50 protein-coding genes (1 of these 50 cut by a window edge) are annotated in these 57,160 nt (G+C 66.3%); 28 read left to right on the forward strand and 22 right to left on the reverse strand.

Annotated features, from left to right (window positions below; genetic code table 11):
• Positions 1 to 298: 298 nt before the first annotated feature.
• The 6 genes from NLR35_RS27835 to NLR35_RS27860 form a co-directional block, all read right to left on the reverse strand.
• On the reverse strand, positions 299 to 709 hold the full coding sequence (locus NLR35_RS27835; RefSeq protein ID WP_257169742.1) for a hypothetical protein: 411 nt from the start codon (positions 707 to 709) through the stop codon (positions 299 to 301).
• Positions 710 to 835: 126 nt separating this feature from the next.
• The gene (locus NLR35_RS27840) at positions 836 to 1,489 is read right to left on the reverse strand and encodes an Mpo1-like protein (protein WP_257169743.1); all 654 of its coding nucleotides are present in this window, start codon (positions 1,487 to 1,489) and stop codon (positions 836 to 838) included.
• A 46-nt stretch (positions 1,490 to 1,535) separates the two neighbouring features.
• The gene (locus NLR35_RS27845) at positions 1,536 to 1,742 is read right to left on the reverse strand and encodes a hypothetical protein (RefSeq protein WP_257169744.1); all 207 of its coding nucleotides are present in this window, start codon (positions 1,740 to 1,742) and stop codon (positions 1,536 to 1,538) included.
• 313 nt (positions 1,743 to 2,055) lie between these two features.
• Positions 2,056 to 2,250, reverse strand: a complete 195-nt coding sequence (locus tag NLR35_RS27850) for a DUF2783 domain-containing protein (RefSeq protein WP_257169745.1) — start codon at positions 2,248 to 2,250, stop codon at positions 2,056 to 2,058.
• Entirely contained in the window at positions 2,247 to 3,884 is a 1,638-nt protein-coding gene (locus NLR35_RS27855; RefSeq protein WP_257169746.1) for an FAD-dependent oxidoreductase, read from the reverse strand. Before NLR35_RS27855 ends, NLR35_RS27850 begins: the two co-directional genes overlap by 4 nt.
• A gap of 51 nt (positions 3,885 to 3,935) precedes the next feature.
• On the reverse strand, positions 3,936 to 4,478 hold the full coding sequence (locus tag NLR35_RS27860; protein ID WP_257169747.1) for a VOC family protein: 543 nt from the start codon (positions 4,476 to 4,478) through the stop codon (positions 3,936 to 3,938).
• A gap of 130 nt (positions 4,479 to 4,608) precedes the next feature.
• Between NLR35_RS27860 and NLR35_RS27865 the strand changes: the two genes are divergently transcribed.
• Entirely contained in the window at positions 4,609 to 5,103 is a 495-nt protein-coding gene (locus NLR35_RS27865) for a MarR family winged helix-turn-helix transcriptional regulator (RefSeq protein WP_257169748.1), read from the forward strand.
• A gap of 118 nt (positions 5,104 to 5,221) precedes the next feature.
• Positions 5,222 to 7,090: a molecular chaperone HtpG gene (htpG, locus tag NLR35_RS27870; RefSeq protein WP_257169857.1), complete on the forward strand. Its 1,869-nt coding sequence runs from the start codon at positions 5,222 to 5,224 to the stop codon at positions 7,088 to 7,090.
• A 25-nt stretch (positions 7,091 to 7,115) separates the two neighbouring features.
• Here the strand turns inward: htpG and NLR35_RS27875 are convergent, their stop codons facing one another.
• Positions 7,116 to 8,108, reverse strand: a complete 993-nt coding sequence (locus tag NLR35_RS27875) for a tripartite tricarboxylate transporter substrate binding protein (protein WP_257169749.1) — start codon at positions 8,106 to 8,108, stop codon at positions 7,116 to 7,118.
• Between the two features lie 177 nt (positions 8,109 to 8,285).
• Between NLR35_RS27875 and NLR35_RS27880 the strand changes: the two genes are divergently transcribed.
• From NLR35_RS27880 to NLR35_RS27900, 5 genes are all read left to right on the forward strand, one after another.
• Positions 8,286 to 10,088 (forward strand): long-chain-acyl-CoA synthetase, encoded by a 1,803-nt coding sequence (locus NLR35_RS27880; protein ID WP_257169750.1) that lies wholly within the window; start codon positions 8,286 to 8,288, stop codon positions 10,086 to 10,088.
• A 126-nt stretch (positions 10,089 to 10,214) separates the two neighbouring features.
• Complete coding sequence (locus NLR35_RS27885) at positions 10,215 to 10,460, forward strand: acyl carrier protein (protein ID WP_006611415.1); 246 nt, start codon at positions 10,215 to 10,217, stop codon at positions 10,458 to 10,460.
• A complete protein-coding gene (locus NLR35_RS27890) occupies positions 10,447 to 11,832 on the forward strand; it encodes a class I adenylate-forming enzyme family protein (RefSeq protein WP_257169751.1) in 1,386 nt (461 codons plus the stop codon). The genes NLR35_RS27885 and NLR35_RS27890 overlap by 14 nt, the downstream gene beginning before the upstream one ends.
• Complete coding sequence (locus NLR35_RS27895; RefSeq protein WP_257169752.1) at positions 11,825 to 12,556, forward strand: SDR family NAD(P)-dependent oxidoreductase; 732 nt, start codon at positions 11,825 to 11,827, stop codon at positions 12,554 to 12,556. The genes NLR35_RS27890 and NLR35_RS27895 overlap by 8 nt, the downstream gene beginning before the upstream one ends.
• A gap of 93 nt (positions 12,557 to 12,649) precedes the next feature.
• The gene (locus NLR35_RS27900; RefSeq protein WP_257169753.1) at positions 12,650 to 14,944 is read left to right on the forward strand and encodes a heavy metal translocating P-type ATPase; all 2,295 of its coding nucleotides are present in this window, start codon (positions 12,650 to 12,652) and stop codon (positions 14,942 to 14,944) included.
• Position 14,945: 1 nt separating this feature from the next.
• Here the strand turns inward: NLR35_RS27900 and NLR35_RS27905 are convergent, their stop codons facing one another.
• On the reverse strand, positions 14,946 to 15,332 hold the full coding sequence (locus NLR35_RS27905; protein WP_257169754.1) for a hypothetical protein: 387 nt from the start codon (positions 15,330 to 15,332) through the stop codon (positions 14,946 to 14,948).
• Positions 15,333 to 15,481: 149 nt separating this feature from the next.
• On the opposite strand from NLR35_RS27905, the gene NLR35_RS27910 reads away from it, so the two are divergent.
• On the forward strand, positions 15,482 to 16,198 hold the full coding sequence (locus NLR35_RS27910) for an MgtC/SapB family protein (protein ID WP_257169755.1): 717 nt from the start codon (positions 15,482 to 15,484) through the stop codon (positions 16,196 to 16,198).
• Positions 16,199 to 16,404: 206 nt separating this feature from the next.
• Here the strand turns inward: NLR35_RS27910 and NLR35_RS27915 are convergent, their stop codons facing one another.
• Positions 16,405 to 17,208, reverse strand: coding sequence for an RMD1 family protein (locus NLR35_RS27915; protein ID WP_257169756.1), 804 nt, complete (start codon positions 17,206 to 17,208; stop codon positions 16,405 to 16,407).
• Between the two features lie 130 nt (positions 17,209 to 17,338).
• On the opposite strand from NLR35_RS27915, the gene NLR35_RS27920 reads away from it, so the two are divergent.
• Complete coding sequence (locus NLR35_RS27920; RefSeq protein ID WP_257169757.1) at positions 17,339 to 18,487, forward strand: DUF3095 domain-containing protein; 1,149 nt, start codon at positions 17,339 to 17,341, stop codon at positions 18,485 to 18,487.
• A gap of 6 nt (positions 18,488 to 18,493) precedes the next feature.
• On the opposite strand, the gene NLR35_RS27925 is transcribed toward NLR35_RS27920, so the two are convergent.
• Positions 18,494 to 18,928 (reverse strand): DUF2147 domain-containing protein, encoded by a 435-nt coding sequence (locus tag NLR35_RS27925; RefSeq protein ID WP_257169758.1) that lies wholly within the window; start codon positions 18,926 to 18,928, stop codon positions 18,494 to 18,496.
• A gap of 1,503 nt (positions 18,929 to 20,431) precedes the next feature.
• Positions 20,432 to 20,965: a GNAT family N-acetyltransferase gene (locus NLR35_RS27930; RefSeq protein WP_257169759.1), complete on the reverse strand. Its 534-nt coding sequence runs from the start codon at positions 20,963 to 20,965 to the stop codon at positions 20,432 to 20,434.
• 105 nt (positions 20,966 to 21,070) lie between these two features.
• On the opposite strand from NLR35_RS27930, the gene NLR35_RS27935 reads away from it, so the two are divergent.
• The 9 genes from NLR35_RS27935 (at position 21,071) to NLR35_RS27975 (ending at position 27,814) form a co-directional block, all read left to right on the forward strand.
• The gene (locus tag NLR35_RS27935) at positions 21,071 to 21,670 is read left to right on the forward strand and encodes a superoxide dismutase (protein ID WP_257169760.1); all 600 of its coding nucleotides are present in this window, start codon (positions 21,071 to 21,073) and stop codon (positions 21,668 to 21,670) included.
• A gap of 177 nt (positions 21,671 to 21,847) precedes the next feature.
• Entirely contained in the window at positions 21,848 to 22,234 is a 387-nt protein-coding gene (crcB, locus tag NLR35_RS27940) for a fluoride efflux transporter CrcB (RefSeq protein WP_257169761.1), read from the forward strand.
• A gap of 289 nt (positions 22,235 to 22,523) precedes the next feature.
• Positions 22,524 to 22,745 carry a hypothetical protein gene (locus NLR35_RS27945; protein ID WP_257169762.1) on the forward strand — a complete coding sequence of 74 codons (222 nt, stop codon included), beginning with the start codon at positions 22,524 to 22,526 and terminating at the stop codon, positions 22,743 to 22,745.
• Between the two features lie 8 nt (positions 22,746 to 22,753).
• A complete protein-coding gene (locus NLR35_RS27950) occupies positions 22,754 to 23,506 on the forward strand; it encodes a metal ABC transporter ATP-binding protein (protein WP_257169763.1) in 753 nt (250 codons plus the stop codon).
• Complete coding sequence (locus NLR35_RS27955) at positions 23,506 to 24,375, forward strand: metal ABC transporter permease (RefSeq protein WP_257169764.1); 870 nt, start codon at positions 23,506 to 23,508, stop codon at positions 24,373 to 24,375. Before NLR35_RS27950 ends, NLR35_RS27955 begins: the two co-directional genes overlap by 1 nt.
• A gap of 10 nt (positions 24,376 to 24,385) precedes the next feature.
• Positions 24,386 to 25,261, forward strand: a complete 876-nt coding sequence (locus NLR35_RS27960) for a metal ABC transporter substrate-binding protein (RefSeq protein ID WP_257169765.1) — start codon at positions 24,386 to 24,388, stop codon at positions 25,259 to 25,261.
• Positions 25,262 to 25,322: 61 nt separating this feature from the next.
• Positions 25,323 to 26,369, forward strand: coding sequence for a GTP-binding protein (locus NLR35_RS27965; protein WP_257169766.1), 1,047 nt, complete (start codon positions 25,323 to 25,325; stop codon positions 26,367 to 26,369).
• A complete protein-coding gene (locus NLR35_RS27970) occupies positions 26,369 to 27,388 on the forward strand; it encodes a WD40 repeat domain-containing protein (protein ID WP_257169767.1) in 1,020 nt (339 codons plus the stop codon). The genes NLR35_RS27965 and NLR35_RS27970 overlap by 1 nt, the downstream gene beginning before the upstream one ends.
• Positions 27,389 to 27,493: 105 nt before the next feature.
• Positions 27,494 to 27,814 (forward strand): hypothetical protein, encoded by a 321-nt coding sequence (locus tag NLR35_RS27975; RefSeq protein WP_257169768.1) that lies wholly within the window; start codon positions 27,494 to 27,496, stop codon positions 27,812 to 27,814.
• A gap of 376 nt (positions 27,815 to 28,190) precedes the next feature.
• Here NLR35_RS27975 and NLR35_RS27980 read toward each other — a convergent pair whose 3' ends face one another.
• The 6 genes from NLR35_RS27980 to NLR35_RS28005 all read right to left on the reverse strand — a co-directional run bounded on the left by NLR35_RS27980 (position 28,191) and on the right by NLR35_RS28005 (position 33,156).
• Positions 28,191 to 29,615, reverse strand: coding sequence for a homospermidine synthase (locus tag NLR35_RS27980; RefSeq protein WP_257169769.1), 1,425 nt, complete (start codon positions 29,613 to 29,615; stop codon positions 28,191 to 28,193).
• 54 nt (positions 29,616 to 29,669) lie between these two features.
• Positions 29,670 to 30,059, reverse strand: coding sequence for a RidA family protein (locus NLR35_RS27985; protein WP_257169858.1), 390 nt, complete (start codon positions 30,057 to 30,059; stop codon positions 29,670 to 29,672).
• A gap of 98 nt (positions 30,060 to 30,157) precedes the next feature.
• Positions 30,158 to 30,319: a hypothetical protein gene (locus tag NLR35_RS27990; protein ID WP_257169770.1), complete on the reverse strand. Its 162-nt coding sequence runs from the start codon at positions 30,317 to 30,319 to the stop codon at positions 30,158 to 30,160.
• Positions 30,307 to 30,897 carry a GNAT family N-acetyltransferase gene (locus NLR35_RS27995; RefSeq protein WP_257169771.1) on the reverse strand — a complete coding sequence of 197 codons (591 nt, stop codon included), beginning with the start codon at positions 30,895 to 30,897 and terminating at the stop codon, positions 30,307 to 30,309. Before NLR35_RS27995 ends, NLR35_RS27990 begins: the two co-directional genes overlap by 13 nt.
• Positions 30,898 to 31,077: 180 nt before the next feature.
• Positions 31,078 to 32,220 carry a type III PLP-dependent enzyme gene (locus NLR35_RS28000; protein ID WP_006613076.1) on the reverse strand — a complete coding sequence of 381 codons (1,143 nt, stop codon included), beginning with the start codon at positions 32,218 to 32,220 and terminating at the stop codon, positions 31,078 to 31,080.
• Positions 32,221 to 32,895: 675 nt separating this feature from the next.
• Positions 32,896 to 33,156, reverse strand: a complete 261-nt coding sequence (locus tag NLR35_RS28005; RefSeq protein WP_257169772.1) for a hypothetical protein — start codon at positions 33,154 to 33,156, stop codon at positions 32,896 to 32,898.
• 125 nt (positions 33,157 to 33,281) lie between these two features.
• Here NLR35_RS28005 and NLR35_RS28010 point away from each other — a divergent pair, with 125 nt between their 5' ends.
• From NLR35_RS28010 to NLR35_RS28020, 3 genes are read left to right on the forward strand one after another with little or no spacing between them, the layout of a single operon-like run.
• A complete protein-coding gene (locus tag NLR35_RS28010; protein ID WP_257169773.1) occupies positions 33,282 to 35,363 on the forward strand; it encodes a M3 family metallopeptidase in 2,082 nt (693 codons plus the stop codon).
• Positions 35,364 to 35,373: 10 nt separating this feature from the next.
• Positions 35,374 to 36,009, forward strand: coding sequence for a DUF1007 family protein (locus tag NLR35_RS28015; RefSeq protein WP_257169774.1), 636 nt, complete (start codon positions 35,374 to 35,376; stop codon positions 36,007 to 36,009).
• Positions 36,006 to 37,205, forward strand: a complete 1,200-nt coding sequence (locus tag NLR35_RS28020) for a nickel/cobalt transporter (protein ID WP_257169775.1) — start codon at positions 36,006 to 36,008, stop codon at positions 37,203 to 37,205. The genes NLR35_RS28015 and NLR35_RS28020 overlap by 4 nt, the downstream gene beginning before the upstream one ends.
• Before the next feature lie 632 nt (positions 37,206 to 37,837).
• Here NLR35_RS28020 and shc read toward each other — a convergent pair.
• Positions 37,838 to 39,892, reverse strand: coding sequence for a squalene--hopene cyclase (gene shc / locus NLR35_RS28025; RefSeq protein WP_257169776.1), 2,055 nt, complete (start codon positions 39,890 to 39,892; stop codon positions 37,838 to 37,840).
• A 204-nt stretch (positions 39,893 to 40,096) separates the two neighbouring features.
• Complete coding sequence (locus NLR35_RS28030) at positions 40,097 to 40,504, reverse strand: MAPEG family protein (protein WP_257169777.1); 408 nt, start codon at positions 40,502 to 40,504, stop codon at positions 40,097 to 40,099.
• A gap of 108 nt (positions 40,505 to 40,612) precedes the next feature.
• On the opposite strand from NLR35_RS28030, the gene hemH reads away from it, so the two are divergent.
• From hemH to NLR35_RS28045, 3 genes are all read left to right on the forward strand, one after another.
• Complete coding sequence (hemH, locus tag NLR35_RS28035; protein ID WP_257169778.1) at positions 40,613 to 41,695, forward strand: ferrochelatase; 1,083 nt, start codon at positions 40,613 to 40,615, stop codon at positions 41,693 to 41,695.
• Between the two features lie 188 nt (positions 41,696 to 41,883).
• Positions 41,884 to 42,891, forward strand: coding sequence for an SPFH domain-containing protein (locus NLR35_RS28040; protein WP_257169779.1), 1,008 nt, complete (start codon positions 41,884 to 41,886; stop codon positions 42,889 to 42,891).
• 16 nt (positions 42,892 to 42,907) lie between these two features.
• Positions 42,908 to 43,354, forward strand: coding sequence for an NfeD family protein (locus tag NLR35_RS28045; protein WP_257169780.1), 447 nt, complete (start codon positions 42,908 to 42,910; stop codon positions 43,352 to 43,354).
• A gap of 236 nt (positions 43,355 to 43,590) precedes the next feature.
• Here NLR35_RS28045 and NLR35_RS28050 read toward each other — a convergent pair whose 3' ends face one another.
• A complete protein-coding gene (locus NLR35_RS28050; RefSeq protein ID WP_374940868.1) occupies positions 43,591 to 45,297 on the reverse strand; it encodes an outer membrane beta-barrel protein in 1,707 nt (568 codons plus the stop codon).
• 183 nt (positions 45,298 to 45,480) lie between these two features.
• Here NLR35_RS28050 and NLR35_RS28055 point away from each other — a divergent pair, with 183 nt between their 5' ends.
• The 3 genes from NLR35_RS28055 (at position 45,481) to NLR35_RS28065 (ending at position 48,263) form a co-directional block, all read left to right on the forward strand.
• Entirely contained in the window at positions 45,481 to 46,482 is a 1,002-nt protein-coding gene (locus tag NLR35_RS28055) for an SIS domain-containing protein (RefSeq protein WP_257169782.1), read from the forward strand.
• Between the two features lie 133 nt (positions 46,483 to 46,615).
• Entirely contained in the window at positions 46,616 to 47,431 is an 816-nt protein-coding gene (locus NLR35_RS28060) for an arylamine N-acetyltransferase (protein WP_257169783.1), read from the forward strand.
• 16 nt (positions 47,432 to 47,447) lie between these two features.
• Positions 47,448 to 48,263, forward strand: a complete 816-nt coding sequence (locus NLR35_RS28065; protein WP_257169784.1) for an arylamine N-acetyltransferase — start codon at positions 47,448 to 47,450, stop codon at positions 48,261 to 48,263.
• A gap of 1,175 nt (positions 48,264 to 49,438) precedes the next feature.
• On the opposite strand, the gene NLR35_RS28070 is transcribed toward NLR35_RS28065, so the two are convergent.
• A complete protein-coding gene (locus NLR35_RS28070; RefSeq protein WP_257169785.1) occupies positions 49,439 to 50,887 on the reverse strand; it encodes a glutamate synthase subunit beta in 1,449 nt (482 codons plus the stop codon).
• 317 nt (positions 50,888 to 51,204) lie between these two features.
• Entirely contained in the window at positions 51,205 to 55,941 is a 4,737-nt protein-coding gene (gene gltB / locus NLR35_RS28075) for a glutamate synthase large subunit (protein ID WP_257169786.1), read from the reverse strand.
• A 560-nt stretch (positions 55,942 to 56,501) separates the two neighbouring features.
• Here gltB and NLR35_RS28080 point away from each other — a divergent pair.
• Positions 56,502 to 57,160, forward strand: partial view of a hypothetical protein gene (locus tag NLR35_RS28080; RefSeq protein ID WP_257169787.1) — the 5' portion only. The gene runs 376 nt beyond the window's last position; the window shows 659 of its 1,035 coding nt (coding positions 1–659); it begins with the start codon at positions 56,502 to 56,504; its stop codon lies beyond the right edge, outside the window.

A 57,160-nucleotide genomic window follows, 5' to 3' on the forward strand; every position in this document is an offset into this window, starting at 1 on the left:
AAACCATTGCGCGGGGGAGGCCGCTTGGTGGCCCGACCTGTGGTGACTGCCGCCTGCTTTCCTTGTTGCAGGCGGGCCATGGGCCGTGGTCAGCACCCGGCCTTCCCCGCGCCCTCTTGCTTTTATGAGGGCTGACGGCCGTATCACCCGGGCACATCGTGTCGCGGGATCGCGAGCGCGCATGCCGATCACATCTTCATCCATTCCGTGCGGAGAGGTCGAGCAAGTGGACCATCATCACGCAATGACGAGCGACGGCAGCGCCGATGCGGCCCCGCCGTCATCCCGCCCAAAGGCCTTACAGTTGCGTCGCGCGCAGCTCGATCGTCATCGGGATGGCCGTGCGCCTGGTCGCCGGATCAGCCGGCATCTGCAGCACGCGGGCGCGCTGGCCGGTGGCGAGGTCGGTGACCTTGACGATGCGGCCATTGGAGAATTCGAGCGCGTCGTGGTGCTCGGTCGGCTTGTTGGTGTCGACCTGACGGAAGCGGGCGAGATGGGCGCCGACCTTGCGGCGGAAGAAGAAGCCCTTGATACGCACGTCGCCCTCGAAGGCAAGCTCGGTGCCCGGACGCAGGCACACCGCCGTCAAGGGATCGTCCTTGGTCGAGAAGCCGCGCGTCTCCGTGCCGGGGAAGCGACAGGAGACCAGCACGTCGTCGATCTTGGCATCACGGGAGGAGACAGTATGAAGGCTGTAGTCACACATGGAAAGCTCCTGAAGGCCACCAGCACTGAGGCCGCAACGGCGCAGCAGACAACTCGTTCCATGAAGTTGAAGGTCTCGCCTGGTTCCACCGCCCGCGCGGCGGGCGGTGGAGGAGCAGGCGCCGCATCAGGTGAGATGCGCGGCCTCCTCGGCGTCGTCATCCTCGGCCGCGCCCCAGTGCGAGGCGTCCTTGATGGTCGGGTCGATCAGCTCGCCGCGCAGCAGCGCCAGCGGCGACTTCCAGTACAGCGCGATGTTGTGGAAGGGGTCGGTGAGCACCTTGAACGCCCAGATCAGGCCGGTCGCGACATCCTGCGTTGCAAACAGCTGGATCACGCGGAAGAGGCCGCCGCCGATGCCGACCGCGAGCCAGAGCACGCCGACGTGGCGGATGAAATCCATCCGGGTCGCCGGCGCGTCGAACAGACCGAACAGGGTCGGGACGGCGAACAGCGCGACCGGCACCAGGCCCCATACCGTCAGCAGCACGATCTTGCGGCTCTGATTATAGCCGACCTTGACCGCTTCCTTGTAGTCGTTGGTCACGCCGTTGACGTGATCATAGCCGTTGGGCTCGAAGAAGAAGTGCCCGGTCTGCCGCGTCAGCATCGCGAGCCAGCCGACCAGGCCGGCCATCGCCGGATCCTTGAACAGCAGGGCGTAGCAGACGAGGAAGATCACGGCGCTGATCAGATGCAGCGTCTGATTGATCCGGCTCTGATGATAGTAGCGATAGTCGTCGAAGCGCTGCGTCTGCAGGATTTTGTAGGTGCGCGACATGCGAATCCCCGTTCGTGTGTGGAACGGGGCGGACACGTAGAGACGCTCAGTGAATGTGGCGTGACATGATGATGTTGTCACAATGAAACAGAGCAGCTTCAGACGTTATTTGTTGCAATTGCAACAACCTGGCAATGTGTCGCGTTGGACGCATCCCTTCAGCTTCCTCGGCGGCGGCGCCGTGGTCATTGATCCATGTCAAATGCGCGCTATTTCGCCGGATCATCGAACAGGCATCGCTCGCCTTGCCCACGACCGACGATTCAGGCTTGCGCCCCGAGCACACTGCACTCCCTCTCCCCGTTCTTCACGGAGAGAGGGTCGGGGTGAGGGGCAGCCGCACGGGAAGTATCAAACAAGAGACTCGTATCCTCTCACTCGGATTGCATCCGATGATCGGAGTTTTGCGCCGGCCTATCTCCACGTCGTCATGGCCGGGCTCGTCCCGGCCGTCCACGTCGTTCGGCGTCCTGGGAGCGACGTGGATGCCCGGGACGAGCCCGGCCATGATGGAGTAACTAACTAACTGGCAAGATTGTCAGCGCGACAGTGCTCATGTCGCAACGTCAGCCGCCCGGCGATCGCGCCAGCCGGATTGCCTCGCTCAGGATCGCGCGGTCGCCAATGTGGTTGGCGAGCAGCAGCACGAGCCTCGCATTCATGCGCAGCGCCTCGCCCTCGGCGAGCTCGCGCTGGCTGCCGATCAGCTCGGCATAGAAATCATCGGGATTGCTGATGTTCGGTGTGAGGGTCAGGCTCATGCAGCAAGCTCCTGCTGGACCGGCCCGGGTCTGCCGCAGGCGCGCCGGACGGCTGCGGCGATCGCGGCCTCGTCGAGTTGCGGGAAGCGGGCGGTGACGTATTGATCGGGACGGAACACATAGGTCGTGCCTTCAGCGGCGCCGTAGCGCTCTGCGAGCAGCCCCTTGGTGTCGGCGATGTCGCGGCCGACGGCGAGCACGCGCGCCGCGAGGCCGTCGATGCTGAGCTCCTTGGCCGTGACGGCGCGATCGAACGTCAGCACGGTGAAGCCGTCGCCGAGGTAGTTCAGCAACCAGCCGGGCTGCCCCGCAATGGTCACGGGCGCATCGGCGGCATTGGTGCCTGGCGTCATGGCGACGGAGTCCGGTACGCCATCGGGCGTGTTCAGCGACGAGGCGACATAGGGCGTCGGTGTCGACAGCCGGCCGCTATTGACCAGCGGCCGCGCGAAGGCGTGGTGCTGCGCGAGGTCGAGCGCGGCGTCACGGAAATGCCGGCTCACCTGCGTCTTCGGCGTAATGAAGTCGGTGGCGCGGGTCGAGTTCAGGATGTTGTCGTCGGCAGCAAACGCTCGCTCCTCGTGATAGCTGTCGATCAGGCTCTCGGGCGCCTCGCCGCACAGCACCAGCGAAAGCTTCCAGGCGAGATTGTCGATGTCCTGCACGCCGGTGTTGGCGCCGCGGGCGCCGAACGGCGACACCTGATGCGCCGCGTCGCCGGCGAACAGCACCCGTCCATGGCGGAAATTGTCGATCCGGCGGCAGGCGAACTGATAGATCGACACCCATTCGAGTTCGAACTCGGCGCTCTCGCCGAGCATCGCCCGGATGCGCGGGATGACGCGCTCGGGCTTTTTCTCCTCGTCGGGATTGGCGTCCCAGCCGAGCTGGAAATCGATGCGCCAGATGTTGTCGGACTGGCGATGCAACAGCACCGACTGGCCCGGGTGGAACGGCGGATCGAACCAGAACCAGCGCTCGGTCGGAAACTCCGCCTTCATCTTGACGTCGGCGATCAGGAAGCGGTCCTGGAAGAACTGGCCCTTGAATTCGGCGACCACCATCCGCCGCGTGTCGGAATTGGCGCCGTCGCAGGCGATCACCCATTGCGCCTCCATCGTGAAGATGCCGTCCGGCGTCTCCACGGCAAGCTGAGCATGGTCGTCGGTCTGCTTGAGGCTGACGAGCCGGTGCTTCCAGCGCAGCTCGATCAGCGGGCTCCTGCTGCAGGCCTCGACCAGCATTTTCTCGAGGTAGTATTGCTGCAGGTTGATCATTGCCGGCCAGCGATGGTCGGGCTCCGGCAGCAGGTCGAACTGATAGGACAGCTGGTCGCGGAAGAACACCTTGCCGATGTTCCAGCTCACGCCTTTCTCCACCATCGGCTCCGCGCAGCCGAGCCGGTCCCAGATCTCCAGCGGGCGCTTGGCGTAGCACACGGCGCGGGAGCCGATGCTGACGGTGTCGTTGTCGTCGAGCACGACCACCGGCTGGCCGCGGGCGGCGAGATCGAGCGCCGCGGTCAGGCCGATCGGCCCGGCGCCGATCACGACGACCGGATGGCGGCGAGTCTCGCCGCTCGTCTGCTCCGCCGAGCAGACATAGGGAAATCGCGGATAGACATAGTTGCTCATGGCTGCCTCGGCTGGCGCGTTACGGTCGGGATGTCGGAAACGAACGCTTGCTCAGTCGGCGCCGGCGAATTCCTTTTCGTGCATCCAGGCGGTGTGCCGCGGCGGCTTCTTGGTGGTGGCCCATTCGTCGACCATGGCATGGGCGACCGACTTCATCCGCGTGATCTGCTCGGGCGTGGCGGTCCAGGTCGCGATCTCCAGGCGGTGGCCGCTCGGATCATGGAAGTAGATCGACTTGAAGATGGTGTGGTCGGTGATCCCGACGACGTCGAGGCCGGCCGCCTCCGCGCGGGCCTTCGCTTCCTCCAACTCCTCCATGTCCTTGACCTGGAAGGCGATGTGCTGGGTCCATTCCGGGGTGTTCGGATCGCGGCCCATCGGCGGCGAGTTCGGCAGTTCGAAGAAGGCGAGGATGTTGCCGTTTCCGGCATCGAGGAAGATGTGCATGTAGGGATCGGGGGCCTTGGTCGAGGGCACGCGGTCCTCGGCGATGGCGCCGAGCAGGTCCATGTCGAGGACCTTCTTGTAGAAGTCGACGGTGGCCTTGGCGTCGACGCAGCGATAGGCGACGTGATGGATCTTCTCGATCTGCATGATGGTCCTCCCATGATCATTGTTGGCAAGATCGTAACGGATGATACGATCTGGCGGCTTTGATCCAGATCAACCCGAGCGGGATCGGATTGAGGTGGCGAGAGGCGAGCGGACGAGGGCAGGGGATGCAATGACGAAGGCGGCCGACCAGACCAGGGATCAGCGAGGAAGTGACGAAGCGCCTGGGCGCGAGCTCCGGCTGCAGCGCTATTTTCCCTATCGGCTGGCGCGGCTGGCCGAGCAGGTGTCGCTGGCGGTCGCCGAGGTCTATGCCGACCGCTTCGCGCTGTCGCGGCAGGAATGGCGGATCCTGGCGGCGCTCGGCGAGCAACCGCTTCTGCCGACCAAGGAGATCGGCCGGCTGACGACGCTCGACAAGATGAATGTCAGCCGCGCCATGCAGAGCCTGGAGACGCGCGGCATCGTCAGCCGCAGCCGCGACCCCGAGGATGGCCGCGAGCGGATCGTGACCCTGACCGCCGCCGGACGGGCGCTGTATCGCAAGATCGTGCCCCATGCGCTGGCGCGGGAGGCCGATCTGCTCGACGTGCTGACGCGGGACGAGGTCGCCACCCTCAACGCCGTCATCGACAAGTTGCTGGGCGCGACGGAGCGGCCGGAATGATGCTGCGCCGCAGCCCCGAAAGGCCGTTCGCAACCCGCGATCGAAGGCTTGATCGACGCTGTCGCCGCGCTATATCGACGGTCTCCCCTTCATTGCCAGCATGGGCCAACGCACGACGATGACCGACACCGCGACCGTTAGCCATTCCTTCCAGGCCGAAGTCTCCGAGCTGCTGCATCTGATGGTGCACTCGGTCTATTCCGAGACCGACATCTTCCTGCGCGAATTGGTTTCGAATGCCTCCGACGCCTGCGACAAGCTCCGCTACGAGGCCATCGCCAAGCCCGAGCTGATCGGCGACGGCGAGCCGCCGCAGATCCGCATCATCCCGGACAAGGCCGCAAGCACCCTGACCATCGCCGATAGCGGCATCGGCATGGACCGCCAGGAGCTGATCGACCATCTCGGCACCATCGCCCGCTCCGGCACCAAGGCCTTCGTGCAGAAGCTGTCCGAGGCCAAGGACGGCACCGGCCTGATCGGCCAGTTCGGCGTCGGCTTCTATTCGGCCTTCATGGTCGCCGACCGCATTAATGTGATCAGCCGCCGCGCCGGCGGCAGCGAGGTCTGGACCTGGACCTCCTCGGGCGGCGCCGGCTTCGAGGTCGCGCCGGCCTCGGAGGAGGACGCCCAGCGGGTGACGCGCGGCACCGAGATCGTGCTGCACCTCAAGGACGACGCCAAGAAATATCTCGAAACTTACGAGATCGAGCGCATCGTCACCGCCTATTCCGACAACATCCAGTTTCCGATCATGCTGGTCGCGGAAGAGGGCGAGCCGCGCCAGATCAACTCCGCCAGCGCGCTGTGGCAGCGCTCGAAGTCCGAGCTTTCGGCGGAGGACTACGCCAAGGCCTACAAATCGATTGCGCACGCCTTCGACGAGCCGGCGATGACGCTGCACTACCGCGCCGAGGGCCGCTATTCCTATGCGGTGCTGCTGTTCGCGCCCTCGACCAAGCCGTTCGACCTGTTCGAGCCGGCGCGCAAGGGCAAGGTCAAGCTCTATGTCCGCCGGGTCTTCATCACCGACGACGCCGATCTGATGCCGGCGTATTTGCGCTTCATCCGCGGCGTGATCGACAGCGAGGATCTGCCGCTCAATCTGTCGCGCGAGATGCTGCAGAACAATCCGCAGCTGGCGCAGATCCGCAAAGCCGTGACGACGCGCGTGATCAGCGAGCTGGAGCAGCTCGCCGAGAAGGACGCCGAGAACTTCGAGAAGATCTGGGATTCCTTCGGCGCCGTCATCAAGGAAGGCCTCTACGAGGATTTCGAGCGCCGCGACAAGCTGCTGGCGCTGGCGCGCTTCACGACGACCACAGGTGAGAAGCGCTCGCTGAAGCAGTATGTCGAGGGCCTCAAGGAGAACCAGACCGAGATCTACTTCCTGGTCGGCGACAGCCTGGAGCGGCTGAAGTCCAATCCGCGGCTCGAGGCCGCCAAGGCGCGCGGCGTCGAGGTGCTCTTGCTGACCGATCCGGTCGATGCGTTCTGGACTTCGGCGCAGCTTTCGTTCGACGGCAAGCCGCTGAAGTCGCTCAGCCAGGGCGACATCAATTTCGATCCGATCCCGGTGACCGAGAAAGAGGCCGAGGACGAGGCGAAGCCGGCGGCCGACGAGGCCAACACCATCGCGCTGATCAAGGCGAGCCTCGGCGATCACGTCACCGACGTGAAGGTCTCGACCCGGCTGACCACCAGCGCCTCGTGTCTGGTGGCGGGCAGCCATGGGCCGGATCGCGAGCTGGAGCGCATTCTCTCGCAGCAGGCGCGCGGCGCCCGCACCAAGCCGATCCTGGAGATCAACCTGCGCCATCCGCTGGTGGTCGCCGTCGCTAAGGCGGCCGCCGACAAGGCCAAGGTCGACGATCTCTCGTTCCTGCTGCTGGAGCAGGCGCAGATCCTCGACGGCGAATTGCCGGAGGATCCCGCGGCGTTCGCGGCGCGGCTCAACCGGCTGGTGCTGCAGGGCGTGGCGGCATGAGGTGACGTATGGCGGGCGCCACGGCCTATTTGGTGGGGCCTGCCTGCGCGGCCACGAGCTTGCGCCAGCGCATCACCTCGGCCCGGTAGGTCGAGGCATAGACGCCGCTGTCGCCGGTGATCGGCGTCGCTCCGATCTCGGCGAGGTGCTGCAGGATCTCGGGATCGGCCAGGGCCGCATTGATCTCGCGGTTGAGCAGGTCGACGATCGCCTGCGGTGTCCCGCGCGGCGCGGCGACGCCGTAGAAGCCGGAGGTCTCGAAGCTTGGCAGCACATCGGCGACCGGCGGCAGATCGGGGAAGGCTTGCGACCGCTCGCGGGTCGACACCGCCAGCGCCCGGATCTTGCCGCTGCGCAGCAGGTCGGTCGCGGAAGCGGTGTTGTCGAACATCGCATGGATATGCCCGGAGGCGAGGTCGGTCAGCGCCGGGCCCGAGCCGCGATACTGGACGACGGACCAGGTGATGCCGCTGAGTGTTCGGAACAGCTCGGCCGACAGGAGCTGAACCGTGGCGGGGCCGGCCGAGCCGACGCTGAGCTTGCCGGGGTTGGCTTTGGCAAAAGCCAGGAACTCGGGCAGCGTCTTGACCGGCAGCTGCTTGCTGACCAGCAGCAGCAGCGGCATCCGCGCCATGCCGGCGACCGGGATCAGATCGTCGTCGGCGCCGGCTGCCGGATCGTGGGAGGCATTGATGATGTTGGCGGTCGAGGTCGCCAGCATCGTGTAGCCGTCCGGCGCGGAGCTCGCGACGCTTCTGGTGGCGGTGACGCCGCCGGCGCCCGGCCGGTGGTCGAGCACAAAGGCCTGGCCGAGCCGTCGCGACAGCCGGTCGCAGATCAGCACCGACAGCCGGCCGGTGGCGCCGCCGGGCGCGAATGGAATGACCCACGTCACCGGTCGGGCCGGGTAGGGAGCCTCGCCACCGGCGGCTGCCGCAGCCGGATGCACCGCAGCAAGACCGCTCCAGGCCGCAGCTTGCAGCAGGGCACGTCGTGTAATCGTCAAATCCTTGGGCATGCCGGCCTTCGCTTTGGCATGTTCTGGGAAACACAACCTAACCGGCATTTCCGATTACTTCGTAAAGGTTCGCATCTACTTCGATCGCGACCCGCTTCACGCAGGTTAACCCTGCCGGTTAACGCCTGGTCAGTCCGCGCGACCTATAAGGACGCCGTACTGGAAGCGGTGGCAGGCATGACAACCGAGCGCGCGGACCGATCTGCGGACCCCATCACGCCCGCGCGGAGGCCGTCGACGGCCAAGATCTGGCTCAAGGCGATCGAGCTGACATCGCGCATCGAGGCCGAGCCGACGCGGCTGTTTGTGGATGTCATCGACGATTGGTCGGCCAGGCAGCCGGGTCGTCCGGCCCTGATCTCGAACAGCGAGACGCTCAGCTACGCCGCGCTGTCTGCGCGCATCAACCAATATGCCCGCTGGGCGCTGGCCCAGGGCATCGCGCCCGGCGACACCGTCGCGCTGATGATGCCGAGCCGGCCGGACTATCTGGCGGCCTGGCTCGGGATCAGTCGCGTCGGCGGCATCGTCGCGCTGATCAACACCAATCTGGTTGGTCCCTCGCTGGCGCACTGCCTCAACGTCGCGGCGCCAACCCACATCATCGTCGCCAGCGAGTTTCAAAGCTCCTATGCCGACGCCATGCCGCTGATCTCCGGCGCGCCGCGTGTCTGGAACGCCGGGGGCGATCTCGACGCGGCGCTCGCCGTGATCGACCCGCGCCCGCTGGAGGCCCACGAACGTCCCGCCGTCACGATCAACGACCGCGCGCTGCTGATCTACACGTCGGGAACGACAGGCCTGCCCAAAGCCGCCAGCATCAGCCACCGCCGCATCCTGAACTGGGGCGGCTGGTTCGCGGGCCTCACGGGTGCAGGGCCCGAAGATCGTCTCTACGATTGCCTGCCGGTGTATCATTCCGTTGGTGGCATCGTCGCGCCCTGCAGCATGCTGCGCGCCGGCGGCACGGCTGTTCTGGCCGAGAAGTTCTCGGCGCGTCAGTTCTGGCGCGATATTGTCCATCACGACTGCACGCTGGTGCAATATATCGGCGAGCTCTGCCGCTATCTGCTGACGGCGGCCCCATCAGATCTCGATCGCGCCCATCGGCTGCGGCTCGCCTGTGGCAATGGCTTGCGCGGCGACATCTGGGAGGCGTTCCAGGCGCGCTTCGCGATTCCGCAGGTGCTGGAGTTCTACGCGGCGACCGAAGGCAATTTCTCGCTCTACAATGTCGAGGGGAGAGTGGGCTCGATCGGCCGCGTGCCGTCGCTGCTCGCGCATCGCTTCCCGGCGGCGATCATCCAACTCGATGCGGATCAGCGCGCGCCGCTGCGCGGGCCCGACGGGCTCTGCCTGCCATGTGCGCGCGGTGAGATCGGCGAGGCCGTCGGCCGCATCGGCAAGGCCGACGAGGGTGGCGGCCGCTTCGAGGGCTATACTGATCGCGCGGAAACCGAGAAGAAGATCCTGCGCAATGTCTTTGCTGAGGGCGACGCCTGGTTCCGCACCGGCGATCTCATGCGCCAGGACGAGCAGGGCTTCTTCTATTTCGTCGACCGGGTCGGCGACACCTTCCGCTGGAAGGGCGAGAACGTCGCGACCAGCGAGGTGAACGACGCCATCCTGCAATGTCCGGGGGTCGTGGAGGCCTCGACCTATGGCGTCGCCGTGCCCGGCAGTGACGGACGGGCTGGCATGGCCGCGCTGGTCGTCGAGAAGGATTTCGATCTCGCGATGCTGTCATCAGAGCTTGCGCGCCGATTGCCGGCCTATGCGCAGCCAGTCGCGCTGCGCATCACGCCCTCGCTGCAGTCGACCGAGACGTTCAAGCAGAAGAAGCCGCAGCTGATGCGCGACGGCTTCGACCCCTCGATCGTTTCCGAGCCATTGTACATCCGCGAGGCTGCGACCGGAGCCTATCATCCGCTCGATGCTGATCTCCATGCGCTGATCGCGACGGGGAAGGTCCGTTTGTAGATGTTTTTAATCATAGGCCGCGAGGTGCATTTACCAACGGCGCCAAAACATGCCGCGAAGGTCCGGGTTCCTTCACCTTGTCCCTCTAGTGTCGCTCGCATCGTTTGAACAATGACGGATTTCGCCATGTCGGTACGGTTAAGAATCATTGCAGCGATCAAGCAGATTGCGGAGGAGCAGAAGGTGAAGCTGCCGCCGCTGACGGACGAGTTGACCCTGCACGAGACCGGCTTCGACTCGCTCGCCTTCGCGATCCTGGTCGCCCGCCTCGAGGACGATCTCGGCGTTGATCCGTTCACTCTGTCCGAGGAGGTCACGTTCCCGAACACGATCGGCGACTTCATCAGGGCCTATGAGAATGTCCCCGCGTGAAATCTTCGCGCTGCGCGACCATCTCGGAACGGCGCTGACAGAGCGGACGATCTCCGATCCACGTCACGTCGTCTCGCTGGCCGAGCTGCCGCGCGGAAGCTGTCTCGGCGGCCGCGGCGGCGAGCTCGACGGCCGCTCGGTCCTGCTCGCGACGTCCGGCCAGCTGTTGGCCGGCCTGGCACTGATCGAGATCGATGGCGTCGCCCGGCGCATGCTGCTGTGCCCGCCCGATCTGAAGGACGAGCATCTCGGCAGCATCATCGCTGAGGCCGGGATCGATGCTATCGTCACCGATGAGCCGCAGCGCTTCGCAGGCTTCGGCATTGATCTCGTCATCCCCGTCGGCCTGCCGCAGCCTGCGACCCAGGTCGCGCCGACGGTCCGTGCGACCGAATGGCTGATGCTGACGTCGGGCACCTCGGGTGTGCCGAAGATCGTCGGCCATACGCTGGAGGGCCTGTGCGGCGCCATCATCGGCGATCGGCCGGCGCCCGGCGATGCATTGCCGGTGTGGGCGACGTTCTACGACATCCGCCGCTATGGCGGGCTGCAGATCTTCCTCCGCGCCATCGTCGGCGGCTCCATGGTGCTGTCGGATCCCGGCGAGGCGCTGGCCGATCACGTCGCGCGCCTCAATGCGCGCGGTGTCACGCACATCTCGGGAACGCCGTCGCATTGGCGCAAGCTGCTGATGAGCGGATCGGCCGAGCAATTCGCCCCGCGTTACGTGCGGCTGTCGGGCGAGATCGCCGATCAGGCCGTGCTCGACGGTTTGAAGCAGGCGTTCCCGAACGCCTCGATCGGCCATGCTTACGCGTCGACCGAGGCAGGCGTCGGCTTTGCGGTCAATGACGGGCTGGAGGGATTCCCCGCGACGCTGCTCGGCGAAGGCCGCGGTGCCGTGGACATGAAGGTCGTCGACGGTTCGCTGCGCATCCGCTCCAAGCGCGCGGCGCATGCCTATGTCGGTCGAGCCGCGGCTGCGCTGACCGACGCCGACGGATATGTCGATACGGGCGACATGGTCGAGCTGCGCGGCGACCGATACTACTTTGTCGGCCGGCGCAACGGCATCATCAATGTCGGCGGCCTGAAGGTTCATCCCGAGGAGATCGAAGCCGTGATCAACGGTCATCCCGAGGTGCGGATGTCGCGCGCCAAGTCGCGGCGCAGCCCGATCACCGGCGGCATCGTCGTCGCTGAGGTCGTGCTGACTGCAGACAGCGATCCGGCGCGGGCCGATGCTGTGCGCAATGAGATCCTCGCAGAGTGTCGTGCGCGTCTGGCGGCCCACAAGGTGCCGGCGATGATCCGCTTCGTGCCGGCGCTCGACGTCACTCCGGCCGGCAAGCTGGCGCGCGCCGATGCATAACGTCCTCGTCACCGGCGGCAGCCGCGGCATCGGATTGTCCATCGCCCGCCGGCTTGCCGGCGCTGGCTATGACGTGATCGCGGTCGCCCGTCGCGAGAGCGACGAGCTGCGCGCGGCCATCGCCGAGTTCAGCGCCTCCAGCGCCGGCATCCATTTCCGCGCCTGCGATCTCAGCGCGGTGGACGCGATCCCCGCCTTCGTGAAGTCGGTGCGCGACGAGTTCGGTCCCCTCTACGGTCTCGTCAACAATGCCGGCATCGGCACCGAGGGACTGCTCGCGACCATGCACAATACGGAGATCGAGGGGCTGGTCCGGCTCAACGTGCTGGCGCCGATGATCCTCACCAAATATGTCGTGCGGCACATGATGGCCGCGGGCGAGGGGCGCATCGTCAACATCTCCTCGATCATCGCCAGCACCGGCTATAACGGCCTGTCGGTCTATGGCGCGACCAAGGCGGCGGCCAACGGCTTCACCCGCTCGCTGGCGCGCGAGGTCGGCAAGGTCGGCATCACCGTCAATGCGATCGCGCCCGGCTTCATCGCCACCGAGCTGACGCAGAGCATGGACGATGAGCAGCAGCGGCGCATCGCGGGCCGCAGCGCGCTGCGCCGGCTGCCGGAGACGGACGATGTCGCTGCGATGGTCGAGTACCTGCTCGGCGAGGGCGGGCGCAACGTCACCGGCACGGTGCTCACTGTCGACGCCGGCAATACCGCCTGAGGCGGTCATCTGCCGCATCAGCTGTTGATTTCGCTCAAGCGGCCGCGTGGCGGCCGCGGCGATAGTGCCGACGCAATTCCGGAACTGATCGCCATGTTCGAACGCATCCTGCGATGGACTCTCGTCGCAATCGCCGTCGCGGGCCTCGCCGCGGGCGGCCTCGCGCATGCGGTCGGCCGGCCCGAGTGGGCCGACATTGCCTTCACCGCCTCGACCGTTCCGGTCATCGCAGGCCTGATCGTCTCGATCATCCGCGACGTCCTCGCCGGCCGCATCGGCGTCGACGCGATCGCGCTGGTGTCGATGAGCGCGGCGATCGTGCTCGGCGAGCCGCTGGCGGGCGCCGTGGTGGCGTTGATGTATTCCGGCGGCAACGTGCTCGAGGACATCGCGGTCGCGCGTGCCGAGCATGATCTGCGCGCGCTGGTCGACCGGGCGCCGCGCATGGCCCATCGCTGGCGTGAGGATCGCATCGAGGATATTGCGGTGGCCGACGTGGCCGTCGGCGATCGCCTGATGGTGCGTGCCGGCGAGATCGTTCCGGTGGACGGTGTGGTGGAGACGGCGATCGCCCTGGTCGACGAATCCGCGCTGACGGGCGAGCCTATCCCGGTGTCCAAGACGCGCGGCATGGCGATCCTGTCGGGCTCGCTCAACGCCGGCGAGACGTTCGAGCTGTCGGTCACCGCGACTGCGGGCGAGAGCACCTATGCCGGCATCGTCAAGCTGGTGACGTCGGCACAGACCGCGAAGGCGCCGTTCGTGCGGCTCGCCGACCGCTACGCGCTGATCTTCCTGCCGGTGAGCCTGGCGATCGCAGCCGCGGCCTGGTTTGCCTCCGGCGATCTGATCCGGGCGCTCGCCGTGATGGTCGCCGCAACCCCTTGTCCGCTGATCCTCGCGGCGCCCGTCGCGTTCATCGCCGGCGTGGCGCAGGCGGCGCGCAGCGGCATCCTGGTCAAGGGCGGCGGCAAGCTGGAGGCACTGGCGCGGGCGCATACGGTGCTGTTCGACAAGACCGGTACGCTGACCGTTGGCGGCGCGCGGCTGCTCTCGGTCGAGGCCGCGCCGGGCGAAAATGCCGACAATGTGCTGCTGCTCGGCGCTTCGCTGGAGCAGGCCTCTCACCACGTCCTGGCCCATGCCATCGTCGAGGCCGGCCACGCCCGCGGGCTCAAGCTCAAGGTGCCGGAGCGCGTCAGGGAGACGATGGGCTCGGGCCTTGCCGGCCTGATCGACGGCCGCCGCGTCAGCGCCGGCTCGCCGGACCTGATCCTCGGCACCCACGCCCCGCCGCCCTGGGCCGCGCGCGCCATCCGCCGCGCGTCCTGGCGCTCGGCGCTGATCGTGCTCGTCGCTGTCGACGGCAAGCCGATCGGCGCGCTGCTGCTTGCCGACGAACTGCGCGCCGACACGCCGCGGGCGATCCGCTGGCTGCGTGAGGCCGGCATCGCGCGCATGGTGATGGTGACGGGCGACCGCGCCGCGGCGGCGCAGGCGATCGGCGCGGCGCTCGACCTCGATGCGGTGCTCGCCGATCGTGTCCCCTCGGACAAGGTCGATGCGGTCAGGAGCGAGCAGCGGCTGCATCCGACCATCATGGTCGGCGACGGCATCAACGACGCGCCGGCGCTGGCGTCGGCCGATGTCGGCATCGCGCTCGGCGCACGCGGGGCCAGCGCCTCATCGGAGGCGGCCGATGTCGTCATCCTTGCCGACCGGCTCGACCGCGTCGGCGAGGCCATCGTGATCGCGCAGCGTGCCCGGCGCATCGCGCTGGAGAGCATCATCGCCGGCATGGCGCTGTCCTTCATCGCGATGGGCGCGGCGGCGGTCGGTCTGCTGCAGCCGGTGCCGGCGGCGCTGGTGCAGGAGGCGATCGACGTCGCCGTCATTCTCAACGCGCTGCGGGCGCTGCTGCCGGCCGGCCGCGGCAAGTCCGGCCAGATCACGGCTGAGGACGGCCTCGGCCTGCGCCATGACCATCAAGCGCTGCTGCGTGGCCTCGACCGTCTCCGCGCGATCGTCGATGCGCTCGATGAGGCTTCGCCGGAGCAGGCCATCAGCCTGATCGTCGAGGCCAACGCGCTGGTGCAGGACCAGGTCGTCGCGCATGAGCGCGATGACGAAGGTTCGGTCTATCCGAGGCTGGCGCGGCTGCTGCAGGACAGCCACGGCCTGTCGGCGATGAGCCGCGCACATCGCGAGATCCTGCACCTCGCCCGGCTGCTCGGGCGGGTGGTCGAGGACCTGCCGTCCGAGAAGATCGACCGCTATCTGATCCGCGATGCGCAGCGCGTCATCGAGGCGATCGAGACCCTGGTGCGCATGCATACCGCGCAGGAGGACGACATCTACGAGGCCGTCGCGGCGCGCTCCGCCGCGTAGCTCAGTCGAGATGCTTCGGCAGGTCGATGCGCTCGCCGGCAAACTCCGCCGGGCCTTCGACCAGACGGCGGATGCGCCGCTCGCGCTCGTCGGCCGGCAGGTTGGGATCGAGCATCTGGTCGATCAGCCGGATGGCATTCTGCTCGATCGTCAGCGGATCCCTCGGCTTGGTCTGCGCAGACGGCGCCGGCGGAGAGGCATGCAGGCCGATCGCGAGCAGCTGGCTGATGGCATCGGAGCGCGTGACCTGGTGCGTCTCGGCCCAGGCATCGATGTCGGCGGTGAGCTGCTGCGACAGCTTCACCGCGCTCACCGCGTCATGTCCCAGCCGGACGGCGGGACTGTGATCCCTTCGGGTGTCGGACAACGTCATCTGCCTGTTGATCATGTCAGCCTAGGATACGCTGGAGGGAATGGGATTTGATTTCGATCAAGGACGGCCTAAGAAAGCGGCCGTCTCGCGGCGCCCCAGGCCGTGGGCCCTGACCATGCCAGCCGCTGCACGAGCGGAGCGTGATACCAAAGACAGTCCTTGCCATGCGATTCCTGCACACCTTCCAGCTCTATGATTTCCTCGACACGCTCGTCAGCCTGTTCACGGCCTTCGTGCTGGGCACGCTGATCGGCGCCGAGCGGCAATTCCGGCAGCGCAGCGCCGGCCTGCGCACCAATGTGCTGGTCGCCGTCGGCGCAGCCGCCTTCGTCGATCTCGGCAACCGCCTGACCGGCGCCGACGGGGCGGTGCGGATCATCGCCTATGTCGTCTCGGGCATCGGCTTTCTCGGCGCCGGCACGATCATGAAGGAGGGCATGAACGTCCGCGGCCTCAATACGGCGGCGACGCTGTGGGCCTCCGCGGCCGTCGGCGCCTGCGCAGGCGCGGATCTCGTGGCCCAGTCGGTGGCGCTCACCCTGTTCGTGCTCGCCGGCAACACCCTGCTGCGGCCGCTGGTGAATGCGATCGATCGCATCCCGCTCAACGCGGCGACCTCCGAGGCCAACTACGAGATCGTGGTGACGACCGACATCCTGCATGCCGCCGAATTGCGCGAGGCGCTGGATGAGCGGCTGGAGGCGGCCAAATATCCGGTGCGCGAAACCGAGGTCGCCTATCGTTCGGACGACATCGCGGAGATCACCGCGACGTTGGTGCCGCTGGCGGCCGATACGGCCGAGCTCGATCGCGTCACGGCTGAACTGGCAAAGCTGCCCGGCGTGCGTCATGCGACTTGGAACGTCAGCGCGCTGGAGTGATCAGGGGGAGGACCGGCATCGCAGCGGCAGGACATGCGTCCTGCAGCCCCCCGGCTTGTCTCCGACAATGATGACTGCCCACGTTCGTCATCCCGGCCTGCTCCCGATGCTCCTCACTGAGCATGACGGCAGTGTTCCATGCGGCGGCTGAACCCAGGCTGAATGTACGGAACCCGACTGGACTGACACGACGGGCGATGCGTCGATCAATGCCCGCCGCGGGCGAAGATCTCGTAGAAGCCGAGCACGATCTCGCAGGCGATCAGGATGACGACGATGACCTCGAGCCGCAGCGAGCGCTTGGTATCGATGATGTCGGCGAGCGCGGTCGCGGTCTCGGCGATCACGGCGAGCTTGCGATTGAGCGTCTCCTCGCGCTCCTTCAGCTCATACTCGTCCTCGAGCCGGGCATAGAGCCGCTCGAGATCGGGCCGGTCCCACAGCACGTCCGGCTTCTCGCCGACGGCGACGCGGCCGGAGACGCGGTGCTGCACCAGGAGCGCCGCGCCGAGCAGCTTGAGCATCGCGACCCGGCTCTTCGACGTCCGTCCGAGCGAGGCCAGCTCGCGCGCGAACGGCTCGATCGTGTCGAACACGGCTGCGATCTCGCGTTCGCTGCGGCCGAGCACGACGCTCTTGGCGAGCGCATCGGCGACGATGAGCAGCCGCTCCAAGGACAACTCCTTGACCAGAATCGGACCGCCGACCGGGATCGGCTCCTCGGATTCGCGCGCGACCTGGACCTTGGCCGTCTCTTCCTCATGCGGGGTGATCGGGCCGAACAGCCGCGGACCCAACTGATCGAGGAAGTTGATCTCCTCGGCGACGCTGAGGCCGATGAACACGACGACACCGTAGCGGAAGACCACGGCGATCCCGGTCTCGCCGATGCGAACCGCGAGCGGGGTGGCCGACAGCACCTGGCCTTCGAAGCCGGCGGTATTGATGCGGTCCGCGATCTGCAGGGCGCGGGCGGCGAGTTGGGGGACAGGCGGGGTATCGGCACTCATGAGGCAACGCTAGCACGTCGAACCCGACGGAACGATAACACGCGCTGCCTGGTGTTCCCCGGCTGAACTCGCTTGACAGGAATGATCGTAGCTCCGCATGGAAGGTGCATTCCGGACGGATGGCCTCGCGATGTCGAAGATCAGCGCTGCAGACTATTATGCCTCGATCCCCGTCTTTCGCGGCTTCTCGCGGCTTATGGATCCCGCGCTGTACAAGCGCGTGCCTGAGGATTGGCTGATCGGCACGGCTGATATCGTCGAATCGACCAAAGCGATTGCGGACAAGCGCTACAAGGCGGTCAACATGGCCGGGGCGGCGATCATCGCCGCGGTCACCAATGCTCTGGAAGGACGCGAATTCCCGTTCGTGTTCGGCGGCGACGGCGCGAGCTTCGCGGTCGGACCTGACGATGCCGCGGCGGCCCGCGAGGCCCTCGCCTCCACGGCGCGCTGGGTCAGCGACGACCTTGGGCTGGCGATGCGCGTCGCGCTGATCCCGGTCAGCGCGATCCGGGCCGCGGGCCATGACGTGCGCGTGGCGCGCTACGGTCCGTCGGCCAACCTGTCCTACGCGATGTTCGCCGGCGGCGGGATCGGCTGGGCCGAGGCTGCGATGAAGCGCGGCGAGTTCGCCATTGCGCCGGCGCCGCCCGGGACGCAGCCGGATCTGTCCGGTCTGTCCTGCCGGTTCGAGGAGATGCCGTCGGCGCGCGGCCTGATCCTGTCGGTGCTGGTGCTGCCGGTCGCGGGCGCCGAGCCGCAGGCCTATCGCCGCGTCATCGAGGACATCATCACGCTGACGGAGCGCAGTCCCGAGGCGGGGCGGCCGGTGCCCCCCGGCGGGCCGGCGCTGCAATGGCCGCCGCAAGGCTTGGGCTACGAAGTTCGCACGTCACGAGGCCCGGGCGTCGTACGCTGGGTCCGCGTCCTCGGGCGGACGCTGTTCGTCTATGCCATCATGCGCTTCGGCATCAGCATCGGCGGCTTCGTGCCCGATGTCTATCGGCAGCAGATCGTCGAGAACTCGGACTTCCGGAAATATGACGATGCTCTGCGGATGATCCTCGACTGTACCGAGGATCTCGCGAAGGAGCTGGAACGGCGCCTCAGCGAGGCCGCGTCACGCGGGCTGGTGCGTTACGGCCTGCATCGGCAGGCCTCGGCGATGATGACCTGCTTCACGCCATCGGCCATTCGTCCCGACCACGTGCACTTCATCGACGGCGCGCAAGGCGGCTATGCCTCGGCGGCGACCGCGCTCAAGACCGCGGTCGCCTGACGGCGCTCAGCGCGCGCGGGTCCAGGTCTCGCCGCCGCACATCGCGCCGACGCAGCCTTCGACCTTCAGCGTGTCCGGGCCGGACACCGAGATGTGGCTGGTGTAGCTCTGGCCGTCATCGGCGTTGTAGATCTTGCCGGACCATTTGTTCGGTCCGTCCGGCTGCACGCCTTCGAACAGCTGCAGCCCGATGATCGGGCGGTTGGCGAGGGCGCGATTGGGGTTCTTGCTGTCGACCGCCGGCTTGCCGGTGTCGGTGTCCATCGGCTCCTTCAGCCACACGACGGTGCCGCACAGATTGGCGCCGCATTTGGCAACCTTGATCCTGGCGTCGCCGGCCTGGGTCAGCCAGGTGCCGGTCGGATCATCGGCGGCCAGGGCCGGCTGTGCGATCACCATGGTCGCGAGTGCGAGACCAGCCAGACGCAATTTCCAAATCATCTTACCCCCCGTTCAAGCCGCGCTTCCATAACAGCAAACCGCGCGGTTGCAATCGGCAGAGCTGCGGTTGTCCCAAGCGTCGTCATCACGATCAGGTGCATGGGCGATGGGCTGTCTCAATTCCTTGCGCGGTTGTCTCATGACGCCGGATCAGGTCCCGGCTGTAGCGACAACCACCGCCGTCGTCCCGGCCTCGAGCCGGGACCCATACCACCAGGGAGCAGTTCGAGGCACGCTGGTGAGTGGCACTTTGCTCCTCACACCCGTCACGGAGTATGGATCCCGGATCTGCACCGCGCCGCGCTGCGCGCGTCACGGCTTGTCCGGGACGACAGCGGAGGATGAGGCGCGTTTCCATGTCGACAAACTCTGCCGTCGTCCCGGCGAACGCCGGACCCATAACCACAGGGAGTGGTTTGAGGCAGGCTGTTCATGACCAGTTCGCGCCTCACGACCGCTGCGGAGTATGGGTCCCGGATCGGCGCATCGCCGCGCTGACGCGCGTCGATGCTGGTCCGCGACGACGGCGTTGGGTGTGGTGGATTTACGGCTCAAACAGCAAAGTAAAGGAGTGGGGCCACGCAACCACAGTCTCGCGGCACGTCATGCCCGAGGTCTGCGTTCAGTTCGTCCCTCGCAAACAGCGCAGAGGGCGCAGGGAATGCCGGGTGACAGCCTCACCCATGGCCCGCCTGCGAAAAAAATGCAGGCGGCAGGTACCACAGGCAAAGCCGAAACACGCCGGCATTCCCTGCGCGGTGGTCTTCACGCTTATACGCAGTCTCCCTGGTGCGCCGGCTTGTTGGCCACCATTCGCGACGACGCGCTCTCACGCGCCGCGCGGGACACCAGCTTCGGGGTGTCAGGACGCTGCGACTTCACGTCCGCAAGCGATCGTTCGTCCGCGCCTTCGTCGAGAAGACGCTGCGATCTCTCGCGGCCACCGCATCCCCGCCTCGCGTGTCGTGACGATCGCGCGCTACGCCCCTACTGCAGTGAGGCGGGATGCGGGGAGTTGATCATGATTTTTGGAAATACGCAAGAAGATTATTTTTTTCGGAATTCGCGTTTTTGTGAGCCAGTGGGCAGTGAAGCCCGGCCGGCGCTTGCAGCAGCGGTGCGCTCCCTCTCCCCGTTCTTCACGGGGAGAGGGCTGGGGTGAGGGGCAACGGAACGGGTAGTGTGCGTGAAGAAGTCTTAGATTCCAGGTTCTGAGCTAAGTTGAAAAAGTTGGGGCGGGGGCTCCTGCATGCACTTCCCGTGTGGCCTGCCCCTCACCCCGACCCTCTCCCCGTGAAGAACGGGGAGAGGGAGTGCACTGCCCGTGCCGCGCGCTCCGCTGTCGTCCCGGCCTTGAGCCGGGACCCATACTCCGCGGCGGTCGTGATGGGCAAAAGGCTAATTGTCAGCGTGCCTCAAACTTCTCCCTGGGGGTATGCATCCCGGATCGGCGCGCGCGTGCCGCGCGCTTGTCCGGGACGACTCGTGGAGGGAGAAGCGGCCTCACCACGGCAGGCCGCAGAGGTCGATGGTTCCGCGGGTCGGCGCGGTGCGCTTCACGTCGTGCACCATCGCCGACAGTGTGTCGAAGCGGATGCGGCCTTTGTCGGGCTGCTCGGCGTAGACGTCGCCGTCGAACGGAATGAAGCCGCGGGCGCCGTAGAAGGCGATGCGATCAGGTGCGCAGAACAGGAGGGCGTAGTTGATGGAATCCTCGTGCCGCAGGGTCTGGACCGCCGCGTTCAGCCCCACCGTGGCCAGTCCGCGATTGCGCATGTCGGCGCGCGTCAAAACGCCGCCGATGCCGGCGATGTTGACGTCCTGTCCGTTCCATTTCACCAGGCGGCGATAGATGCCGACATGGCAGAGCACCTCGCCGGCCTCATCCTGCACCAGGACGCGCAGGTCGGCATGCGCAAATGTGATACCGGCCCAGGGTAGGGTGGCCACGACCTTGGGCGGCCAGATCGCATCATAAAGAGGCTTCGCCAGCGGCCATCCGGCGTCGGCATTCAACACATCGATCTCGATGCTCATCAAAACGGCTCGCTTTTTCCAGAATCACGGTGTTTTACGGCTTGGGAACCTTCTATAAGGAGGTCCCGTTAAATCCCGTCTTCCCACAAGTTGCGGAACCGACCCATGACATTTACGCTCCCCCCTCTGCCTTACGCCTACGAAGCCCTCGGCCCCTACATGTCCAAGGAGACGCTCGAGTACCACCACGACAAGCATCACCAGGCCTATGTGACCAACGGCAACAATGCGATCAAGGGGACCGAATTCGAAGGCAAGTCCCTCGAGGAGATCGTCAAGGGCTCGTTCGGCAAGAACCCCGCCGTGTTCAACAATGCCGGCCAGCACTTCAACCATATCCATTTCTGGTCGTGGATGAAGCCGAACGGTGGCGGCTCCAAGCTGCCGGGCGCCCTGGAGAAGAAGATCAACGAGGACCTCGGCGGCTTCGAGAAGTTCAAGACCGACTTCGCCGCCGCCGGCGTCGGCCAGTTCGGCTCGGGCTGGTGCTGGCTCTCTGTCAAGAACGGCAAGCTGGAGATTTCCAAGACCGCCAACGGCGAGAATCCGCTGGTGTACGGCGCAACCCCGATCCTCGGCTGCGACGTCTGGGAGCACTCCTACTACATCGACTATCGCAATCGCCGTCCCGACTATCTCAAGGCGTTCGTCGAGAACCTCATCAATTGGGAATATGTCGAAGAGCTCTACAGCAAGGCTGTCTGATCTGACGTGATCGACAGGGAAGGGCGGTGAGCTCAGAGCTCGCCGCCCTTTTTCTTTGACGTTGATGTGACGAGGGCCGTTCTTGCCAGGAGGAGATGGCTACGGCAAAAGTTTTGGCTGTTGCGGGGAAGAGGGCAGGGCATTCGTTCTCTCGATGCCTTGTAGGGGTGAGGGTCGGTGAATCAGCTGTTCGGATATTTTCTCGTCTTCTTCGGCGGCGGCTGCGGGGCTTCGATCCGGCATGCGGTCAACATGGCGAGCGCGCGGGCGCTCGGCACGGACTTCCCATGGGGCACTTTCATCATCAACATCACCGGCTCGACGGTGATGGGATTGATCGCCGGCTACCTGACATTCAAGGGCGGCGCGACCCAGCACTGGCGGCTGTTCCTGATGACCGGCATCCTCGGCGGCTACACGACGTTCTCCGCGTTCTCGCTGGACACCGCACTGCTGTATGAGCGCGGCGCGCTGGGACTAGCCGCGCTTTATGTGGTGGGCTCGGTGGGGATCTCGATTGCCGGCCTGTTCGCGGGGCTGGCGCTGGTGCGGGTGTTGAGCTGACGGATCGACAGCCCCTTTAGCAAAGGCTGAAACGGCACGTTTTGCTTGGCCCCTGGATCGCTTCGCTGCGCTCGCGATGACGGAGGTCGTGGCGACGCCCGGTGCCCGCCTAACCCGTGATTGTGGCACACCGCCCGAACCTTGCTCCGTCATCGCGAGCGCAGCGAAGCGATCCAGGGCCCAAGGAGAAAGCCTGCGCGATTTCGGGCTACTCTCCCATATCGCACGGTCCAATCGCCACTTTCCTGCGGTGGACAGGGGTGATGTTATAATGTAACATTATGACGAAATGACCCAGTCTGCCCTTCAGAGCCCCGGCCACAGCCATGCGCATGGCGCGCAGGGGCATGGCCACAATCACGCGCATGGCCACAGTCATGGCCCCGCGACGCCGCATCCGGCGCAGCCGGCGCCGTGGTCGATCCTGCGCATGCCCGTGACCGTCCGGCTCGGCGCCGCGCTGGCCGCGAGCGCCGTGCTCTGGGTGATCGTCATCCTGGCAATGCGGTGAGGATGCCGATGGCGCAACTGCAATTCCGCGACGTCACGCTGGGCTATGACCGCCACCCGGCCGTGCATCACCTCTCGGGCGACGTGGCCGAGGGGGCGCTGCTGGCCGTGATCGGCCCCAACGGCGCCGGCAAGTCGACGCTGTTTCGCGGCATCGTCGGGCTGTTGAAGCCGCTCGCCGGCAGCATCGCCGCCGCCGGTTTGAAGCCGCGCGAGATCGCCTATCTGCCGCAGATCGCCGACATCGACCGCACGTTTCCGATCTCGGTGTTCGATTTCGTCAGCACCGGGCTGTGGCGTTCGGTCGGCATCTTCGGCGGCATCGGTGCCGCGGCGCGCGACAAGATTGCGCAAGCCATCGCCGCTGTCGGGCTCACCGGCTTCGAAGGCCGCGGCATCGGCACGCTCTCCGGCGGCCAGATGCAGCGCCTGCTGTTCGCCCGCGTGCTGCTGCAGGATGCGCGGGTGATCGTGCTCGACGAGCCGTTCAATGCGATGGACTCGAAGACCTCGTCCGATCTCTTGCGGCTGATCGAGCACTGGCATGGCGAGCGGCGCACCGTGCTGGCGGCGCTTCACGACATGGACATGGTGCGCGCGCACTTCCCGCAGACCCTCTTGCTCGCGCGCGAGGCGGTGGCGTGGGGACCGACGGCCGAGGTGCTGACAACGGACAACCTCGCGCAGGCGCGCCGGATGTGCGAGGCCTTCGATGATGCCGCCGCACCCTGCGCACCGGCGCAATCCTCGAAGGCGGCGTGATGCTGCGCGAGGTGCTGTTCGCTCCGTTCTCGGATTTCGAGTTCATGCGCCGGGCGCTTGCCGCCGTGATCGCGCTTTCGCTTGGCTCCGGTCCGATCGGCGTGTTCCTGATGCTCCGGCGCATGAGCCTCGTTGGTGATGCCATGGCGCACGCGATCCTGCCGGGCGCCGCCATCGGCTTCCTGCTCTCGGGCCTCAACCTGTTCGCGATGACGACCGGCGGCCTCGTCGCCGGCTTTGCGGTGGCGCTGCTGTCGGGCCTGGTGTCGCGCTCGACCGGACTGAAGGAAGACGCCTCGCTCGCGACCTTCTATCTGGCCTCGCTGGCGCTCGGCGTCACCATCGTCTCGGTCAAGGGCACCAATATCGACCTGCTGCACGTGCTGTTCGGCAACATCCTGGCGATGGACGATCCGACCCTGCTGATGGTCGCGACCAACGCCACCATCACGCTGGTCGTGCTCGCGGTGATCTATCGTCCCCTGGTGGTCGAGAGCGTCGATCCCTTGTTCCTGCGCACGGTGAGTCGCGCCGGCGCACCGGCGCATCTGATCTTTCTCGGCCTGATCGTGGTCAATTTGGTCAACGGCTTCCAGGCGCTCGGCACCTTGCTTGCGGTCGGACTGATGATCCTGCCGGCGGGCATCGCGCGGTTCTGGTCGCGCGACGTCACGCCGATGATCTGCATCGCGGTCACGTCAGCCATCGTCTCCGGCTATGTCGGCCTCGTGCTGTCGTTTCAGACCCGCATTCCCTCGGGTCCGGCGATCATCCTGGTCGCGTCGCTGCTCTATCTCGGCTCGGTTCTGTTCGGACGCGTGGGCGGCGTGCTTCCGCAACTGTTTCCGGGACGCCATCTCGAAGCCTGAAGTGCATGCCATGAAACGATTGCTGTCCGCCCTGATCCTGCTTTGCAGCGCTCTCGCGCTCTCGCCCGCGTCGGCTGAGACCCGGCTGAGCGTCATCACCAGCTTTTCTATCCTTGCCGATTTCGTCCGCCAGGTCGGCGGCGACAAGGTCGAGGTGACCTCGCTGGTCGGCCCCGACAGCGACGTGCATGTCTACACGCCGACGCCGCACGACGCGAAGGAGGTCGGCGCGGCGAAGCTCCTCATCGTCAACGGCTTCGGCCTCGAAGGCTGGTTGCCGCGGCTGCAGCAGGCGTCGGGCAGCAAGGCGCCGATCATCGTGGCGACGGCCGGCATCACGCCGCGCAAGCGCGGCCCGGATGCCGACCCGCATGCCTGGCAGTCGGTCGGCAATGCCAAGGTCTATGTGACAAACATCCGCGACGCCCTGGTCGCGGCCGACCCGGCCGATGCCGAGACGTTCAAGGCCAATGCCGAACGCTATCTCGGCGAGCTCGACCAGCTCGACCGCGAGGTCCGCGCCGAGATCGACAAGATCCCGGCCGACCGGCGCAAGGTGATCTCCACCCATGACGCCTTCGGCTATTTCGCCGATGCCTATGGCCTCGCCTTCATCGCCCCGCTCGGCGTCTCCACCGAGACCGAGCCGTCGGCCCGCGACGTCGCCGAGATCATCCGCCAGGTGAAAAAAGCCGGGATTCCCGCGGTCTTCCTGGAGAATTTCAACGACGATCGGCTGATCGGCCGGATCGCGGCCGAGACCGGAGCCAAGATCGGCGGCACGCTGTATTCAGATGCCCTGAGCGCGCAAAACGGTCCCGTTCCCACTTACATTGCCATGGTCAGGCACAATATAAGGGCCCTGACGAGCGCGCTTGTCCGTTAGGGTTTTGCCCTCGCGGCGGGGCGCTTTTGAGCCATTTTCGACGCAAGTTTTCGGAGTGCGCATGTCCGACGCGAGCAAGACCCCTGTGACGGTGCTGACCGGCTATCTCGGAGCCGGCAAGACCACGCTTCTCAACCGCATCCTCTCCGAAGACCACGGCAAGAAGTACGCCGTCATCGTCAACGAGTTCGGCGAGATCGGCATCGACAACGACCTCATCGTCGGCGCCGACGAGGAAGTGTTCGAGATGAACAACGGTTGCATCTGCTGCACCGTGCGCGGCGATCTCGTGCGCATCATCTCCGGCCTGATGCGCCGCAAGGGCAAGTTCGACGCCATCATCGTCGAGACCACGGGGCTCGCCGATCCGGCGCCGGTGGCGCAGACCTTCTTCGTCGACGAGGACGTGCAGAAGAACGCGCGGCTCGATGCCGTCGTCACGGTGGCCGATGCAAAGTGGCTGTCGGATCGGCTCAAGGACGCGCCGGAGGCCAAGAACCAGATCGCGTTCGCCGACGTCATCGTGCTGAACAAGACCGATCTCGTCACCAAGCCGGAGCTCGCGGAAGTCGAGGCGCGCATCCGCGCCATCAACCCGTACGCGCGGCTGCATCGCACCGAGCGTTGCCAGATCGCGATCTCGGACGTGCTGGAGCGCGGCGCGTTCGATCTCGATCGCATCCTGGAGATCGAGCCGGAATTTTTGAACGCCGGTGACGACCACGATCATCATCACCATGATCACGACCACGGCCATGATCATGATCATCATCATCATCATGATCACGGCCTGAAGCACTATCATGATGAGGAGATGCAGTCGTTGTCGCTGCGCTCCGACAAGCCGCTCGATCCGTCGAAATTCATGCCTTGGCTGCAGAACCTGGTGCAGACCGAGGGCGGCAGGATCCTGCGCTCCAAGGGCATCCTGGCGTTCCAGGACGATGACGACCGCTACGTCTTCCAGGGCGTGCACATGATGCTGGAGGGCGATCACCAGCGGAAGTGGAAGCCGGACGAGGCGCGGCAGAGCCGCGTCGTCTTCATCGGCCGCGAGCTGCCGGAAGCCGCCATCCGCGAAGGCTTCGAACGCTGCATCGTGACCTGATGAGCAGCTTCGATACGGGCGGCGAGGCCGCATCCATCGTCTCCGTCACCGACAAGGTGAGGCCGGTCTCGCTCGGTATGGCCGTGACAGCAGTGCACTATCTCGGTGACCGCGCCGCTTTTGTCGGCACCGAGGAGAGCGTCGCTGTCGTCGATACCGAGGGCGAGATCAGCAAGGTCGAGGTCACCAGTGGCGGCATCCTGTCGGCGGTGTCCGATGGATCTCGCATCCTGTTCGGCGGCGATGACGGCAAGGTCTCGTCGCTCGACAAGGCAGGCCACGTGAGCGTGCTCGCCACTGATCCGAAGCGGCGCTGGATCGACAATGTCGCGGTGCATCCGGATGGCGCCATCTCCTGGTCGGTCGGCAAGACCGCGTTCGTGCGCGCGCCCAAGGGCGAGGAGAAGTCGCTCGAGGTGCCCTCGACCGCCGGCGGACTTGCGTTCGCGCCGAAGGGGCTGCGGCTCGCGATCGCGCACTACAACGGTGCGACGTTGTGGTTTCCGAACATGGCGGGCGAACCGGAATTTTTGGGATGGGCCGGCTCGCATCACGCCGTCACCTTCAGCCCCGACAACAAGTTCCTGGTCACCGCGATGCACGAGCCGGCGCTGCATGGCTGGCGGCTGGCGGATTCCCGGCACATGCGCATGACCGGTTATCCGTCGCGGGTGAAGTCGATGTCGTGGGGCAGCGGCGGGCGCTTCCTCGCCACCTCGGGTGCTGACATGGTCATCCTCTGGCCGTTCGTCGGCAAGGATGGGCCGATGGGCAAGGAGCCGGCGATGCTGGCGCCGATGAAGGCCAAGGTCACCGCAGTGGCCTGTCATCCCAAGCAGGACATCCTGGCCTGCGGCTATGAGGACGGCACCGTGCTGATGGTGCGCATGCAGGACGGCGCCGAGATCCTGGTGCGCCGGAACGAGACGCCGCCGGTGGTGGCGCTGGGCTGGAATGCCGCGGGGACGTGGCTCGCGTTCTCGGATGAGAGCGGCGAGGCGGGGCTGTTGCGGCTCTGAGGCTGCGTTCCCTTGGTTAATGGGGCATAGCGGCGCAGACCCGAACGGGAACTTCGCCTGCCGGTGACCGTTGTTCCGCGCATCACGAGATGCGGAGGACAGTCCATGGCCCCGATCAATAGCAAGAAGACGTTGCGCAGGGATCTGCTGCTCGCAGCCGGCCTGCTCGGCCTCGGTGCGGTCGTGGCGATCGTCTCGATTGTCGAGATCAAGGCGGGTCACCTCGACCAGATGGCCCAGGCGACGCCCTCCGCCTCGCCTGAGCCGTCGGCAACCCCGGCCGAGTCCAAGCCCGGCGGCACTCGCCCGACCACGCCGGCGCCCGAGCCCGCGCGCCCCGATCCGGCCGCCGTCCAGGAAGGCGCCAAGCCCGCGCTGCCGCCCGCGCCCGCCGAGAAGGTCGCGCCGCCGATGGAGAAGAAGTAGTCGGATTGCCCGACGCCTCCGCAAATCAGATGTCGTCCCGGCGAACGCCGGGACCCAGAGCCACCGGCCGTGATGAGGCAGGTCGCTGACAGCCAAGTCCCTCGATAGCATCCGCGGTATGGGTCCCTGCGTTCGCAGGGACGACACCGGTGATTGGGCCGCCCGACCTGTCGTGGGGCGATGGTCGCGGTCGTGGGACGGGGTGTGCGGTCCGGCTGTTGGGCATGCCTTCGCAACACACTCCGCTGTCGTCCCTGCGAACGCAGGGACCCATAACCACAGGGAGGAGTGTGGGGCAGGCTGGCCGCTCCAGCCCGCGCCTCACGACTGCTGCGGAGTATGGGTCCCGGCTCAAGGCCGGGACGACAGCTAGGGTTTACCGCACCAGGATGTTGCGGAACTGCCAGGGATCGGACGTGTCAATGTCCTCCGGGAACAGGCCCGGGCGGTCGTTCAGCGGGGTCCAATCCGTGTAGTAGCCCTTCACCGGGCCGAGATACGGTGTCTGGATCTCCAGGCAGCGGCGGAAGTCCATCTCGTCGGCTTCGACGATGCCGGCATTGGGGTTCTCCAGCGCCCAGACCATGCCGGCGAGCACCGCTGACGAGACCTGCATGCCGGTGGCGTTCTGATACGGCGCGACGCGGCGGGTCTCCTCGATCGACAGCTGCGAGCCGTACCAATAGGCGTTCTTGCCGTGGCCGTAGAGCAGCACGCCGAGCTCGTCGATGCCGTCGACGATCTCGTTCTCGTCGAGGATGTGCCACTTCTCCTGCATCTTGCCGGTGGCGCCGAAGATCTCGTGCAGCGATAGCACCGCGTCGTTCGCCGGATGATAGGCGTAGTGGCAGGTCGGGCGGTACACCACCTTGTCGCCGTCGCGCACGGTGTAGTAGTCGGCGATCGAGATCGACTCGTTGTGGGTCACCAGGAAGCCATATTGCGCGCCCGGCGTCGGGCACCATGAGCGCACGCGGGTGTTGGCGCCGGGCTGCAGCAGATAGATCGCGGCGCCGCAGCCCTCGGTGTGGCAACGGCCGTTGTCCGGCATCCACTTCTCATGCGTGCCCCAGCCGAGCTCGGCCGGCTGCATGCCCTCGGAGACGAAGCCCTCGACCGACCAGGTGTTGACGAACACATCCATCGGCTTCGGGTTCTTGGAGCGCTGGGTGTCGCGCTCGGCGATGTGCACGCCCTTGACGCCGAGCTTCTGCATCAGCTGCGCCCAGCCCTCGCGGCTCTTCGGCTCGACGATCTCGGTCTTGGTGTCCCGGGCGATGTCGAGCAGCGCCTGCTTGACGAACCAGGAGACCATGCCGGGATTGGCGCCGCAGGTAGAGACGGCGGTGGTGCCGCCCGGGCTCTTACGGCGCGCGGCGAGCAGCGTCTCGCGCAGCGCGTAGTTCGAGCGCTGCTCGACGCCCATCTGCTTGTCGAAATAGAAGCCGGCCCACGGCTCGACGACGGTGTCGATATAGAGCGCGCCGATTTCGCGGCATAGCGTCATCAGGTCGACCGAGGAGGTGTCGACCGAGAGGTTGACGCAAAAACCCTGGCCGCCGCCTTCGGTGAGCAGCGGCACCAGCAGCTCGCGGTAATTGTCGCGGGTCACGCCCTGCTGGATGAAGCGCACGCCGTGCTTCTTCGCCAGCGCGCCGTCGTCATGCGGATCGATGATGACGAAGCGGCTCTTGTCGTACTCGAAATGGCGTTCGATCAAGGGCAGGGTGCCCTTGCCGATCGAGCCGAAGCCGATCATCACGATGGGGCCGGTGATCTTCGCGTGGATCTGCGAGCTCATGAGGGATGGTCTCCGGACAGGTGCTTTCGCGTTCGTGGATTGAGTGGCGCTGCGTCAGGCGCTGCGCCGTTTGGCGGTGACTTCGATCTCGACCTTCATCTCAGGCTTGTAGAGGCCCGCGACGATGAGCAGCGTTGCGGCCGGGCGGATGTCGCCGAGCACTTCGCCGCAGACGGCAAAATGCGCGTCGGCGTCGTTGACGTCGGTCAGGTAGTAGGTGGCGCGGACGATGTCGGCCATCTCGAAGCCGCCCTCCTGCAGGGCGGCCGCGATGGTCTTGAAGCAGTTGCGTGACTGGCTCGTGACATCGGCCGGCATGGTCATGGTGGTGTAGTCGTAGCCGGTCGTCCCGGCGACGAAGGCGAAGTCGCCATCAACAACCGCGCGGCTGTAGCCGGCGGTCTTCTCGAACGGTGATCCGGTAGAGATCAAACGGCGGGGCATTTCGGGGACCTCGTCGGGGGATTTTCGGGGGTTAAAGAGCTTTTGCTGCACCTGCGCAACCCCTGGCGGGGCGGGCCGGGCACCGCTTGCCGGAATGCCTAACGCAGCCGCGTGACGTCGGGTCCGGCAGGCGGGGAACTGTTCCAGCGCCTGACCACGATGTCGCGGACGATCATGATCCCGAGCAGGATCAGGACGAGCGTCGGCAGCAGGGTCCGCCGCGGCGGCGCGACCGCCGCCCGGCTCCTCACGCCGCGCATGGCAGCGGCCGCTCCTTGCGGCGGCGGGCTTTGCGCTCGGGCGCGCCGGTGGCGACGATCATGCCGCTAGCGCCGTCCAGCGCGCCGTCGACCAGCTCGAGCCCGAGCAGGCGCGCGCGCTCGAACGCGCCGGGCAGCTCCAGTGCGGCGGCCTTGGCGGCTTCGAAGCCGAAGCGGGCGTAGTAGGGCGCATCGCCGAGCAGGATCACCGCGCCATGGCCGCGCGACGCCGCGATCATCAGCGCGGCGTTCATCAGTGCCGCGCCGACGCCGAGGCTGCGCGCCTCGGCCGCGACGGCCAGCGGCCCGAGCATCAGCGCATCGCGTCCGCCGGCGCTGACGTGCCACAACCGCAGCGTTCCCACCAGGACGCCGCCGCGCATCGCCGACAGGGCCAGGCCCGCGGCGGGCGCGCGTCCGTCGCGCAGGCGCTGGCAGGTGCGCTCATGGCGGTTGTCGCCAAAGCAGGCATCGAGCAGCGTCTCGCGCGCCGCCACGTCGGAGGCACGCTCGCTGCGGATCACGAACGGAGCGGCAGTCCGAAGCGGCGTCATCGTCTGGGAGTGGAAAGCGGTCATGGCACGTCAGTCCCCGGCCTGCGCGGCGAGCTGTCGCCCGCGCGCAAACACATCAAGTCGGTTGATGAGGTAGGTCTGTCGTTCTCGCTCCCGCGGTCGGGAGAGAGGTGGGGTGGGGCTGCCCTCACCCGACGCTTCGCGTCGGCCTCTCCCGCAAGCGGGAGAGGCGAAGCGAGCGGATCAGATGTGATACGTCTTCAGCGGCGGGATGCCGTTGAAGGCCACCGACGAGTACGTCGAGGTATACGCCCCGGTCCCCTCGATCAGCACCTTGTCGCCGATCGAGAGCGTCACCGGCAGCGGATACGGCAGCTTCTCGTACATCACGTCGGCCGAATCGCAGGTCGGGCCGGCGAGCACGCACGGTGTCGTCTCCGCGCCCTCATGCGGGGTGCGGATGGCGTAGCGGATCGATTCGTCCATCGTCTCGGCGAGACCGCCGAACTTGCCGATGTCGAGATAGACCCAGCGCAGCTCGTCCTCGTCGCTCTTCTTCGAGATCAGCACCACTTCCGACTCGATGATCCCGGCATTGCCGACCATGCCGCGGCCCGGCTCGATGATCGTCTCCGGGATCTGGTTGCCGAAATGCTTGCGCAGCGCGCGGAAGATCGAGCGGCCGTACTGCACGACCGGCGGCACGTCCTTCAGGTACTTGGTCGGGAAGCCCCCGCCCATGTTGACCATGGTCAGGTTGATGCCGCGCTCGGCGCAGTCGCGGAACACCGTCGAGGCCATCGCCAGCGCGCGGTCCCACGCCTTCACCTTGCGCTGCTGCGAGCCGACATGGAACGAGATGCCGCACGGCTCCAGGCCCAGGCGCTTCGCCAGGTCCAGCACTTCCACAGCCATCTCCGGATCGCAGCCGAACTTGCGCGACAGCGGCCACTCGGCGCCGGCGCAATCGTACAGGATGCGGCAGAACACCTTGGCGCCGGGCGCCGAGCGCGCGATCTTCTCGACCTCGGCGGCGCAGTCCACAGCAAAGAGGCGGATGCCGAGCGCGTAGGCGCGCGCGATGTCCCGCTCCTTCTTGATGGTGTTGCCATAGGAGATGCGGTCCGGCGTCGCACCGGCGGCCAGCGCCATCTCGATCTCGGCGACGGTCGCCGTGTCGAAGGACGAGCCGAGCGAGGCGAGCAGCGACAGCACTTCCGGCGCAGGGTTGGCCTTGACCGCGTAGAACACGCGGCTGTCCGGCAGCGCCCGGGCGAAGTTCATGTAGTTGTCGCGCACGATGTCGAGGTCGACGACGAGACAGGGCTCGTGGTCCAGACCTTCCTCGCGGCGGTTGCGCAGGAATTCCCGGATACGTTCGGTCATAGCACCCTCCAAACGGCCCGTTTGCGACGTGGCCCGTTCAAAATGATCCCGACACGGGTGCCTTGGCCTCGCCGCCCGATGGAAAGGCGACAAGACCTCGAACCCGAAGCCGAATTGTGCTGCCGTGGATTGGTTGGGAATTTCCCGCCCGCACACCTGGCAATGAAGGACAAGCCTTTTCAGTAGCCCGCGCCGGCGTTGGACTGCCGGTAGAGACCAAAAAAGCCCGATCCGTCGTTGCTTTAAGTCGCGTCCCCCGTTGAGAGCGGGGTGCGCCGGTTCGCCTCCGGCTGCCAGTCACGGTTGCAAAAGAGGAGGTGACCTTCAGCGGCATCTCTTGAGAGAGATGCTGGGCTCTTGGAGCATGACGATCTCGATCGAACTGATCTTGATCGCAACGATCCGAGGGCCCCTCGGTTCCTCATCCCTTGGCGGCTGTCCGGCCTCTTGTCCGGATACCTACCGACTGACACACGACCACAGGCACGTGCGAAATTGGGCAAGACCGGAAATATGCGTTTTGAATTTCGTTCGCAAGGAATTTTTGGGTGCGGCGAAAGATTTCCCTAATCTGTGCTTGCGCGACACACAGAGCGGCGCCGTGTCTGAACGAACGTTAAGCGAGCTTAAACTTTCGTAACGCGTTCACGCTTGCAGGACAGCGTTTTGCGCTGTTCACGCGCGCTTGGTGAAGGGCTCGATGCGCTGTGCGCCGCGGATGAAGCCGATCATCACGAACACGCCGATCGCGAACAGCACGGCCTGCAGGATGTGCGCGCCCTGGTCGCCGAGCCCGAACAGAATCGCCAGCGCCCAGCCGCCGGCAAAGGCCGCGCCGAACACTTCCGCGCCGATCAGGATCGCCGCCGAGATGACGGTGATCACGGTCTGCCAGGCGATCTGGCGGGCGGGCTTCGCGGTGCTGTCTGCGCTCATGGTCCGGGGTCCTTTTGAGGGGCGCAATCTCTCCGAAATGGCCCCGGCCTTCAAGGGGAAATGACCCAAAAAGGACCGGCTCCGTGGTAGGAGGGGCGCCTGTTTGATCCGGAGAGCAAGAGCCGATGTCCGACACGACCGCCTCGATCGACGCCCAGAGCAATCCGCTGCTCGCGGCCTGGGACACCCCGCACCAGACACCGCCCTTCGACGCGATCAGGCCCGAGCATTTCCTGCCGGCCTTCGAGCGCGCCTTCGCCGATCACACTGCCGAAATCGCAGCAATTTCCCACGATCCGGCGGAGCCCGACTTCGCCAACACCATCACGGCGCTGGAGCGCTCGGGCAAGCTGCTCTCCAAGGTCGCGGCGGTGTTCTACGATCTCGTCTCGGCGCATTCCAACCCGGCGATTCTGGAGATCGACAAGGAGGTGTCGCTGCGGATGGCGCGGCACTGGAACCCGATCATGATGAATGCCGTGCTGTTTGGCCGCATCGCGCTGCTCTACGACAACCGCAAGACGCTCACGCTGACCGGCGAGGAGCAGCGGCTGCTGGAGCGCACCTACACCCGCTTCCGCCGCGCCGGCGCCGGCCTCAAGGACGAGGCCAAGGCGCGCATGGCCGAGATCAACGAGCAGCTCGCCCAGCTCGGCACCACCTTCAGCCATCACGTGCTCGGCGACGAGCAGGACTGGTTCCTGGAGCTCGGCGAGGATGACCGTGCCGGCCTCTCCGACAGCTTCGTCGCCGCTGCCAAGGCTGCGGCGGAGGAGCGCGGCATGCCCGGCAAGGCGATCGTGACCCTGTCGCGCTCCTCGGTCGAGCCGTTCCTGCAGAGCTCCGCCCGCCGCGACCTGCGCGAGAAGGTGTTCAAGGCCTTCACCGCGCGCGGCGACAATGGCAATGCCAACGACAACAACGCGGTCATCGGCCAGATCCTGGCGCTGCGCGAGGAATCCGCCAAGATCATGGGCTTCCCGAACTTCGCGGCCTATCGCCTGGAGGATTCCATGGCGAAGACGCCGGAGGCGGTGCGCGGCCTGTTGGAGCGGGTGTGGAAGCCGGCGCGTGCCAAGGCGCTGGCCGATCGCGACCAGTTGCAGGCGCTGATCGCGGAGGAGGGCGGCAACTTCAAGCTCGAGGCCTGGGACTGGCGCTACTACGCCGAGAAGCTGCGCCAGGCGAAGGCCAACTTCGATGACGCGTCGATCAAGCCGTATCTCTCGCTCGACAACATGGTCGCGGCCGCGTTCGACTGCGCGACGCGGCTGTTCGGCATCACTTTCGCCGAGCGCAAGGACATCCCGGTCTGGCATCCGGACGTCCGGGTGTGGGAGATCAAGGCGCCCGACGGCAGCCACAAGGCGCTGTTCTATGGCGACTACTTCGCGCGGCCCTCGAAGCGCTCCGGCGCCTGGATGACCTCGCTGCGCGACCAGCAGAAGCTCGACGGCGACACCGCGCCCTTGATCATCAACGTCTGCAACTTCGCCAAGGGTGCCGACGGCCAGCCCTCGCTGCTGTCGCCGGACGATGCCCGCACCTTGTTCCACGAGTTTGGTCACGGCCTGCACGGCATCCTCTCCAACGTGACCTATCCGTCGCTGTCCGGCACGTCGGTCTTCACAGATTTCGTCGAGCTGCCGTCGCAGCTCTACGAGCACTGGCAGGAGCGCCCCGAGGTGCTGCAGACCTTCGCGAAGCACTACCAGACCGGCGAGCCACTGCCGCAGGATCTGCTCGAGCGCTTCCTGGCGGCGCGCCGCTTCAACCAGGGCTTTGCCACGGTGGAGTTTGTGTCGTCGGCGCTGATCGATCTGGAATTCCACACCCAGCCGGCGTCGGCGTCGAAGGACGTGCGCGCGTTCGAAAAGGCCGAGTTGGAGAAGATCGGCATGCCCCAGGAGATCGCGCTGCGCCATCGGCCGACCCAATTCGGCCACATCTTCTCGGGAGACCATTATGCGGCGGGCTATTACAGCTACATGTGGTCGGAGGTGATGGATGCGGATGCCTTCGGCGCCTTCGAGGAAGCCGGCAACATCTTCGATCCTGCGGTGGCCAAGCGGCTCCACGACAATGTCTACTCGTCGGGCGGCTCGCTCGATCCCGAGGCGGCTTACGTCGCCTTCCGCGGCCGCGAGCCCGAGCCTGACGCGCTGCTGCGCCGGCGCGGCCTGCTCGATATCCCCGCGGCGGCTTGAGGTGAGGATGATGGCAGTTGTTCGTGTCGTTCTCGCTGCGCTGACGCTCGTGCTCGGCGCGAGCGCGGCGAGCGCCCATCCGCATGTCTGGGTCACCGCGACCAGCGAGCTGCTCTATGCGGCCGACGGCACGGTGACCGGCGTGCGCCACGCCTGGACCTTCGACGACATGTTCGCGACCTATGCGCTGCAGGGGCTCGAGACCAAGCAGAAGGGCGTCTACACCCGCGAGGAGCTGGCGCCGCTGGCGCAGACCAACGCCGAGTCGCTGAAGGAATATGCCTACTTCACCTTCATCAAGGCGGATGGCCGCAAGCAGAAGCTGGTCGATCCCGTCGACTACTACCTCGAATACAAGGACACCAAGCTGACCCTGCACTTCACGCTGCCGCTGAAGGCGCCGGTGAAGCCGAGGGATCTGCAGGTCGAGGTCTACGATCCCAGCTATTTCATCGATTTCCAGATGGCGGAGAAGGATCCCGTCAAGCTGGTCAGTGCTCCCGCAGGCTGCAAGTTCGGCCTGGTGAGACCGAGCGACGGCGGCACCGTCGCGCAGACCATGAACGAACAGACATTCCTGAGCGGCGGGGCGAACGCCAATTTCGGAATGAACTTCGCCAACAAGATCTCAGTGGAATGTCCATGACACCTCGCCCCAGCTCCGCCCGACCGTTTCTCACTTGCGCCGCGATCCTCGCGGCGCTTTTGGCTGCCGACGCTGCCTCGCATGTGCTGCTCGCCAAGTCGCCGTTCGGCGCGCCGGCGGAGCCGCAGGTCGGCGGCATCGTCGGCTGGATCCTGGCCAAGCAATCGGAATTCTACCGGCAGATGTCGTCGACGATCCGTGCGGCCAAGGAGGATGGCTCGGCGGTGTGGTGGCTGCTGGCCATCTCCTTTGCTTATGGCATCTTCCATGCGGCCGGGCCCGGCCACGGCAAGGCGGTGATCGCCTCCTATCTCGTCGCCAACCAGGAGACGGCGAAGCGCGGCATCGTGCTGTCGTTCGCCTCGGGCCTGATGCAGGCCCTGGTCGCGGTCGCCATCGTCGGCATCGGCGCGGTGCTGCTCAACGCGACGGCGGCCACGATGTGCAGCGCCGAGAAGGTGGTGGAGATCGCGAGCTACGGCCTGATCGCGCTGCTCGGCGCGCGGCTGGTGTGGGTCAAGGGCTCAGCGTTCCTGCGGACGTGGCAGCCGGCGACGCCGGCGCTTGCGCTGGCTGGTGCGCCAGCGGCGGCCGTGGCGCCGTCAGCGCATGATCATGGCCACGCCCATGATCATCAGCATCGCGCGCAGCATGATCATCATGGCCACGACCACCATCATGGCCATGACCACCACGGGCACGATCATCACGGCCATGATCACCACGGTCACGTGCACACGCAGGCGGCGGCGCACGGTCACGCCCATCATGACCACGTGCATCACGACCACGTCCACGGCGACGATTGCGGCTGCGGCCATTCCCACGGGCCCGCGCCGAGCGAGCTCGCCGGTCCCGGCGGCTGGCAGCGCGGCTTCCAGGCGATCTTCGCCGCCGGCATCCGCCCGTGCTCGGGCGCGATCCTGGTGCTGGTGTTCGCCCTGGCGCAGGGCATGTTCTGGGCCGGCGTTGCCGCCACCATCGTGATGGGCATGGGCACGGCGATCACCGTCGCGACCATCGCCGTCATCGCAGTGGCCGCCAAGGACATCGCCCGCCGCCTCAGCGCCGGCCGAGACGGCGGCGGCGCCCTGATCATGCGGGGCTTGGAGTTCGGGGCGGCCGGGCTGGTGTTGTTGTTCGGCGCAGGCCTGCTGCTCGGCTACATGGCAGCGGAACGGACGACCTGCTTCTGAGCGGCGCGGGCTTCGTCGCTCCGCACTCGGCCGACACGGCCACCTCGGCGTACTGGATGCTCCGCCTGCGCGGGGCATGACAGCGGATGAGATTGCCCAGCTCGAGCAACGCCACCAGTGTCGTCCCGGCCTTGAGCCGGGATCCATACTCCGCGGCGCTCGTGATTGAGCGAGCTGCCAACTCCAAGCCTGCCTCAAACCGCTCCCTGTGGTTATGGGTCCCTGCGTTCGCAGGGACGACAGCGGAGGTTTTAGCGAGAGCGTGCCTCACAACAGGTGTCGTCCGGCAAGCCGCGAACGCGCGACAGCGCGGTCTTGGCGCCGACCCGGGACCCATACTCCGCGGCAGTCGTGATTGAGAGAGCTGCCAACTACAAGCCTGCCTCAAACCGCTCCCTGTGGTTATGGGTCCCTGCGTTCGCAGGGACGACAGCGGAGGCTTTGGTGAGAGCGGGCTCCAAAACATGTGTCGTCCCTGCGAACGCAGGGACCCATACCGCGGATGCTGTCGAGGGACGGGGCTGTTAGCGGCGCGTCTCATCGCGGCCGGTGGTGATGGGCCCCGGCTCAAGGCCGGGACGACACCGAGGGGGGGGGATGCAGCGTACCGGATGGCGGAGAGCTAATAGCGCCTACCCATGCCCCTGCGGCCGCAGTGCGCGGCCCAAGGCCATCAGCGGGAAGTAGTGGCGGTACATGCCGTAGCGGAGCATGAAGGCGCGCGAGAGTTCGGGGCCCTGCATCAGTCGTTCCTGCAAGGAGGGGTCGTTCAGCTTGATGGTCTGGCCGACGCCGTAGCCGGGGAAGCCGGTGCCGGTGAATTCGGGCTCGTCCCAGGTGCCGGCGGACTGGCGCTCGACCAGCCACATGCAGCCACGCTCGATCGCGTCCCTGTCATCAGGGCGATTGGCGGCGAGCAGCGCCATCAGCGCCCACGCCGTTTGCGACGCCGTGGTGGTGCCGCGGCCGACCGCGCTGACATCCATGTAGGACGCGCAGCTCTCGCCCCAGCCGCCATCGGCTTGCTGGTTGGCGACCAGCCAGTCGCAGGCCCGGACGATATAGGGCTGGGTCATGTCCTCGCCGATCGCGGCCAGCGCCGGCAGCACCGCGCCGGTGCCGTAGACGTAGTTGACGCCCCAGCGGCCGAACCAGGGGCCGCTCGGCTCCTGCTCGCGCCGGATATAGTCCAGCGCCTGCACCATCGACGGGTGGTTGCGCGAAATGCCGAGCTTGCCGAACGCCTCGACGATATGAGCTGTCACGTCGACCGAGGGAGGATCGAGCGCCTCGCCGTAATCGCAGAACGGAATCTTGGTCAGGATCTTCTGGTTGTTGTCCTTGTCGAACGCGCCCCAGCCGCCGCCCTGGCTCTGCATGCCGATCAGCCAGTCGACGCCGAGCTGGATCGCCTCGTCGATGCCCTTGGCCTTCCACTTGGGATCGTGGCGCAGCGGCGCCAGCGCGATCAGCGCGACTGCCGTGTCGTCCGTGTCCGGATAGTAGTTGTTGGCGTATTCGAACGCCCAGCCGCCGGGCTTGACGTGCGGCAGCTTCATCGACCAGTCGCCGGGCACGCGCACCTGGCGGTCGAGCACCCAGTTCACCGCCTTGTCGACGGCTTCGGGATAGTCGCCGAGCACGCCGGCATCGTCGAAGGCGAGCAAGGTCAGGATCGTGTCCCAGACCGGGCTGTTGGTGGCCTGGATGTAGGTGGCGTCGCCGACATCGACGCGCCAGCCGGGGTCGTTGAGCGCATCGAGGCCCTTGGCGAGCACCGGATGGTTGAGCGGATAACCTTCCGTGTAGAGCGCCATCAGGCCGTAGATCCAGGGCGGCTGGATGCCGCCCCAGGCGCCGTCGAAATCCTGGTGACGGATCATCCATTCCAGCACGCGGCTGGTCGCGGCGGGGCGGAACAGGCCGAGATTGAGCTTGTTGCCGAGGTTCTGCAGGGCGTGCAGCACCTTGTCGGCGCCGCGGAAGAACTTGTCCCAGCCGCCGGCATTGGCCTTGACCGGCAGCTCGTAGTCGAACGCGGCGCGCCCGCGCGGAAACAGCGCATCGAGCCGGTTCTCCGGCGGCAGCGGCCGGCTCGGCCGCTTCGCCGAGAGCACCGCGATCGGCATCAACGTCGCGCGGGCCCATTGCGCAAAATTGTAGATCGAGAACGGAAACCAGAGCGGAAACCAGATCACTTCGGGCGGGATGTTGGGGGTCTTCTCCCACGGCCATTCGCCGATCAGCGCCAGCCAGTAGCGCGTGAACACGCGGATGTTGCGCAGGCCGCCCTTGGCCTCGATCCACTCCCGCGCCCGGCGTACCGCCGGCTCGTCATCGCGGAAGCCGAGCGAGCGGAGCGCCGCATAGGCCTCGACGGTGGCGTTGATGTCGCCATTGGGCGCGCCGAAATAGACCTGCCAGGCGCCGTCCGGGCGCTGGCTGTCCAGCAGCGACTGGCCGAGGCGCTTGCGCAGCGGATGATCCTCGAGCCCCATGAACCAGAGGGCGAGACACCATTGCGCCTCCATGCAGGCGTTGGACTCGGCGCGGCCGACCCAGTGTCCGTCCGGCTTCTGGCTGGCGATCAGCCAGTCCGCCGCGGCCCGCACGGTCGATTGCAGGGCGGTCTGATAGTTTCCCGGGTCGCGCTGCGCGCGCGCGGAGGCCGAGTTGGTCAAAGTCATCACGATTCCTCTGGCGGCCACACGGCGCCGCGACAGCTGTCGAATTCACCCCGCCCTATAGGGAATTTCGCCGCCAAATCCAATCAACAGGCCGTAGCCGACCGGATCAAAAAGGAAACGAAAGGCGTACGGACGGGGTCTCCCGCGGTCGTGGTTAGCACCCCCATGGGAGCAGGGATGTGACGCCGCTCACGTGCGGTCCGCTCAGGCCGGAAGGTAATTGCGCAGCAAAGGGAGGAAGAAGATCCCGACCGTGATCAGGAAGCCGATCGCCCACAGGATTGAGCGCAACGAGGGCCGGTCGCCGATATAGGTCAGCACATAGGCCACGCGGACGATCACGAACAGCACCGACAGCTCGTTGATCAGGTTCTGCGGCGCCCCGCGGAACTCGGCGAGCAACACGGCGGCGGCAAAGAATGGAAACGCCTCGATGCCGTTCTGGTGGGCACCCAGTGCCCGCTCGCGGATGCCGCCGTCATAAAAGCCGGGATCCCTCGGTCTGGAATTGTCGTAGCGGCCCGCACCGTCGACGCTGATCCATTTCGCCGGCACGATCGTTACGAGGTAGAGCATTACGCTGGCGAAAATGCATAGCTCAGCAATCGTCATGGCTCCTCCAGCCCGCTCCTCCAGCCCGATGACATCGGTGAAATGGCCCTTATCTTGACAATGTCGAAACAAGCCGCCAAGCCTCGCCCTTCACCAGTCACGGGCATCATGACCGCCGCCATCTCTCTCGACAATGCCAAGCCTGCTGACCTTAAGCCTGCTGACCTCAGGCCTGTTGAGGTCAAGCCCTTGCCGGCTGCGAGCGCGTCGCGGGTCGGCGTACTGCTGGTCAATCTGGGAACGCCGGATACGGCCGATGCCGCCGGCGTGCGCGTCTATCTCAAGGAATTCCTGTCCGATCGCCGCGTGATCGAGGACCAGGGCCTGTTGTGGAAGATCATTCTCAACGGCATCATCCTCAACGTCCGGCCGCGCAAGAAGGCCAAGGACTACCAGTCGATCTGGAACAATGAGAAGAACGAATCGCCGCTGAAGACGATTACGCGCGCGCAGAGCGACAAGCTTGCAGCCGCAATCGCCGACCGCAGCCACGTCGTCGTCGACTGGGCGATGCGCTACGGCAATCCATCGATGAAGGCCGGGATCGACGGGCTGAAGGCCAGGGGGTGCGATCGCATCCTCGTGGTGCCGCTGTATCCGCAATATTCCGCCGCGACCTCCGCGACTGTCTGCGACGAGGCGTTCCGCGTGCTGACCGAGATGCGCGCGCAGCCGACGATCCGGGTGACGCCGCCGTATTACAATGACGATTTCTACATCGAGGCGCTCGCGGTTTCGATCGAGGAGCACCTCAAGACGCTGCCGTACACGCCCGAGCTGATCGTGGCGTCGTTTCACGGCATGCCCAAGGAATATGTCGACAAGGGCGATCCCTATCGCGAGCAGTGCGTCGCCACCACGGAGCTGCTGCGCAAGCGGCTCGGCATGGACGACACCAAGCTGCTGCTCACCTTCCAGTCCCGCTTCGGCTTCTCGGAATGGCTGCAGCCCTACACCGACAAGACCATCGAGAAGCTCGCCAAGGACGGCGTCAAGCGCATCGCCGTTGTCATGCCGGGCTTCGCCGCCGACTGCCTGGAGACGCTGGAGGAAATCTCCGGCGAGAACTGCGAGATCTTCAAGCACAATGGCGGCGAGGAGTTCTCCGCCGTGCCGTGCCTGAACGACAGCGCTCCGGGTATGGAGGTGCTGAGGCAATTGGTGCTGCGCGAGCTGCAGGGGTGGCTCTAAGCCGCGGCCGTTATTGCCGGCCGTCTAGGTAAGCTCCACCTCGGCACAAGATCGACGAACGCGCGGCCGTCGAAAATATCTTCCTGAACCGCGCCCATCGGACCCCCGACAAAATCATGCGGCAATCCCTAGATTGTGATTGCTGCAGAGGCTGGTGAGGAGACGCCGTCTCCTCCCTTGGAGGATCCATGAGCGGTTTCGATATTTTCGCCATAGCGCTGGTGCTGCTGATCATCTTCACGCTGTACTCCGGCGTGAAGACGGTGCCGCAGGGGTTCGACTGGACCGTCGAGCGGTTCGGCAAATACACCGGCACGCTGTCGCCGGGCCTGAACCTCATCGTCCCGTTCTTCGACAAGATCGGGCGCAAGATCAACATGATGGAGCAGGTGATCGACATCCCCGAGCAGGAGGTCATCACCAAGGACAACGCCACGGTGACGGTGGACGGCGTCGCGTTCTACCAGGTGTTCGACGCGGCGAAGGCGAGCTACGAGGTCGCCAACCTCAACCAGGCGATCATCACGTTGACGATGACCAACATCCGCTCGGTGATGGGTTCGATGGATCTCGACCAGGTGCTGTCGCATCGCGACGAGATCAACGAGCGGCTGCTGCGCGTCGTCGACGCCGCGGTGTCGCCGTGGGGACTCAAGGTCAACCGCATCGAGATCAAGGACATCGTGCCGCCCGCTGATCTGGTCGAGGCGATGGGCCGGCAGATGAAGGCCGAGCGCGTCAAGCGTGCCGACATTCTCCAGGCCGAGGGCCAGCGGCAGTCAGAGATTTTGCGCGCGGAAGGCGCCAAGCAGAGCCAGATCCTGCAGGCCGAGGGCCGGCGCGAATCGGCGTTCCTCGATGCCCAGGCGCGCGAGCGGTCCGCCGAGGCCGAGGCCAAGGCGACGCAGATGGTGTCGGACGCGATCGGCAAGGGCGACGTCGCGGCGCTCAACTACTTCATCGCCGACAAATACATCAAGGCGTTCGGTCAGCTCGCGGACTCCCCCAACCAGAAGGTGATCATGCTGCCGATCGAGGCCACGGGCATGCTGGCCTCGCTCGCCGGCATCGGCGAGATCGCCAAGGCGACGTTCGGCGAGAGCGCGGCCTCGGCCGTCGCCGCCGCACGCCGCGGCGGCTCGGTGCCATCGGCGGGTACACCGCCGAAGCCGCCCGTGCCGCCGCAGCAGGCCTGATCGGAGGAGGCGTCTCATGAGCGACATCCTCGTGACGCTCGGCACCTGGAACTGGCTGATCTTCGGCATCGTCCTGATGGCGCTGGAGCTGCTCGCGCCCGGCGTGTTCCTGATCTGGCTCGGCATCGCCGCGCTATTGGTCGGCATGATCTCGTTTGGCCTCGCGTCCACATGGCAGCTGCAGATCCTGATGTTCGCGCTGTTTGCGATCGCCGCCGTGCCGCTGTGGCGGCACGTCGCGCGCAGGAGCACGGCGTCGGCCGGCGACAACCCGTTCCTCAACCGCCGCTCCGCGGCGTTGGTGGGGCGCGAGTTCACACTGGAAAAGCCGATCATCGACGGCAACGGCACCGTGCGCATCGACGACACGGTCTGGCGCGTCGCCGGCCCCGACACGCCCGCCGGCAGCCGCGTGCGCATCGTGCAGGCGGACGGAGCGCATCTGACGGTGACGGCGGCGTAGCTCTGCGCTGTTAAATACAGCGCCCTCTCCCCTTGCGGGAGAGGGCATCGCCAGCCCATCAACATACTCGGTTGGGTGAGGGGTATCTCTCCGCGATTCGTGATCGCCGAAGCATACCCCTCACCCAACCGAGTTTGCTGCTCTGTCCTACATGCCCTCTCCCGCAAGGGGAGAGGGCGCAGTCATGAGCAGCGCGCCGTTCATTATCTTGCTAGTTAAACGCCCAAACTTGCTGTTTAATTCTGCAGCCTCACTCCCAGCATCACCACCGTGCCCGACGACCCCGCGCCGGCGATGTTCGAATCCAGCCTGTCATAGCGCAGCGTGCCCTTGACCCAGAGGCTGCGCGTCATCTTGTAGACGAGGTTGCCCTCGGCCGAATACGTCCGGTCGTTGCGGCCGTAGCCCTGATAGTCCAGCGTGCCGAAGGTGAACTTGCCGATGCCGGTCAGCCAGCGGCGGAAGTCGTGGTCGACCTGGACGGTGTAGGTGCGCACCAGCACGCCGGAGGCGCCGGCCACCGTCGTTTCCGCGACCTGCGTGTCCGACAAAAAGCGCGCCGTCGTCAGCGGTGTCGCCGACCACACCAGCGAGGCTGACGTCAAAAATCCCTGCAGCCGGTCGAGCCGCGGGTCGGTGTAGCTGCGCGTGGCATAGCCGAGCGAGAGCTCGCCGGTCAGCAGCCGCGTGAACTCGAACGAGGTGCCGGCCTTGGCGTAGCCGCCGGCGGAATCGCGCTGGTAGCCGGAGCGGTCGAACTGCTGGTCGTAGGTGCGGGTGTTGCCCTGCACCTCGGCGAACGGCTTCAGGCCGGGGGTGACCTCGTAGGACACCCGGCCGATGCCGCCGAACTGGTTGTAGTTGCGGTCGTCGTTGGACGTCATCGTGCCGTCGGTCAGCTTGCTCTCTTGATAGCTGGTGCGGTCGGCGGTGGCGCCGGCCGAGATCTGCAGCCGGTTGAAGCGCTGGTCGAAGCCCAGGGTGGTGCCGAGCGTGGTGTAGACCGGATAGCGCGCCAGGCCGGCCTGCACGCTGGGGCTGCCGGGATTGTCGGTCGCGGCGCGCAGGCGGAGCTGGGCGCCGACCGAAGTGTCGCGGCTAACATCCAGGCGGCCGTCGACATGGCCCGTGAAATCGGGGCGGTCGAGCGTGGTCGGCGCTGAATTGATGCCGCCGTCCATGATGGCGGGCAGGGTGCTGCCATAGCCGGTGAACGAGCCGCGCAGGTCGGCGACGAGCGCATGCCGCTCCCAGTTCGACACCGCCAGGAATTCCGGCGCGATCATCCAGGCCGGCATGCCACGCGGCTTCGCAAGGCGCGCCGGGTTGCTGTCATAGCCGGCCGACAGCTCGACCGCGCCCCTGATCAGGAACGGCCCGACATAATCGCCGACCGCGCCGAACGGGTCGTCGTCGACCTTGAGCCGCTTGCGCGGCGGCTGGCCGGGTACCGTGCCGGCCATGGCCGGCGCGACCGGCTGCCGGTTGGCGGAGGCTGAAGGCGGCAACGTGGGGCGCAGCTGCCCTGTCAGCTCACCGGAAGGACGCGTGCCGGGCCCCGGCGCAGGCTTGGGCCGGGCCTGGGCAGGATAGAACTTCGGCTTCTTGCGGGTGCGGTTCAGCGAATCATAGCCGACCTCGGCCGCGCCGCTGGCGGCGGGCACGCCGGGCAGGGGGACGCGGTTGGGGCTGGATGCCGTGCTGGCCGGTGCCGGGTTGGTTGGGACGCCAGGCGTCGGGACGGGGTCTGACAGCCCGCTCACGACCGTCCGCCGCAGCGGCGACTCCTGCGGGGCGAGGAAGCCGTCGCGAACCGGTCGGAGCGCGTCGATGGTCTGCGCCCGAGCCGCGCCGGTGCCGAGGGTACCGAGCAGCAGACACGCGGCGGAGACGCCGCGCCGCATCGCGCGCCTCCTGCGGCCGCTGTCAGGCCTCCACCCCACGATCTGAAAACTCCAACAAAATCATGCATATCGCCAAGCGGCCGTACGCCGCCGGCAAACACCGTCGTTAAGGGAGTAAAAACAAATATGGTTAATGGGCTGTTGATGACGCCTTGCCGCCTTACCCATGCTAAAGAGCGGCGCCTGACTGTCTCAGCCTTGGAATCAGCCTTGGAATCGCGAATGCCGAGATCGAAGCCGTTGACCGAAGCCTCTCCCGCCAACGCGGACATCCAATCGGCGCTGCGCACGCTCGACGCCGGCAGCAACGGCATCGCCGCGATCTCCGCCGCGCTGCGGGGACCGTTGGGGGCGGCCTTCGCCGCAGCCGTCGAGCTGATCCGGCAGGCCAAGGGCCGCGCCATCCTCACCGGGCTCGGCAAGTCCGGCCATGTCGCCCGCAAGATGGCGGCGACCCTGGCCTCGACCGGCACGCCCGCCTTCTTCGTCCATTCCGCCGAGGCCGGCCATGGCGATCTCGGCATGATCACCTCGGACGACGTCGTGATCGCGCTGTCCTGGTCCGGCGAGCAGCCGGAGATGAAGACGCTGGTCAACTACACCAAGCGTTTCGCCATTCCGATGATCGCGATCACCGCGAACGCGCAGTCCTCGCTCGGGCAGGCGGCCCGCATCGTGCTGGAGCTGCCCAAGGCGCGCGAGGCCTGCCCGCATAATCTCGCGCCGACCACCTCGACCCTGATGCAGGCCGCGATCGGCGATGCCTTGGCGATCGCGCTGCTCGAGGGCCGCGGCTTCACCGCGCTCGAATTCGCCAACTTCCATCCGGGCGGCAAGCTCGGCGCCATGCTCAAGCACATCTCCGATTTGATGCGCTCCGGCGACGCCGTCCCATTGAAGCCCTTGGGCACCGGCATGGCCGATGCGCTGGAAGAGATGACCGCCAAGGGCCTCGGCTGCGTCGTGGTCGTCGATGGCCGCGGCCATGTCGCGGGGATCATCACCGACGGCGATCTGCGCCGGAAGATGCGTGCCGATCTCCTGTCCGTCTCGGTCGACGAGATCATGACCGCCAACCCGCGCACCGTCCGACGCGAGGCGCTGGCGTCCGAGGCGCTGGAGATCCTGAACTCCGCGAAGATCACGACGCTGATCGTGACCGACGGCGCGAAGCCCGTCGGCATCCTGCACATGCACGATCTGCTGCGCGCCGGGGTGGCGTGATTTCAATGCCGGATGGTGGTCCGTCATTTCGGGGCGGTGCGACGCCAGTCGCACCGAATCCGGAATCTCGAGGTTCCGGGTTCGCTCGTTTCACTCGCGCCCCGCGACGTGGTGACCGCTGAGAACTGTCCGCATGTCCTCTGAGTTCAATCTCGACAAATATCTCGCCCGCATCGGCTATCGCGGGCTGCTGACGCCCACGTTCGAGACGCTGGCCGGATTGCAGGCAGCGCATGTCGATGCGATCGCGTTCGAGGGGATCGATCCCTTGCTCGGCCGGCCCGTGAACATCGATCTCGCTTCGGTGCAGGCCAAGATCGTCGACGGCCGCCGCGGCGGCTACTGCTTCGAGCAGAACGCGCTGTTGAAGGCGGCGCTGGAGGCGATCGGCTTCGCGGTGACGCCGCTGTCGGCGCGGGTGCGCTGGCGGCTCGACGCGGCCGCGCCGCTGACGCCGCGCACGCATATGATGCTCAAGGTCGACCTGCCGGAGGGGCCGTACATCGCCGATGTCGGCTTCGGCTCCTGCCTGCTCGATACCCCGCTGCGGATGGTGCCTGATCTCGAGCAGGCGACCGCGATGGGCACGTTCCGCCTCACGGTCTCCGACGGGATGTACTGGCTCGCAGCGAAGCAGCCGACGGGCTGGCGCACCATGTATGTGTTCGATCTCGCGCCGCAGATCCACGCCGACTATGTGCTCGGCAACTGGTTCACCTCGACCAGCCCGCTGACGCCGTTCACCTCGATGCTGATCCTGGAGCGGCTGACATCCGAGCTGCGCTACAAGCTGGTCAACCGCCGGCTGGTGGTGGAGGCGCGCGACGGCGAGATCAGGAGCGAGCAGATCATCGAGACGCCCGAGGCGCTGCAGCGGGTCGTGGAAGAGATCTTCGGCGTCACGTTCCCTGTCCACGTCGATCTGGTTTGGGCACGGATCGAGACCTGATCGGGAAGGCGCTGCGATGGCCGATGAGTTTCGACTGGAGTCCTATCTCGCCCGCATCGCCTATCGCGGGCCGCTCGCGCCCGACCTGCCGACGCTCGCGGCGCTCCAGGCGGCGCATGTCGATGCGCTGCCGTTCGAGGCGCTCGATCCGCTGATGGGACGACCGGTCCATGTCGATCTCGCCTCGGTGCAGCAGAAGCTCGTGGGAAGCCGTCGCGGCGGCTATTGCTTCGAGCAGAACGTGCTGTTCCAGGCGGCGCTGGAGGCCATCGGCTTCAAGGTCACCGGCCTCACCGGGCGGGTGCGCTGGCGCTCGGCGCCGACGGATCCCCTCGGGCCGCGCCAGCATATGATGCTGCTCGTCGAGGTCGACGGCCAGCCGCATCTCGTCGATGTCGGCTTCGGCATCTGCATGATGGATGGACCTGTGCGGTTGGAGGCCGGGCCCGAGCAGCCGACGCCGATGGGCACGTTCCGCATCGGCACTTGGAACGGCCTCCATACGATCAGCGCGAAGCAACCGACCGGCTGGCGCATGATGTACGCGTTCGATCTCGCCCCACAGATCCACGCCGACTACGTGCTCGGCAGCTGGTACACGTCGACCAATGCGAACGTGCCTGCCACGCACACGCTGATGATGGAGCGGGTGGAGCCGACCGTGCGGCACAAGCTGGTCAGCCGCCGTTATCAGCGCCAAGCGCGCGATGGCGAGGTGATCGAGGAGCGGACGATCGAGAGTGCCGCCGAGCTCGGCCGGATCATCGACGACGTGTTTCGGGTGACGCCACCTATTCCGGCCGTCGCCCTCTGGGATCGAACAACGGGTTGACGAAGGTATCATGATGCGGTATTCGGTGTTCGTAGAATGAACATCTGTGTCGGCTGATCTACGAAGATCTTCAGCTCGGCATTTGAGGGGAATGCCGGTCCTTCCGTTGGGTTTATCTTAAGGGTCGCACCCTTAGGTTGCGGGAACCTGAGGGGGCTCGCGGCGTCCTGCCGTGGAACAATGGGGATCGTCCAGCATGGCTGACATCGTGGTGCACGCGACGCGATCAATCCTGCTCGAGACAACAGGGCCTGTCTGCGCGCGCCGCAGACAGCCTCATCCAACCTGACATCAGAGCCGCGGACGTGCGGCTCATCCGAGCTGGCCTGACGGCCAGGGACGGGTGGGGGCTTCACGGTTGAAACGTCGACCCTGACGCTTCGACGCTCATCCGATCGATTTGAGACCACGGCCTGACCTGCCACTTCAGGCCGATCGGAGACTCACGTCGAGGAAGCCCCCACCCATTTTTATTCCTGCGATGAATTCTGCAAATTGAAATCGAGCTGCAAGCGACGAGCTCGGTGCGCTCCCCTCCCCCTCGCGGGGAGGGGTCGGGGGTGGGGGTCCACGAGTCCCGCTGGATATGATGAGAGCTGAATCTCTGTCCGCGAGCGGGAAAGCCTGCTGATCACGATAGTCTCACCGCGTCATTGCGAGCGAAGCGGTAACTGCCCAGGTCGCGCAACACCAACGGTGTCGTCCCGGCCTTGAGCCGGGACCCATACTCCGCGGCGGTCGTTTTGGACGCGATGTCAACGGCGCGTCAGCCCAAACCAACAGCCTGTGGTTCTGGGGCCCGGCGCAAGGCCGGGATGACAGCGCAGTTTGCCGCTCCTGCATACGCAATCTCGTATCACGTGAGTGCGCGAACCATCGCTCAAGCGTCATTGCGAGCGAAGCGAAGCAATCCAGAGTCGGGTGCACGGCTCTGGATTGCTTCGTCGCTGCGCTCATCGAAATGACGGAGACTTTTGAGTTGAGTTGAGAAGAAGAGAGGGCGACGGGAGCGACTGCCTGGCGCTTGTTGACGCGTCGGTGAAATCAACGCTGTTCAGCGCCCGGGGACCCCCACCCCCGACCCCTCCCCGCAAGGGGGAGGGGAGCGCACCGGCGTTGGGGTAGGCAGTCGGGCTGCTCAGACCGATCTACGGCACGTCCATTATACGCCGCGCTCAGCGCGGCAGCTCCGTCTTGCCCATCAGGAACTTGTCGACGGCCTGGGCGCACAGGCGGCCTTCGCGGATTGCCCAGACGACCAGCGACTGGCCGCGGCGCATGTCGCCGGCGGAGAACACCTTCGGCACCGAGGTCTGGTAGTCCGACAGATTCGCCTTGACGTTGCCGCGCGGGTCGAGGTCGACGCCGAGGCTCTTGAGCAGGCCCTCATGCACCGGATGCACGAAGCCCATTGCCAGCAGCACCAAGTCGGCATCGAGCACGAACTCGGTGCCCGGGATCGGCTTGAACTGGGCGTCGACGCGCACGCAGTGCAGCTTCTTGACCGCGCCGTTCTCGCCTTCGAACTTCTGCGTCAGCACCGCGAACTCGCGCACCGCGCCTTCGGCCTGGCTCGACGACGTCCGCATCTTCAAGGGCCAGTTCGGCCAGGTCAGCGCCTTGTCCTCGCGCTCCGGGGGCGCCGGCATGATCTCGAGCTGGGTCACGGACAGCGCGCCCTGGCGCAGCGAGGTGCCGATGCAGTCAGAGCCGGTGTCGCCGCCGCCGATGACGACGACGTGCTTGCCGCCGGCGAGAATCTCGGTGGCGTTCACAGGCTCATTGCCGACGCGGCGATTCTGCTGCGGCAGGAAGTCCATGGCGTAGTGGACGCCGGCGAGATCGCGGCCGGGGATCGGCAGGTCGCGCGGCGCTTCCGCGCCGCCGGTCAGCGCCACGGCGTCATAATCCTTCAGCAGCGACTTCGGATCGATCCCGTCCTTGCCGCCGACATGGGCGCCGTAATGGAAGACGACGCCTTCGCCTTCCATCTGCGCGATGCGGCGGTCGATGATCCCCTTCTCCATCTTGAAGTCGGGAATGCCGTAGCGAAGCAGACCGCCGGCCTTGGCGTGCTTCTCATAGACATGCACCTCGTGGCCGGCGCGCGCGAGCTGCTGCGCGGCCGCCAGGCCCGCGGGGCCGGCGCCGACGATCGCGACCTTCTTGCCGGTCTTGACCGCGGCCGGCTCGGGCTTGATCCAGCCCTGCTCGAACGCCTTGTCGACGATCGCGCATTCGATCGTCTTGATGGTCACCGGATTGTCGTCGATGTTCAGCGTGCACGACGCCTCGCACGGGGCGGGGCAGATGCGGCCGGTGAACTCCGGGAAGTTGTTGGTCGAGTGCAGGTTGCGCGACGCCTCTTCCCAGTTGCCGTTGTAGATCAGGTCATTCCAGTCCGGGATCTGGTTGTTGACCGGGCAGCCGGGCGTGCCCGGCGCGGCCGAGCCGGTGCCGTGGCAATAGGGAATGCCGCAATTCATGCAGCGCGCCGCCTGGTCGCGCAGCTCCTTCTCGGAGAGCGGCACCACGAACTCGTTGAAGTTCTTCAGCCGTTCGGCAACCGGCGCATACTTGCGATCGTGCCGCTCGATTTCGAGAAAACCTGTGACCTTGCCCATGACCTACGACGTCCCTGACTGCTCGGGCCTCATGGTTCGAGACGGCGCTTTCGCGCCTCCTCACCATGAGGATCTAGTTTCCTGCTTCTCCTCACCCTGAGGAGCGGCGTCTACGCCGCGTCTCGAAGGGTGAGGCCTCGACCTCGGCCTCATGGTTCGAGACGGTGCTTCGCACCTCCTCATCATGAGGGTTTTGCTCCGTCCTTCTCCTCACCCTGAGGAGCGGCGCTTGCGCCGCGTCTCGAAGGGCGAGGCCCCGCTCTCGGCCTCATGGTTCGAGACGGCGCTGACGCGCCTCCTCACCATGAGGGTCGACATCAAGCCCCGATCGCGATTTTCGGCTCGGCGTCGGCGTTGGCCGCCATTTCCTTCAGGGCGCGGCGGTACTCGACCGGCATGACCTTGCGGAACTTCGGCGCGAACTCCTTCCAGTTCGCCAGGATGTCGGCGGCGCGCTTGGAGCCGGTGGCCTTGGCGTGACGCGAGATCAGGACGTGCAGGCGCTCGACGTCGGACGCCAGCAGGTTCTTGAACACGTCGACGCGGCCATGCGCCTCGAGATCGCCCATCTGGTGATAGGTGTCCTCGGCGATCATCTCCTCCGACAGCACCGGTTCGAGCTCGACCATCGCCATGTTGCAATGCTTGTCGAAGTCGCCGGCCTCGTCGAGCACATAGGCGACGCCGCCCGACATGCCCGCGGCGAAGTTGCGCCCGGTCTTGCCGAGCACGACGACGATGCCGCCGGTCATGTATTCGCAGCAATGATCGCCCGCGCCCTCGACGACCGCGACGGCGCCGGAGTTACGCACCGCGAAGCGCTCGCCGGCGATGCCGCGGAAGAAGCACTCGCCGGAGATGGCGCCGTACATCACGGTGTTGCCGACGATGATCGAGTCCTCCGGCACGATGCCGGAGTTGCGCGGCGGCTTGACGATGATGCGGCCGCCCGACAGGCCCTTGCCGACATAGTCGTTGCCCTCGCCCTCGAGCTCGAAGGTGACGCCGTTGGCGAGCCAGGCACCGAACGCCTGGCCGGCGGTGCCCTTCAGGCTGACATGGATGGTGTCCTGCGGCAGGCCGGCATGGCCGTAGATCTTGGCCACCGCGCCGGAGAGCATCGCGCCCGCCGAACGGTCGGTGTTGTTGATCTCGGCCTCGATCTTGACCGGCGCGCCGCGGTCGAGCGCGGGCTTGGCCTGCTCGATCAGTCTGCGGTCGAGCACGGCCTCGAGGTGATGGTCCTGCGTCTCGGCGTGATGGATCTTCTGGCCCGGCTCCGCCTTCTGCTTCACGAACAGCTTCGAGAAGTCGAGGCCCCGCGCCTTCCAATGCGCCACCAGCTTGGACTGGTCGAGCATCTGCACCTGGCCGACCATCTCGTTGAAGCTGCGATAGCCGAGCGCCGCCATGATCTCGCGGACCTCCTCGGCGACGAAGAAGAAGTAGTTGATGACGTGCTCGGGCTGGCCGGTGAAGCGCTTGCGCAGCACCGGGTCCTGGGTGGCGACGCCCACGGGACAGGTGTTGAGGTGGCACTTGCGCATCATGATGCAGCCGGCCGCGATCAACGGGGCCGTCGCGAAGCCGAACTCGTCCGCGCCGAGCAGGGCGCCGATGACGACGTCACGCCCGGTGCGGAAGCCGCCGTCGACCTGGACCACGATGCGGCTGCGCAGCCGCTCGCGCACCAGCGTCTGGTGCGTTTCGGCGAGGCCGATCTCCCACGGCGAGCCCGCATGCTTGATCGAGGTGAGGGGAGAGGCACCGGTGCCGCCCTCATAGCCCGCGATCGTGACATGGTCGGCGCGCGCCTTGGCGACGCCGGCCGCGACGGTGCCGACGCCGATCTCGGAGACCAGCTTGACCGAGACCTGACCGTCGGGATTGACGTTCTTCAGGTCGTAGATCAGCTGCGCGAGGTCCTCGATCGAGTAGATGTCATGGTGCGGCGGCGGCGAGATCAGGCCGACGCCGGGGGTCGAGTGGCGCACCTTGGCGATGGTGGCGTCGACCTTGTGGCCGGGCAGCTGGCCGCCTTCGCCGGGCTTAGCGCCCTGCGCCATCTTGATCTGCATCATGTCGGAGTTGACGAGATACTCCGTCGTCACGCCGAACCGGCCGGAGGCGACCTGCTTGATCGCCGAGCGCATGGAGTCGCCGTTCGGCAGCGGCTTGAAGCGGTCGGCTTCCTCGCCGCCTTCGCCGGTGTTCGACTTGCCGCCGATCCGGTTCATGGCGATCGCGAGCGTCGTATGCGCCTCGCGCGAGATCGAGCCGAAGCTCATTGCACCCGTGGCGAAACGCTTGACGATCTCCTTGGCCGGCTCGACCTCGTCGAGCGGGACAGGCTTGCGCTTGTCGTCCTCGGCCGACCTGATCCGGAACAGGCCGCGCAGGGTCAAGAGCCGCTCCGACTGCTCGTTGAGCAGCTTGGCGAACGCCTGGTAACGATCCTTGGAATTGCCGCGCACCGCGTGCTGCAGGGTCGAGACCGACTCCGCCGTCCAGGCATGGTCCTCGCCGCGGGTGCGGAAGGCATATTCGCCGCCGACGTCGAGCGCGGTCTTGTAGACCAGCGCGTCACCGAACGCGTCGCGATGACGGCGCGTGGTTTCCTCGGCGATCTCGGCGAGGCCGACGCCTTCGATGCGGGTGTGCGTTCCGTAGAAGAACTTCTGCACGAACTCAGCCTTCAGGCCGACCGCGTCGAAGATCTGCGCGCCGCAATACGACTGGTAGGTCGAGATGCCCATCTTCGACATGACCTTGAGAAGGCCCTTGCCGATCGACTTGATGTAGCGCTTGACGACCTCGTAGTCGCTCAGCGCGCCCGGCAGCTTGTCCTTCAGCGCGATGATGGTCTCGAACGCGAGATACGGGTTGATCGCCTCGGCGCCATAACCCGCGAGACACGCGAAGTGATGCACCTCGCGCGGCTCGCCGCTCTCGACGACCAGGCCGACCGACGTGCGCAGGCCGGTGCGGATCAGATGGTGATGCACGGCGGCGCAGGCGAGCAGCGACGGGATCGGAATCCGGTCGCCCGAGACCATGCGGTCGGACAGGATGATGATGTTGACGCCCTCGCGGACCGCAGCTTCCGCGCGGCCGCAGAGATCCTCCAGCACCTGCTCGAAGCCGGCGGCGCCGAGGCTCGCGTCGAACGTGGTGTCGAGCGTGCGCGAGACGAAGTGGCTGTCGGAGACCTCCGAGATCGAGCGGATCTTCTCGAGGTCCGCGTCGGTTAGGATCGGCTGATGCACTTCGAGCCGCTTGGTCGAGGCGACGCCTTCGAGGTCGAACAGGTTCGGACGCGGGCCGATGATCGAGACCAGGCTCATCACCAGCTCCTCGCGGATCGGATCGATCGGCGGGTTGGTGACCTGGGCGAAGTTCTGCTTGAAGTAGGTGAACAGGAGCTTGGGCTTGTCCGACAGCGCCGAGATCGGCGCGTCGTTGCCCATCGAGCCCATCGCTTCCTCGCCGGTCGCAGCCATCGGCGTCATCAGGAGGCTGATGTCCTCCTGGCTGTAGCCGAACGCCTGCTGCCGATCGAGCAGCGGCAGGTTGGTGCGCGCGCCCTTGGTCGGCGCGTCCGGCAGCTTCTCGACCTGGATCTGCGTGCGTCCCAGCCACTCGGTGTAGGGATGGCTGGCGGCGAGCTGCGCCTTGATCTCGTCGTCCGGAATCAACCGGCCCTGCTCGAGGTCGACCAGCAGCATCTTGCCCGGCTGCAGCCGCCACTTGGTGACGATCTGGTCCTCCGGAATCTTCAGGACGCCCATTTCGGACGCCATCACGATGCGGTCGTCCTTGGTCACGAGATAGCGCGCCGGCCGCAGGCCGTTGCGGTCGAGCGTGGCGCCGATCTGGCGGCCGTCGGTGAAGGCGATCGCGGCGGGGCCGTCCCACGGCTCCATCAGGGCGGCGTGATATTCGTAGAACGAGCGGCGCTCCTCCGTCATGAGCGGATTGCCGGCCCACGCCTCCGGGATCATCATCATGACCGCGTGCGGCAGCGAGTAGCCGCCTTGCACCAGGAATTCGAGCGCGTTGTCGAAGCAGGCGGTGTCGGACTGGCCTTCATACGAGATGGGCCAGAGCCGGCTGATGTCCTTGCCGAACAGCTCCGAGGACACCGAGGCCTGGCGCGCCGCCATCCAGTTGACGTTGCCGCGCAGCGTATTGATCTCGCCGTTATGCGCGATCATCCGGTACGGATGCGCCAGCGACCAGGTCGGGAAAGTGTTGGTCGAGAAGCGCTGATGCACCAGTGCCAGCGCGCTCTCAAAGTCCGGCTCGTGCAGATCGGCGTAGTACTTGCCGAGCTGGTCGGCCAGGAACATGCCCTTGTAGATCACGGTCCGGCACGACATCGAGCAGGGGTAATAGCCCGACATGCCGCGGTCGCGGCGCTGGTAGATCGCCTGCGAGATCGACTTGCGGAGGATGTAGAGCTTGCGCTCGAACTCGTCCTCGGTCTTGGCGGCGCCGTTGCGGCCGATGAACACCTGCATGCTGCGCGGCTCGGTCGGCTTGACCGTCACGCCCAGCGAGGAGTTGTCGGTCGGCACGTCGCGCCAGCCGAGCAGCACCAGGCCCTCGTCCTCGATCTGGTCGGCGATGATGCTCTTGATGACGTTCCGCCAGGAATCGTCGCGCGGCATGAACAGCGCGCCGATGGCGTATTCGCCGGGCGCGGGCAGGGTGAAGCCGAGCTCCTTCGCCTTGCGCGAGAAGAAGGCGTGCGGAATCTGCACCAGGATGCCGGCGCCGTCGCCGAAGCGCGGGTCGGCGCCTACGGCGCCTCGGTGCTCGAGGTTGCACAGGATGTTCAGCGCGTCGGCGACGATCTGGTGCGACTTCTGGCCCTTGATGTTGGCGATGAAGCCGACGCCGCAGGAATCCTTCTCCTGCGAGGGGTCGTAGAGGCCTTCAGCTTCCGGGCGCCACGTATGCAGCTCGCGGGTGATCTCGGCCGGTTTTTCGTGCGAATCCACAGCCAGCACCGCGCCGCCCAAAATTCCGTGCTCGACCTTCGATCCGCTCATATCCGTCCCCATCAGTTATTGGTCAGGGCCTTCACCACAGTCCGGTACACAGTCCGGCGCACCCCGGGCGCTGCGCGGGCTCCTCTCCGGAACCAACGCTCGTCCTTCTCAGCGAGCCGCATTTGCAGAGTTCAGGCCAGTCGCCGGGGGGCAGGGCCCCCTCTGGACGACCGCGGCCTGGTCATGTCGCAGCGCCCATGTCGCAACGTCACCGGGCGCGGCAACATCATTGCAAAGTCTCGGTCACCTTTGCAACGAAATTTTAGACAGCATTTCTGTCCTAAACCGCAAGATGCCAAAGTTTAACCTATCACACAAGCGCACCGGAGTCCCTGGTTCCGAGGCGTTCAGGACGGCATTCCCCCGGCAAATCTCCCGTTTCTCTGTCCATCCAACGAACCGCCCGGGCCGGCCGATCACGCGATGCGCGCGATTTCGCAACATGGCGCCCCGATCCCGCCCACACTCCGACCCAGGACCGCCGGAATCGCGGCAGACGTTCTGCGGCACTTGAAGAAGCGAACAGCTTCACGTGCGGGGGCATGCAGGAGCTTTGAGCCATGAAGTTGCTAGTTGGAGCCGTCTCGGCCTCGTTGATCGCAGCCTTTGCCGCGCAGGCCGAGCCGCTGCCGGGTGTGCGCGGACCGTACACGGCGGTCTCCGATTTCGATGCGCCTTATTCCGAGGCGCCGCCGGCCGTCGTGCCCGCACCGCCGCCACGCTATGGCTACGGGCCAGGGCCTGACTACGGCTATCGCGAGCCACGCTACGCGCCGCCGGCGCCGGTGTATCGCCAGGACGGCTACCGCGAAGGCTATCGGCAGGACGGCGACCAACAGGACTATGGCTATGCGCCGGCGTTCCTGCCGGTGCATGAGGTCTATGCCATCCTGCGCGACAACGGCTTCTCGCCGCTCGGCGCGCCGCGGCAGCGCGGCAATGTCTATGTCGTCGCGGTGCTGGATCGACAGGGCGAGGACGGCAAGCTGGTCGTCGACGCCCGCTCCGGCCGCATCCTCCGCTTCGTGCCGGCGTTCCAGTCGGGCGACGACTACGAACGCATGCGCTACGAGCCCGCCCCGCTCGGTGGCCTCGACCGCCTGCCGCCGCCGACCGTGATCCGCGCCGATCCGCGGCTGGTGCCGCCGGCCCCGGTCTCCCCGCGGATGGCGAATGCCATGCCGGCCCCACTGCCGAAAGCGCCGACGCCGGCGGCTCG

This window comes from Bradyrhizobium sp. SRS-191 (genome assembly GCF_024586915.1).
In the GTDB taxonomy this organism is placed as follows: Bacteria; Pseudomonadota; Alphaproteobacteria; order Rhizobiales; family Xanthobacteraceae; genus Bradyrhizobium.

Coding starts and splice junctions, on each gene's coding strand:
- NLR35_RS27835 (WP_257169742.1), bottom strand. CDS start 709: ATGTGTGACTACAGCCTTCATACTGTCTCCTCCCGTGATGCCAAGATC.
- NLR35_RS27840 (WP_257169743.1), bottom strand. CDS start 1,489: ATGTCGCGCACCTACAAAATCCTGCAGACGCAGCGCTTCGACGACTAT.
- NLR35_RS27850 (WP_257169745.1), bottom strand. CDS start 2,250: ATGAGCCTGACCCTCACACCGAACATCAGCAATCCCGATGATTTCTAT.
- NLR35_RS27855 (WP_257169746.1), bottom strand. CDS start 3,884: ATGAGCAACTATGTCTATCCGCGATTTCCCTATGTCTGCTCGGCGGAG.
- NLR35_RS27860 (WP_257169747.1), bottom strand. CDS start 4,478: ATGCAGATCGAGAAGATCCATCACGTCGCCTATCGCTGCGTCGACGCC.
- NLR35_RS27865 (WP_257169748.1), top strand. CDS start 4,609: ATGACGAAGGCGGCCGACCAGACCAGGGATCAGCGAGGAAGTGACGAA.
- htpG (WP_257169857.1), top strand. CDS start 5,222: ATGACCGACACCGCGACCGTTAGCCATTCCTTCCAGGCCGAAGTCTCC.
- NLR35_RS27875 (WP_257169749.1), bottom strand. CDS start 8,108: ATGCCCAAGGATTTGACGATTACACGACGTGCCCTGCTGCAAGCTGCG.
- NLR35_RS27880 (WP_257169750.1), top strand. CDS start 8,286: ATGACAACCGAGCGCGCGGACCGATCTGCGGACCCCATCACGCCCGCG.
- NLR35_RS27885 (WP_006611415.1), top strand. CDS start 10,215: ATGTCGGTACGGTTAAGAATCATTGCAGCGATCAAGCAGATTGCGGAG.
- NLR35_RS27890 (WP_257169751.1), top strand. CDS start 10,447: ATGTCCCCGCGTGAAATCTTCGCGCTGCGCGACCATCTCGGAACGGCG.
- NLR35_RS27895 (WP_257169752.1), top strand. CDS start 11,825: ATGCATAACGTCCTCGTCACCGGCGGCAGCCGCGGCATCGGATTGTCC.
- NLR35_RS27900 (WP_257169753.1), top strand. CDS start 12,650: ATGTTCGAACGCATCCTGCGATGGACTCTCGTCGCAATCGCCGTCGCG.
- NLR35_RS27905 (WP_257169754.1), bottom strand. CDS start 15,332: ATGATCAACAGGCAGATGACGTTGTCCGACACCCGAAGGGATCACAGT.
- NLR35_RS27910 (WP_257169755.1), top strand. CDS start 15,482: ATGCGATTCCTGCACACCTTCCAGCTCTATGATTTCCTCGACACGCTC.
- NLR35_RS27915 (WP_257169756.1), bottom strand. CDS start 17,208: ATGAGTGCCGATACCCCGCCTGTCCCCCAACTCGCCGCCCGCGCCCTG.
- NLR35_RS27920 (WP_257169757.1), top strand. CDS start 17,339: ATGTCGAAGATCAGCGCTGCAGACTATTATGCCTCGATCCCCGTCTTT.
- NLR35_RS27925 (WP_257169758.1), bottom strand. CDS start 18,928: ATGATTTGGAAATTGCGTCTGGCTGGTCTCGCACTCGCGACCATGGTG.
- NLR35_RS27930 (WP_257169759.1), bottom strand. CDS start 20,965: ATGAGCATCGAGATCGATGTGTTGAATGCCGACGCCGGATGGCCGCTG.
- NLR35_RS27935 (WP_257169760.1), top strand. CDS start 21,071: ATGACATTTACGCTCCCCCCTCTGCCTTACGCCTACGAAGCCCTCGGC.
- NLR35_RS27945 (WP_257169762.1), top strand. CDS start 22,524: ATGACCCAGTCTGCCCTTCAGAGCCCCGGCCACAGCCATGCGCATGGC.
- NLR35_RS27950 (WP_257169763.1), top strand. CDS start 22,754: ATGGCGCAACTGCAATTCCGCGACGTCACGCTGGGCTATGACCGCCAC.
- NLR35_RS27955 (WP_257169764.1), top strand. CDS start 23,506: ATGCTGCGCGAGGTGCTGTTCGCTCCGTTCTCGGATTTCGAGTTCATG.
- NLR35_RS27960 (WP_257169765.1), top strand. CDS start 24,386: ATGAAACGATTGCTGTCCGCCCTGATCCTGCTTTGCAGCGCTCTCGCG.
- NLR35_RS27965 (WP_257169766.1), top strand. CDS start 25,323: ATGTCCGACGCGAGCAAGACCCCTGTGACGGTGCTGACCGGCTATCTC.
- NLR35_RS27970 (WP_257169767.1), top strand. CDS start 26,369: ATGAGCAGCTTCGATACGGGCGGCGAGGCCGCATCCATCGTCTCCGTC.
- NLR35_RS27975 (WP_257169768.1), top strand. CDS start 27,494: ATGGCCCCGATCAATAGCAAGAAGACGTTGCGCAGGGATCTGCTGCTC.
- NLR35_RS27980 (WP_257169769.1), bottom strand. CDS start 29,615: ATGAGCTCGCAGATCCACGCGAAGATCACCGGCCCCATCGTGATGATC.
- NLR35_RS27985 (WP_257169858.1), bottom strand. CDS start 30,059: ATGCCCCGCCGTTTGATCTCTACCGGATCACCGTTCGAGAAGACCGCC.
- NLR35_RS27990 (WP_257169770.1), bottom strand. CDS start 30,319: ATGCGCGGCGTGAGGAGCCGGGCGGCGGTCGCGCCGCCGCGGCGGACC.
- NLR35_RS27995 (WP_257169771.1), bottom strand. CDS start 30,897: ATGACCGCTTTCCACTCCCAGACGATGACGCCGCTTCGGACTGCCGCT.
- NLR35_RS28000 (WP_006613076.1), bottom strand. CDS start 32,220: ATGACCGAACGTATCCGGGAATTCCTGCGCAACCGCCGCGAGGAAGGT.
- NLR35_RS28005 (WP_257169772.1), bottom strand. CDS start 33,156: ATGAGCGCAGACAGCACCGCGAAGCCCGCCCGCCAGATCGCCTGGCAG.
- NLR35_RS28010 (WP_257169773.1), top strand. CDS start 33,282: ATGTCCGACACGACCGCCTCGATCGACGCCCAGAGCAATCCGCTGCTC.
- NLR35_RS28015 (WP_257169774.1), top strand. CDS start 35,374: ATGGCAGTTGTTCGTGTCGTTCTCGCTGCGCTGACGCTCGTGCTCGGC.
- NLR35_RS28020 (WP_257169775.1), top strand. CDS start 36,006: ATGACACCTCGCCCCAGCTCCGCCCGACCGTTTCTCACTTGCGCCGCG.
- shc (WP_257169776.1), bottom strand. CDS start 39,892: ATGACTTTGACCAACTCGGCCTCCGCGCGCGCGCAGCGCGACCCGGGA.
- NLR35_RS28030 (WP_257169777.1), bottom strand. CDS start 40,504: ATGACGATTGCTGAGCTATGCATTTTCGCCAGCGTAATGCTCTACCTC.
- hemH (WP_257169778.1), top strand. CDS start 40,613: ATGACCGCCGCCATCTCTCTCGACAATGCCAAGCCTGCTGACCTTAAG.
- NLR35_RS28040 (WP_257169779.1), top strand. CDS start 41,884: ATGAGCGGTTTCGATATTTTCGCCATAGCGCTGGTGCTGCTGATCATC.
- NLR35_RS28045 (WP_257169780.1), top strand. CDS start 42,908: ATGAGCGACATCCTCGTGACGCTCGGCACCTGGAACTGGCTGATCTTC.
- NLR35_RS28055 (WP_257169782.1), top strand. CDS start 45,481: ATGCCGAGATCGAAGCCGTTGACCGAAGCCTCTCCCGCCAACGCGGAC.
- NLR35_RS28060 (WP_257169783.1), top strand. CDS start 46,616: ATGTCCTCTGAGTTCAATCTCGACAAATATCTCGCCCGCATCGGCTAT.
- NLR35_RS28065 (WP_257169784.1), top strand. CDS start 47,448: ATGGCCGATGAGTTTCGACTGGAGTCCTATCTCGCCCGCATCGCCTAT.
- NLR35_RS28070 (WP_257169785.1), bottom strand. CDS start 50,887: ATGGGCAAGGTCACAGGTTTTCTCGAAATCGAGCGGCACGATCGCAAG.
- gltB (WP_257169786.1), bottom strand. CDS start 55,941: ATGAGCGGATCGAAGGTCGAGCACGGAATTTTGGGCGGCGCGGTGCTG.